The organism is Luteibacter sp. RCC_6_2, assembly GCF_041360655.1.
GTDB lineage: Bacteria > Pseudomonadota > Gammaproteobacteria > Xanthomonadales > Rhodanobacteraceae > Luteibacter.
The window spans coordinates 54,889-111,490 of the sequence record NZ_JBFUPQ010000009.1; the positions used below are offsets into that span (position 1 = coordinate 54,889).

Here is a 56,602-nt window from a genome sequence, read left to right on the forward strand (position 1 = left end):
CATGCATGGCGCAGTCGAAGATCAACAAGTCCGGCGGATGGCGCAAGGCGAGGCGTACGCAGTCCCTTCCGTCACCCACGCTTCCGACGATGTGGAACCGCGCATCGGCGGCAAGCAAGGCCGCGACACCCTCGCGGAAGAGCGCCTGCTCGTCAGCCAGCACAAGCGTGACGCGGGTCACAGCGACGGTCCGTGGTGACGTGGGGAGGCGTGTGACAGAATGCGGCCGGCGTGGCGCCCGTACAGCGGAAGACCATGCATGGGGGAATCCGGATGGAAGGTGTGCGCACGCTCGGGGTTGGCGTGGGCGCGCGTCCTTCCGGAAACCTTACGGTTGGGACATCCCTGTCGAAGCAGGGACTTACCGTGGCCGCCGCATACGCCGGCGGCGGGAATGGGGACATGCAGCGCACGCAAGATCCCGTCTTTTTCAGCTTTGGCGACTGGACCGTGCGGCCTGCGCAGCGCTCGATCGAACGCCGCGACGAGCGCCTGGTGCTCGAGCCCAAGCTGATCGACGTGCTCACCTACCTCGCGGGAACGGGTGGCAAGGTGGTCAGCGCCGAGCAACTGCTCACCGACTGCTGGCGCGGCACGTTCTATGGCGACAACCCGGTGCACAAGACCGTCGCCCTGTTGCGCAAGGCCCTGCACGACGATGCGCGCGCGCCGCGCTACATCGCCACGGTGCGCAAGCGCGGGTACCAGGTCGTCGCCGCCGTGACGTTCGCGGACGGACGCAGCACCGGCATCGCCGCACGAAGCTGGCACGGCGGTTCCCCCTACCGGGGATTGCTCGCCTTCGGCGGCGACGACGCCGATGTGTTCTTCGGCCGCGCGCGCGCGACCGCCGACGTGCTGGAAGCCATCGTGCGGCAGCACCGCGCCGGCTGCGCGTTCGTGCTGGTGGCCGGTCCCAGCGGCTGCGGCAAATCGTCGTTGATCCAGGCAGGCGTCGTTCCCGCCCTGTTGAACGATGGCGGATACGATGGCCTTCGTGCGCTGGCCTGCTCGGCCATGGCGAGCCGGACGCCCGGCCTCACGCCGTTGGAGGCGCTGGCGCTGGCGATGACCCGATGGGAAATTCGCGGCCGGCCGATCTTCGTGGACACCGAGCGGCGCGCCCTCGTCCGCGCGCTCGACGACGACATGGACTTCGTCATACGGCGCATCGCGCTGTGCCTGTCCGAAGCACGCGGCGCGTCGGAGGGCGATGTGTTGCTGCTCGTCGTGGACGCGCTGGAGGGGCTGGTCACCGGCGCGTCGACGACAGCGGACGCCGCCACCCTCGTTTCCGCCCTGAGGCGGCTGGCCCGTAGCGGAAAGGTGGCGGTCCTCGCACTTTGCCGCAATGATTTCTATCCGCAGTTGATGGCGCTTCCGGAACTCCTCGCGCTCAAGCGCGACGGCGCCTCGTACGATCTTGCCGCGCCCGGACCGGGCGAGGTGGCGCAGATGATCCGGCTGCCCGCCGTCGCCGCCGGCCTGCATTTCGAACGCGATGGTGCCAGCGAGCGGCAACTGGACGATGTGTTGATCGAGACGGCGTGCCGGCGCGTGGGGAGCCTGCCGCTGCTGCAATACACGCTACAGGCGCTCTACGAATCTCGCGATGCCACCGGCACGTTGACCTTCGCCACATACCGGCGTCTCGGCGGCATCGAAGGCGCACTCGGGCTGCGCGCCGAACAGGTGTTGGACGGATTGGGTCCGGTTGCCACCTCCGCTTTTCCGCGCATCCTGAACAGGCTCGTCGCCCTCGCCAGCGACGGGGACGAGGTCACGGCACGGGTGGTGCGTTGGCGGGACCTCGATGAGGATGAGCGCATCCTCCTGCACGATCTCGTCGACGCCCGCTTGCTGGTGAGCCTGCTCGAAGATGACGAACCCTGCTTCACCGTCGCCCACGAAGCGCTGTTGAGGCACTGGCCACGCGTGGGAACATGGATCGACGCGCACCGGGCCATGCTGCGTTCACGCTCGCGTATCGCCACCATGAGCAAACGGTGGTTCGACGAAGAGCGCCGACGCGAACATCTGCTTCCTCGCGGGCAGCTTCTTGCGGATGCCCGGCTGCTTTACCGGGGTGCGCAACCACCACTCACCGAGCGGCAGCGCGAATTCGTGCGCCGGTCGCTCCGGCACGCACGCCTTCGTGCCGCTGCCTTTGCCGCCATGTCCGTGGCCATCGTCATCCTGTCCGTCGTGTCCTCGCTGGCGGCGGTGGATGCACGGCGAGCGGAAATTCACGCGGAGGCACGACGCGCGGATGCGGAAGGACTGCTCGATTTCATGCTTGGCGATATGTACGAGCGGCTGGATGCGCTCGGGCGCCTCGACCTGCTCGACGACGTGACGCGCAGGGCCATGTTGGTCCTGGGCCACGATTGGCAGGCGGATGTTCCCGAAGCGGTGCTCCGCCAGGCGCGGGCGTTACGGCAAGTCGGCGAGATCCGTTATGCCCGTGGCGACGTCGACGCCGCCGGACAGGCCTTTCTCGCCGCGGACGCCAGCCTGCGCCATCTCTTCGCTACCGCGGCCGGCACGCCCGCGGCCTATGCCGAGCGAGGCAAGATCGATTTCTGGCGCGCACAGATCGCTTCCAGCCGTGGACGCGCCGACGATGCACGTCAAGCGTGGCTGGATTACCTCGACGATGCGACGCGGCGCGCGACCCTCGAACCGGACGATCCGGACGCATGGCTCGAACTGTCCTATGCGAACAATTGCCTCGGCTCCGCTGCGCTCCGCGCGGACCGGTTGGACGAAGCCCTGGCGTACTTCGGCACGTCCGCGCGGTTCAAGCACCGCGTTCTCGGCATGCGCCCCACCGACCGGCCCACGTGGCTGGAGCTGGCTGACACGATGAGCTGGATGGCGATGGCCGAACAGCAACGGGGCGACCTGCGGCCAGCGCTTCGCATGCTGGAAATGGAACGGCAAGCCGTCCTTGCGGCCCGTGAAGACGGACCACCGACGAACCGATGGCTGTATCGCCATGCGCTCGCCGGACTTCACGTGGCGAGGGCCCAGGCCGACCTCGGCCAGGTGGCGGATGCCGCGGATGGCTATGCGTCGTCCGCCACGACATTCGCCGCACTCGTTCGCGACGTTCCCGACAATCGTGGCTGGCAACGCGATCTCGCGTGGACACGGACTCAACAAGGCTGGCTCGCACTCGCCATGGGCGACGCTCCGCGAGCGGCACACTGGCTCGATGAGGGGGAGCGACTGCTGCGTAGCCTGCTTGCGATCGACGCAGGCGTCGTCGACTGGCGCAACGTGCTCGCCCTGAACCGGACTTACCGGAGCATCGCGCTCCTGCGCGGTGGGGCGGCGAAGCAGGCACTGCAGGCCGCTGTCGATGCGACGAACCTGCTCAGGCCCGCGCCCGGTTCCAAGCCCAATTCTTCCACCCGCCTGTTGGCGGCTTCGGCGAGCATCGCCGAAGGCGAAGCCTCCGTGGCCCTGGGATTCCACGACGAAGCGGCCACGCATTGGCGCCGGGCGGTGGACGAGCTGCAAGCACAGGCGGCGCACAGCAGTGATCCCCGGCTACTCGATCCGTACGTCCGCGCCCTCCTGTTGCTGGGGCGCGGCGGGGAAGCGGAAACCTATCTGGAACGTTTGCGCCATGCGGAGTATCGCGCGCCGGCGTTCGAGTCGTTCGTCCATTCACCCTAGGAGAAACGCGTGCCCAGTCCCAACGCCATCATCGACGTATCGCTCACCATCACCGACGCCCCGCCGGGCCAGGGCCAGACCAGCGATCGCAAGTACAACTACACGTTCGATCCCGATCGTGTGCACGTGACCGAAGGCAATACCGAGATCGTCTACCGCCTGTCGGGCAAGCACCATGACCGCTTCCAGATGGCCGACCTCTTCACGACCGACGCGCGCAGCCAGTTCAGCGGCGTCGAAGTCATCGAGAACGGCAACGCGATTCGCGTATTGCACGCCAATACGGTAAAGCAACTCACCGTCGTGCTGGTCGTGGTCAAGGATCGGGACAAGCAGCAGAACATCGGCCTGGACCCCCAGGTCACGAACGATCCCACGCCCTGACGATCCGGGGATCCCCTGCTTCGGCAGGGGATCTGGCTTTAGTGCTTCAACGCATCACGCGTACGTGCCATTCCAAGGCGTCCAGCCCCAGCCACCGTGTTGCGCGAAGGCGGCCTTCAATTCGGCGTTCTTCTGCCCGGTGTTGCAAAGGAAGTACCGCTTCGTGCTGCCGCCACCACCCGCGCCCTCGTCACGGTGCGAGAAGATCCGCAGCGGCACGTTGGCATAACCGCAGGCGGCGACCAGGGCGGGGACACGAAACAGGCATCCATCGAATTCGCCATCGCACGGCATGAGCGTGCAATCGATCTCGATGCGCTGGACGCCAGCCACCTTGGCGATGCGCTTCGAGTCCCAATAGAGCTGATCCGGATGGTTCGCCGGGCCCTTGCCCGAGCCTTCGATCACATCGCGCAACCGTGTCGCGGTACCACCGGCGGTGATCGCATGGGCCACGTATTGGATGCTGCCGTTGTTTTCCCACAGATCGCCGACGAGGGCGTAGATCGTGGCCTGCTTGGGACGCGGAAGATCGGGAAGCATGGGGCGTACCTCGTTGTCGGATGGTGTGCTGGCAAGGTAGCCAGCGGCTCATGTGGCCGACATCGGGTAAATGCTGATTTGTGCGCGTTTCCGAGAAGAACCAAAAAGAAAAGGGCCTCGATTTCTCGAGGCCCTTTCTTGTTTGGCTGGGAGACTAGGATTCGAACCTAGATAAACGGAGTCAGAGTCCGTTGTCCTACCGTTAGACGATCTCCCAATAAACCGGGATTCGACGCGCTCTGACCTTGGTGCGTCGAACTTTGAAGCGCTTGGATTAGCGCTTCGAGAACTGCGTGGCGCGGCGGGCCTTGTGGAGACCGACCTTCTTACGCTCGACTTCGCGGGCGTCGCGGGTCATGAAACCAGCCTTGCGCAGCGGCGACTTCAGCGCTTCGTCGTATTCGACGAGGGCGCGGGCGATGCCGAGACGGATGGCGCCGGCCTGACCCGTGATGCCGCCACCGGCGACCGTCACCATGATGTCGAACTTCTCGACGTTGTCGGTCAGTTCGAGCGGCTGGCGCACGATCATGCGCGAGGTCTCACGACCGAAGAACTGCTCGATCGGCTTGCCGTTGACGACGATGCCACCGGTGCCCTTGCGGAGGAACACGCGGGCGGCGGAGGTCTTGCGGCGGCCGGTACCGTAATTCTGCTGGATAGCCATGTCGATTCCTTAGATTTCCAGCGCCTGCGGCTGCTGTGCGGTGTGCGGGTGTTCGGCGCCGCCGTACACCTTGAGCTTACGGTACATGGCGCGACCCAGCGGGTTCTTCGGCAGCATGCCCTTGACGGCGATCTCGATCACGCGCTCCGGGTGCGTGGCCAGCAGATCCTTGAGACTCGTGGTCTTCAGGTTGCCGACGTAGCCGGTGAAGCGGTGGTACATCTTGTCGTCCAGCTTGGCACCGGTCACGGCCACCTTCTCGGCGTTGATCACGACGATGTAGTCGCCGGTATCGACGTGCGGGGTGAACTCGGGCTTGTGCTTGCCGCGGAGGCGACGCGCAACCTCGGTCGACAGGCGACCCAGGGTCTTGTTCGTGGCATCAACCACGAACCAATCGCGCTTGACGCTTTCCGGCTTGGCGGTGAACGTTTTCATTTCAAATACCTGGTTTGCCGCCTGGACAGACGGAACACGGAATCGGTGAAAGCAAAGGCGCGAGAGAATAGCGGACTTTTCCCTCATCGCGCAAGCCCACGTTGCACGTGAGCTTTGGGCCGACAATCATAACATGATGACCGGGCCGCTTCACAAGCCTGCCCGGTCAATGGGAAGGCGACCGCGACAAGCGGCCGCAGTGCCTTCACCTGGCATCGGGCTGTGGGCATTGTAACGTGTGTCATCCCCGTACGTCAGGAGTCCCCATGTCCGTTCGCTCGCTGAACCGCCTCGACCGCCTGATTTCCGGCCTCGAACGCGCCATGGAGGCCGTCGCGGGCTCGCCGGAGCCCGTTCAGCGCTCTCCGGGCGACGCGGTGCCGGATGCGCCCATGGATGATGCCGAGCGGCGCCACGCCGCCGGACTGATGCGGATCAACCATGTCGGGGAGGTGTGCGCCCAGGCGCTTTACGTGGGCCAGGCGGCGCTCGCACGCACGGAAGAGACACACCGGCACCTCATGCACGCCGCGCAGGAGGAAACCGACCACCTGGCCTGGTGCGCTGAGCGCCTGAAGCAGCTCGACAGCCGTCCCAGCCTGCTCAATCCGCTCTGGTACGCGGGCAGTTACGCCATCGGCGTGGCCGCGGCGGCCGTCGGCGATCCGATCAGCCTGGGCTTCGTTGTCGAGACCGAACGCCAGGTGGAAGCTCACCTTGCCGAGCACCTGGAACGCCTGCCCTCGCAGGACGAGCGCTCCCGCGCCATCCTCCGCCAGATGCAGGCCGACGAGGTCCGCCACGCCGATGCCGCGCAGGCCCGTGGCGGCATCGACCTGCCCTGGCCCCTGCCGCGCCTGATGCACGCCGCCTCCACGGTGATGAAGACCGTCGCCTATCGCCTCTGAGCGGCGCCTCAGCGGCAGGCGCCGAAACCGCCTCCTTGCAGGTGGAAGTGCGTGCGATGCGCCGCGTTGTAGTCGGGGCCGAGGAAGGCGCCGAAATAGCGGCAGCCATCGCGTTGCACGCCGCGCAGGAAGACCGAGCCGTCCCGGCTGGTCCAGTCTTTCTCCACGCTCAGCCGTCTTCCGTTCGCCAGGCGCCAGCCGGTCACGTCGATGGCATCGGCCTTGGCGTGGCGACTCAACGGCGCCTGGTCCCGGTGATAGACGTTGCGGCAGGCATAGCTGCCGACGTGATCGATCGTTCGCACCGGCGATCCGAACGCGGCCTCGGCCTCGGGCTGGACCACGCGGCGCTGGAACAACACAAGGGATGCCGCGAGCGGACAGGTGACCATCGCCGGCGAGGCCAACCGCGCCTCGCCGATCGACGACAGACGCACCGCGTCCGTCCACCCGCAGCCGCCGGCCTCCTGGCGATCCGCAAGCGGGGTGAAGACCGCCCCGGCGTCTCGCAGCGCCGCGTGGCACATGGCGGGGTTGTCACCGAGCCGGGCCAGCTTGAAGCGCAGGAACATGTCCGGCTCCGCCCGGAGATCGAGCGGAGCCCAGGGGTTGTAGTGATCGGGCGGGCGCCAGCCGCCGAGCCACGCGGCGGCGACCAGGGCCAAGAGCAGGAGGAAGAGCAGCAGCGGACGCATGAAACGACGCTAAAGCGGCGCACGTGAAGACCGGATGCCTCATCAGGCCTCGATGCCAAGGAGCGGTCCGAGAGAGAGGCTCAACTCAAGGGAGAGGCGCAAGGAAGAAGCCCAAGGGAGAGGCTCTGGTGGGAGCCGACCCTGTCGGCGATGGGTGCTTGCCGTAGCCTGGCCCGCTGCCGCGGGATCGCCGACAAGGTCGGCTCCCACCCGAGCAGCTTCCCTCCTCGGCAGCTCTCCTCCATGGCGGCCCTTCCCCCACGGCGGTCGTTCCATCGGTACCAAGAAAAAACCCCGCTTTCGCGGGGTTTTTCATCACATCAGGTTGCGGCCGTGGAAGAGTTCCTCGATTTCCCGGCGGAGCAGCGATTCGATGCGCTGGCGCTCCTTGAAGGAGAGGTCGTCGGCCTGGGCCTCGAAGAGGTAGGTGTCGAGGTCGAAGTCCTTGATGTGCATCTTCGTGTGGAAGATGTTCTCCTGGTACACGTTCACGTCGAACATCTCGTACTTCTGGCGGATGTGCTTGGCCAGGTAGTCCTGCACCGAGTTGATCTTGTGATCCATGAAGTGCTTCTTGCCCTTCACGTCGCGCGTGAAGCCACGCACGCGGTAATCGGCGATCACGATGTCCGACTCGAAGCTGTCGATCAGGTAGTTCAGGGCCTTCAGCGGCGAGATGACACCACAGGTGGCCACGTCGATATCGGCGCGGAAAGTGGCGATGCCGTTGTGCGGGTGGGTTTCCGGGTACGTATGGACGGTGATGTGGCTCTTGTCCATGTGCGCCACGACGGCGCCCGAGATCGTGTCGCGGCCGAGCTTCTCGACCACCGGCTCCTCGGAAATGAGGATGGTGACCGACGCGCCCTGGGGATCGTAGTCCTGGCGGGCGATGTTCAGGATGTTCGCGCCGATGATCTCCGCCACGTCCGTCAGGATCTGGGTCAGACGATCGGCGTCGTACTGTTCGTCGATGTACTCGATATAGTTCTGCCGCTGCTGTTCGGAAACGGCATAGCAGATATCGTAGATGTTGAAGCTCAGCGCCTTGGTAAGGTTGTTGAAACCTTGCAGGCGAAGGCGGGGAAGCGGTTTGACCACAGCGACTCTCCGAGGCCGGGGGAACGGCCAGCAGCAGACGCGGGTTAGCAGCAAGGGTCCCCGCAAAGATGAAAGACGACGAACGAGACGAGAAGTCTGCCCGGCGCTTGTGTACGACGTAAGACAAGGGGTCTGGACGCCGAGGGGGTGAAATTATGGGGCAAGATGGCGAAGATTTGAACACGCGGCGCGCCCCTCCCCCCAAATGGTGGATTTTGGCGCCCGGATGTCTGCAATAATCCCCAGGGGACATGGCGAGTCGGCGACGCCTGACGGAAATCCGTCGGCTCACCGCTGAAGGGGGACGCCATGCCATTGAGGCTCAACGGAATCTGCTGTGGCTCAACTCAAATATCTGTTGCAACAGGCGTTCGAACGGTCGCAGGCTCCCTCGAGCTTCGCGCCCGACCCGGCCTCCATGGGCCGCTTTCTGGATGCCTGCCATCGTCGTCGCTATCCGGGGAAGACGGCGATCATCCGGCCGGGCGACCCGGCCAACACGCTCTACTATGTCGTCGACGGCTCGCTTGCCGTCTGCACCGAGGACGAAGAAGGCCGGGAATTGATCCTGGCCTACATCAATCGCGGCCAGTTCATCGGCGAAATGGGGCTTTTCGTGGAACAGGCCCAGCGCGAGTCGCTGGTCCGTACCCGAACGGCCGTAGAAATGGCCGAGATCAGCTATGAACGGCTCTTCCAGCTCCTGGAAGGCCCGCTCGCCGCCGAATGCCCGAAACTGTTGTTCGCCATCGGTTCGCAGTTGACCCATCGCCTCCTGCGCACGTCGCGCCAGGTAAGCCGGATGGCGTTCATGGATGTGACGAACCGGGTGTCACGCACCTTGCTCGATCTTTGCCAGGAACCGGACGCCATGACCCACCCCGACGGGACGCAGATTCGCATCTCCCGCCAGGAAGTCAGCCGCATCGTCGGCTGCTCCCGCGAAATGGTGGGTCGCGTGCTCAAGCAACTCGAGGAAGAGCGGATGATCGACGTCGCGGGCAAGACCATCGTGGTCCGCGGCACCCGCTAGAAACGCCGGGGGCCGCTCATGGCCCCTGGTAGACCATGTAGACGTCCGCCCGCTCGTAATGCGAGCCGGGCCGGACGGATGCCTGGCGGACGAAGCCGGCTCGCTCATACATGCCCAGCGCCCGATCCAGGCGGCTGTTCGACTCCAGGAACAACTCCCGGCCGCCGCGGCGATGGTATTCGGCGATGGCCTCGTCGAGCAGCTTGCGACCGGCGCCGAGACCCCGGTAGTTCTCGTCCACGCCCATCTTGGACAATTCATAGACGCCTTCGCTTTCGCGAATGAGCGCGCAGGTACCCACGACTTCGCCCGCATAGAGGGCGAAGAAAATCGCCCCGCCCGCGTCGATGACCAGCCCTTCGGGATCGGCGAACAATGCGCGGTCGACCTCCTCCACGCGGAAGTAGCGCTCCAGCCACTGCTGGTTGAGCCGGCGGAAGTGCTCGCGCAGGCCTGGCTCGAAGGGCACGATTTCCACGGCCGCGCGCGACAACTGGGCCCGCTGTTCGAGGATGGCCGTCACCAGCGGACGTTCGGCGAGCGCCTGTTCGCAGCCATCGATCGCCTCGAGCAACGCGAGGCCGCGCGGTCCCAGCGATTCGCTCATGCCACGCCGGATGGCCAGCCATACCGGGCCCAGCGCACCGAGCGCGCGCTCGCCCGCGTCGGTCAGGGCCAGCACGCTGCGGCGGCCATCCTGTGGATCGCGCTGGCGCACGACCATGCCGGCGTCGACCAGCCGGTCGGCGAGTTGGCTTACGGCGGAGTGGGTCTGGCCGATGGCCAGCGCCATGTCGGTAACCGTCGTGGGACCCACGTCGCGCAGATAGCGCAGCACCGGGAACCAGCGCGACTCGATACCCGCGCCGCATGCCTTGTAGACCTCGTCGACGGCCTGGTAGAACTGGTCGCTCAAAGCCTTGAGACGACTGCCGAGCGCCAGCTCACGCAGGGAAGAGAGGTACATCGGCGGTCCAATGGGGAGGTTGGGAAAACGAGGCTAGCGGCGTCGCGATGCCGCACGCAAGCATTCCGTCCTTTCTTCATGCCGGGATCGCACCCACCTCGTATATGGTGGGTCCCGACCCCTCCTCTGGACGGTACATGGACTGGAGCCAATTCCTGATTTTCGTCGGCGTGGGCCTGCTCGCCCAACTGGTCGATGGCGCGCTCGGCATGGCCTACGGCGTCGTTTCCAACGCCGTACTGCTCGCGCTGGGCCTGCCGCCGGCCGTCGCCAGCGCGACCGTGCACACGGCCGAAATCTTCACGACCGGAGTGTCCGGCGGCGCGCATGCCCTGTTCGGCAACGTCGACTGGAAGTCGTTCCGCCGGCTGGCCATTCCCGGCGTAATCGGCGGCGTGATCGGCGCGTGGTTCCTCGCCAGCGTGCCTGGCGACACCATCAAACCCTTCGTCTACGCGTACCTGTTGATCCTGGGCGTGGTGGTGCTGGTGCGCGCGGCCGGAAAGGTGGTCTCCCATCACCGCGTGCGCCACAAGGGGGTCCTGGGCTTCGTCGCCGGTTTGCTCGACGCCATCGGCGGCGGCGGTTGGGGGCCGATCGCCACCTCCACCCTGCTCGCGCGCGGCGGTGCCGTGCGGCACACCATCGGCACCGTGAACGCGGCGGAGTTCGTCGTCACCGTGGCGATATCCAGCACGCTGATCGCGCACATGGGCATACAACACTGGCCGATCGTCCTGGGCCTGCTCACGGGCGGGGTGATCGCGGCGCCGCTGGCCGCCTGGCTGGTGAGGCACCTGCCGCCGCGCTACGTCATGATCGCCGTGGGCTGCCTCATCATCGGGATCAGCCTCTATCAGCTGGGCAACTACGTCCTGCGCTAGAACCAGTACAGGATTTCGAGCTTGTCACCCAGGACGCGTCCGGCCTTCTTCGCGATCTTCGGCGTGGGATTGACCAGTTTCGCCGCGTCGGCCGCCTTTAGCAGGGGCAGGTCCGACAAAGAATCGCCGTAGGCGACACTCCAGGGGCGCGGAATGCCCTCTCGTTCGAGGGCGCGGACCTTGGCGCCGTCCACGTTATGCCTGACGAAGCGCATGCCGAACAGGCCACCGCGGGTCTGCGAGGCCACCAGCTCGTGGCCTCCGAGGTTCACTTCGTCGAGGATCGCCTCGACCATCTGCCGGTCGTTGCCGCTAACGACGATCACACGGTCGCCGGCATCGACATGCCTGCGCAAGGTCGCCACCGCATCGCGAAAGAACACGCCGGGACGCCGGGCGTAGGCCCGGGCGTAGGCGTCGATCATTCGCCGGTACGAGGCCTCGCGGCGCCCGAACGTGGTCACGCGCAGGAACACGTGGCCGAGGAAACGATTGCCCCGCACGCTGCCGATCAACAGGGGCACCAGGGGCACGACGGGAAGCGCCAGCAGCAACCGCCAGCGTCCCGCGCCCGAAAGGCGTTCGCGAAAGAACATCTCCAGTGTCTGGTGGCGAACGATCACGCCATCGAAATCGAACAACACGACACGCCGCGCATCGGCGGCGGTATCGTCGGCCGCCGCCGTCGCCATCCCCTGTTCCATCGCGTCAGTGTCGGTGCGGTTGTTGCGGCTGGGTACCGAAGAGCTTCTGCAATTCGGCGCCCGGATCGGCGGCACGCATGAAGGCCTCGCCCACGAGGAAGGTGTGGATGCCCGCCTCGCGCAGCCTGCGCACGTCTTCGGTCGTGTGGATACCCGATTCGGCGACGATCGCCGTATCCGGACCGACACGGTCGTTGAGCTTCAGCGATGTGCCCAGCGAGGTCTCGAAGGTGCGCAGGTTGCGGTTGTTCACGCCGATCAGGGGCGCGGGAAGGCTCAGGGCCACTTCGAGTTCTTCCTCGTTGTGCACCTCGACGAGCACGTCGAGATCGAGTTCGGCGGCGAGCAAGGAAAGCTCCGTCAACCGGTTCTCGTCGTAGATCACGTCTTCACCGCCCTTGTCGGCGAAGGCGGAAACGATCAACAGGATGCAGTCGGCGCCGATCACGCGGGCCTCGTACACCTGGTACTCGTCGATGATGAAGTCCTTGCGGAGGATGGGAAGCGAACAAGCCTTGCGGGCCTGGTCGACGTAATCCTCGTGACCCTGGAAGAAATCGGCATCGGTGAGCACGGAGAGGCAGGTGGCGCCCCCGCGCTCGTAGCTGCGCGCGATCGCCGCTGGATCGAAATCGGCACGGATGAGCCCCTTGCTCGGGCTGGCCTTCTTTATCTCGGCGATGACCGCCGGCTTGCCGTCGTGCAGGCGCGCATCGATGGCAGCCACGAAGCCACGCGTATCCTCGAGGTCGGCGATGCGTGCCGCAAGGTCGTCGAGTGAGCGCTTGCGGCTGCGTTCGGCGACCTCTTGTACCTTGCGGTCGAGAATGCGATGGAGAATGTCGGGCATCGAGGGACTTCCTTGGGAAAGGCCGGGGCTTTCGGGGAGCCCCGACGATATCAGGCGCCGAGCCGTCGTGTCGCGGCCACGAACGCGTCCATTTTTACACGAGCCGCGCCACTTGCGATGGTCGCGCGGGCGAGGTCGATGCCGGCCTGTATGGAAGGCGTGACGTCGGCGGTATACAACGCGGCACCCGCGTTCAGGCAAACGATGTCGTGGGGGACGCCCGGGGTGCCGGAAATGGCGTCCAGCAACATGCCCATGGATTCCGTCGAGTCTTCCACGCGGAGATTACGGCTCGATGCCATCGACAGGCCGAAATCTTCCGGTTCGATCTCGTATTCATGCACGGCGCCATCGCGCAACTCGCCCACCATCGTCGCGGCACCCAGCGAAATCTCGTCCATCCCGTCGCGGCCCCATACCACCATGGCGTGCCTGGCCCCCAACGCCTGGAGCACGCGGATCTGGATGCCGACGAGATCGGGATGGAACACGCCCATGAGGATATTCGGGGCACCCGCCGGGTTGGTCAGCGGCCCGAGGATGTTGAAGATCGTACGGACGCCCATTTCACGACGGACGGGCGATACCACCTTCATCGCCGGATGGTGGTTAGGCGCGAACATGAAGCCGATATCGGTCTGTTCCATGCAGACCGCGACCTGCGCCGGAAGCAGGTCGATGCGCGCGCCCAGGGCTTCGAGCACGTCGGCGCTGCCCGATTTGGACGAGACGCTGCGGCCACCGTGCTTGGCCACGCGCGCGCCGGCCGCCGCGGCGACGAACATGGATGCCGTGGAAATGTTGAACGTCGAGGCACCGTCACCGCCGGTGCCGACGATGTCGAGGAAATGGGGATGGGGGCCGGCCTCGACCTTCGCCGAGAGATCGCGCATCACGCGCGCGGCGCCGGTGATCTCACCGACGGTCTCCTTCTTCACGCGCAGGCCGGTCAGGATGGCGGCCGTCATCAGCGGGCTGACGTCGCCGCGCATGATCTGGTGCATCAACTCGATCATCTCGTCGTGGAAGATCTCGCGGTGCTCGATCGTGCGCTGCAGCGCCTCGGAGGGAGTCATCGGCATGGCGCTTTGATCCTTCTTACGCGGCGAGCGGCAACGGCATGCCGAGGAAGTTGCGCAGCAGGTCGTGGCCATGCTGGGTGAGGATCGACTCCGGATGAAACTGCACGCCCTCGATATCGAGCGTGCGATGGCGCAGGCCCATGATCTCGTCGATCGAGCCGTCCTCGCGTTCGGTCCAGGCGGTCACTTCGAGGCAATCCGGCACGGACTCCTTCTCGACCACGAGGGAGTGGTATCGCGTGGCCTCGAACGGATTCGGCAGGCCGGCGAACACCCCCTGCCCGCGATGCCGGACAGGCGATGTCTTGCCGTGCATGATTTCCCGCGCGCGGATCACCTTGCCGCCGAATACCTGGCCGATGGCCTGGTGCCCCAGGCAGACGCCGAAGATGGGCACTTCGCCGGCCATCTCGCTCAGGATGTCCATGGACACGCCCGAATCGTCCGGCGTACCCGGCCCCGGCGAGATCATGATCCGCGACGGCGCCAGTGCGCGGATGTCCGCGATGGTGAGGGCGTCGTTCCTTACGACTTTCACTTCCTGCCCCAACTCGCCCAGGTACTGGACGAGGTTGAAGGTGAAGCTGTCGTAGTTGTCGATCATGAGGAGCACGTGCTTATCCTATTGATTTGCGGAACCATTAAAGGACCGGATAGCCGAAGTATCACGCGTTTGTCAGTCAGTTGACCATTATCCGACTAACCCGCCGGCACGGACAGCCCGGCGTTCGGGCCCTCGGGACGAAGCGTCCGCGCCTGACCAGACCCCCGCCTCGCTTGTCCGCATCTCCCACACGGGCGATCCTAGGTGCCCCCTTTCCCGGAGAACGCCATGCCCTCGCTGGGTGCCGTCACTTTCCTCGTCCGCGACTATGACGAAGCGATCGCCTTCTTCGTCGACGCACTCGGCTTCGACCTGATCGAGGATTCGCCACAAGGCGACGGCAAGCGCTGGGTCACCGTGGCGCCTCGCGGATCGCGCGGGACGCACCTGTTGCTGGCCCGCGCGGTGAACGATGAGCAAAAAGCGCATATCGGCAAACAAGGCGGTGGCCGCGTCTTCCTGTTCCTGCAGACGGACGATTTCGCCGGCGACCATGCGCGCATGCTTGCGCATGGCGTGCGCTTTCGCGAAGAGCCCAGGCACGAACCTTACGGGACGGTCGCGGTCTTCGAGGACATCTACGGGAACGGCTGGGACCTGATCCAGCCCGCATGACACGGGAAACCGCCATGAACGATGCAACGATCCGTATCGCGGTGCTCGACGACTACCAGGATGCCGCCTTGCGTTTCGCGGACTGGTCGCCCCTCGAAGGTCGCGCCGAGGTCACCGTCTTCCGTGATCACGAGGCGGACCACGATGCCCTGGTGCGGCGTCTGGCTCCCTATGACGTCATCTGCGTCATGCGCGAGCGCACGCCGATGACCGCGAATCTCATCGCCGCCCTGCCCCGCCTTCGCCTCATCGCGTCCACGGGCCGCGGCAACGCGTCGATCGACGAGGCGGCCGCCGCCTCGCGCGGCGTGGAGGTGGTCCATACGAACTACTCGTCCACGCCGACCATCGAATTCACCTGGGCCGCCATCCTCGGCCTGGCCCGCGGCATCGCGGACGAGGCCGCTTCGGTACGCGCGGGCGCATGGCAGACGAGCCTGGGCGTGGAACTGCGCGGAAAAACCCTCGGCATCCTGGGCCTCGGACGCATCGGTTCGAAGGTGGCCCGGATCGGCCAGGCCTTCGGCATGCAGGTGATCGCCTGGAGCCAGAACCTCGCCGAAGAAACCGCCGGCGCGCTGGGCGTGCGCCGCGTCACGAAGCACGAACTCCTGGCCCGGTCCGACTTCCTCACCATCCATACCCGCCTGAGCGAGCGCACCCGGGGGATCATCGGGGCGGAAGACCTCGCCGCGATGAAACCCGGCGCCCGGCTGATCAACAGCTCGCGAGGCCCGATCGTCGATGAAGCCGCCCTGGTCGACGCACTGAGCCACGGCCGCCTGGCGGGCGCGGCGATCGACGTCTTCGACGAGGAACCGCTTCCGCCGGCTCACCCCTTCCGTATCCTGCCCAACGTGCTGGCTACCCCGCACATCGGCTACGTCACGGAGGAGATGTACCGGACCTTCTACGGCGATACCGTGCGCAACGTGCTGGACTGGCTCGACCGGCACGCCGCCTGAGTATCGTTCAGGACGAAGCGACCTTCTTCGGCTCGCCCTCGTCGTGATCGTGGCTGTCCTTCGGCTTGATCGTCATCAGTTCGAGCGGCTTGCCGTCGGCCGTGCGCACGCCCCATCCACGCTGCAAGTCCGCAAGGTCGTTGAGTTGTGGGCAAATGGCGTTGGCGCGGGCCTCCAGGCCTTTCGAGCGCTTGTCCATCTCCCGGTCCATGGCCTTGTCCAACGATTCGGCACGCGCTTGTAGCGCCGCCACCTTGCTCGAGTCGCCGGAGAGGGCGGCGGTCACCGCACTGGACGTGACCGAGCCGACCAGCTCACCCACCGAGTCCGATACCGAACCGGCCACCGTCTCGGTCATGCGATCCGACGACCAATGACCCGAGCCGATGCCTTCGTCGATCTCGCGCAATGCCTCGGCCTGCTTGCGCTTCAACTTCTCGAGCATTCCCGCGCGCTGGTCACCCTCGGCGAAGGTCAACGTGACCGACGTCATCGCGGAGAACCCCATTTCCACGCCATCGCGGGCGATGGAAGCGATCTGCGGCATGAGCCGGCGAACGCCATCCTCGTAGCGGCGCAAGGCGTCGGCGTCGCTGCGGGAGACCGCGATGTCCTTGCCATCCACTCGTAACGAGCCATCGTGCAGGAAGACCCGGCCCGGAATGCCGTCCTTGCGATGAAAGGACAGGCCATCGGCCGTGACGTCGACATCGTAGGCCGTGGAATAATCGTGTTTGCAGGTGTCGGTGCTGAAATTGAAGCCTTTCGCCTGCCCCATGGGGGCGGCGAGGACGAGCCCGATGGCAACGGTACCGGCAATCAGTGAATGGCGCATGGTTCTTCTCCCCAGGGAACGGTTGGCTCCGGGTGGGATGCGCCCGGGTCGTCCAAGGTTTAAGCCGATTCGCGCGACACCACATGGGCGAATGGTCATACCCTGACTTCCAGCAGGGTCAGGAAGCGAGGCCCCGTTCACGGGCATATTCGGAAAGCCGGCTGTCATGATCGATGCCCAGCTTGCGCATGGCGTCGCGCTTTTGCCGGCTCACCGTCTTGACGCTGCGACTGAGGCGCTCGGCGATCTGGGTGATGGACATGCCACTCACATACAGGCGCACGACCTCGATCTCCCGGGCGGAGAGCCGCGTCATGTCGGTCGCGCTATGTACGCCGGCCTGGTCGAACTGGCGTCGGATCGTCTCACTGAGATAGGGCCGCCCCGCCGCCGCATGACGCACCGCCACCGCCACTTCCTTGAGTGGCGCCCGCTTGTCGCACAGGCCCAACGCCCCGCGAACACGCATCGTCTGCAGCACCGCCGCGTTGTTCACCATGGTGAGCACGACGATCGGCAGCCGTGGATAACGTCGCCGGATCAGGTCGATCAGCGAAAGCCCGTCACCGTGACGACCTCCAGGCATGGAGAAATCGGTAACGATGACATCGCACGGACGGGAGGCCAGCAGGTCGACGAGTTGATCGCCATTGGCGGCTTCGCCGACCACGACGATATCACCTGCCGCTTCGAGCGCCGCACGGGTACCCATCAGGACCACCGGATGATCGTCGGCAATGATCGTGCGCAAAACCATTTCTTTCCCTCGCCGGCGGATAACTGCTGCCGCTCTCCATGAGATGTGTTACTCGTCGTACCATCGCGGAGATTACAGTAAACATCCGCTCGTGGTCGAAGGAACGCCATGCAGCTCTTGAGAATCCTGGTCAACATTCCGTTCGCGGTTTGCTCATGCGATGCCTTCGCCGACAGCGTCGGCGTGGCGTTGGCGCCGTGCCCGCCAGACAGCGCGTCATCCTGCTTGCCGCTATCCGCGGTCGCGCAGACTCACGAACGAACCCGACGCCTTCCAGCCTCGTTTGCCGACGCTGTTCCCGTCGAAGGCAGCTGCAATGGTCGAGCTACCAGCCCACATATCGCCGTGGGCGTGGATGGACTCGCAAGAGAGGGCGAGATCGCACTGACCGATGCCGAGCGCGAGTGGCTCGCGCACCTGCCCGTACTGCGTGTCGGCATCGATCCCACGTCGGCGCCACTGTCCCTGGTGGACCGGGGAGGGGCGCCTGTCGGCCTGGCCATGGACTATCTCGACGACGCCCTGTCCACGCTCGGCGTCGCCCACGAACCCGTCCGCACGCAGGACTGGGGGGAAACGGTGCGCAGGGCCACCGCCGGAGACATCGATATCCTTCCCGCGGCTTCACCTCGCAACGGCGAGTTGGGAAAGCGTTTCGATTTCACCGCGCCCTACATCGACTTTCCCGTGATGATCGTGACGCGTGACGACATGGCGACCATCGCGGGGCCGGCCGATCTCGGCGGGCACCGTGTCGCGGCCAACATGGCCCAGGGCGCGGTCGCCAAGGCGGTGCATCACCTGCCCTCGGTCGAACCCATCGAGGTACGCGACGCCGCCGAAGGCCTGCGTGCCGTGGCATCGGGACAAGCCGATGCCTATGTAGGCGACATCGCGACCGCGGAATACTTCATGCGCCGCGATCATCCCGCGCGATTGAAGCTCGCGGCGTCGACGGAGGAGCGCGCGGAGCTCTCGATCGCCGTCGACCGGCGGTACGCCCCCTTGATACCGCTGCTCGACAGGGCGCTCGCCCGGATTTCCGAGCGTCGTACGCAGGCCATCCGCAATACCTGGTTACGATCCCACTACACATGGGGAGGGTCCTGGCGGGAAATCGCACGCAAGGCCGGACCGCCGGGTATCGCGATGCTCGTCCTCCTTCTCGCCGTGTCCCATGCGTACATGCGCCTGCGTCGCGAAACACGACGGCGACGATCGAGCGAGGAACGGCTGGCCGACATCACCCGGCATATCCCCGCCGTGTTCTATCGCTTTCGCTATGTCACCGGCGGGCGCATCGAGTTCATCCACGTGGGTGGGAACCCGGAACCCATCTTCGGTATTTCCGTGGATACGTTCCTTCACGACGAGCGCCGCGCGTTCGCACGGATCGACCCTCGCGACCAGGCGCCGCTGCTTGCCGAGGTCGCGAGGGCGGCGAACACCCTCACGCCGATTCACGCGGAGATGCGCATTCGCGGCGTCGCCCCCGAACGCTGGATCGCTTCGCATGCGCTGCCACGGCCCGTTACGGGAGCGGTGGAATTCACCGGCTACTGGATCGACATTTCCGACCGGCATGAACAAGCCGCCCAGTTGGCCGACGCCAGGCAGGCGGCTGAAGAGGCCACCGCGGCGAAAAGCCGGTTCCTCGCCACCATGAGCCATGAGATCCGCACGCCGATGCACGGGCTCATCGGCATGCTCGAAATGCTCCGCGAGACATCGCTGCAAGAGAACCAGCATCACCTGCTCGGCACCGCCGAGTCGTCGGCCGAAGCGCTTCTACGGATACTCGACGACGTGCTCGATTTCTCACGCATCGAAGCCGGTGCCGTCGAGACGGAGCATGCCGCCTTCGATCTTCGCCAGTTGCTCGACGACGTCGTGGCGTTGCATGCCCGGCAGACGGGGCAAAAAGGCCTTTCAGTGGCCGTCCACATCGATGCGCGCCTGGCGCCAGGGGTCATGGGCGACGCCGCGAGATTGCGCCAGGTGTTGCTCAACCTCGTCAGCAACGCCATCAAGTTCACCGCCCGGGGTGGCGTCGATATCACCGTCGACGTGATGGAAGACGCGGAGATGACCCAGAGGGTCCGCATCGACGTGATCGACACGGGCATCGGCGTCGCCCGGGACGATATCGAGCGATTGTTCGCGCCCTTCAGCCAGGCGGAGCTATCGACGACACGCCGCTTCGGCGGAAGCGGCCTCGGCCTGACCATCAGCCGGCACCTGGTGGAACTGATGGGCGGCGATCTCATGATGTCGAGCGCGGTTGGCGAGGGTACCCGACTGTCGATCGTGCTCGAGATGGAGCGATCACGACACGTCGCCAGCAGCAAGGCCGCGGGCGCGACAACGGTCGCCATGCCGTCTGCAAAAGCGGCTGCCCTCGACGTACTCGTGGCCGAGGACAACGCGACGAACCGGCAGTTGGTCGCGGCACAACTGACGCGTCTCGGCCATCGTTATGAGTTGGTCGCGGATGGCGCGGAGGCGCTCGCCCGCGCATCGTCACGCCGATTCGATGTCTTGTTGACCGACCTGCACATGCCCGTGATGGACGGCTATGCGCTCACCCGCGCACTACGCGAGCAGGGTTCGTCCCTTCGCATCGTGGCGGTCACCGCGAATGCGCTTCCCGGCGAGGACGATCGCTGTCGCGCTTCGGGCATGGACGGATTCGCAACGAAGCCCTTGCGATTGACCGAGCTAGGCACGTTGCTCTCACCCGGCAGGAAGGATGATTCCACTCACTCGCCATGTGACCTGGATGCATGGCGGGAAACCTATGGCGATCTCACCCTGCTGCCTCTCATGGTTGCCCGGTTCGAGACGGCCGTACGCGACGACATGGCGGAAATCGCCGCCCTCGGCGACCCGGCCACCGCGGCGGATTGGGTACATCGTGTCCTCGGCGGCATGCGCGTTTTCGGCCCATCGGTCGAGGCTGCGTTAGCGGAACACCTGGAAAACGAACTTCGCGGCGCCGATGGCGCGGCCGCCATGCATCGTTTACCCGAACTCGCATCGGCGATAGAGGGCTATGCCTTGCAACTGCGGGCCGCGGTGGACGCACCTCAACGCACTGAGGATATGCTCAAAAATTAGTGCGAATTTTCAGACTAGTCCGATAGCTTCGCGCCGATGACCTCGTCATCCTGACCACAGCACGCCTTCAGGCGTCCGGCGGAGGACGAGGCATGAACGAACACGCAATCGAATATCACATCGCGGACATAGGCGAGACCTGGGGCATCTTTCGCGAGGGCGTGCAGATCGCCGTGCGCTCCGATCCTGCGGACGCGATCGCCTTCGCCAACTTCTTCGCCGATCGCGAAACACTGATGTCGGCATTCCCCGTCCGCGTTTCCGCCGACATCCACTTGCACCGCACCCTGCACGAGATACGTCTCGCCGCCTAGGCGATGCGTCAGCGCCCCGCGGCGCTGCCGAGGTTGGTCATGTCGAGATGCAGCAGGCGCAAGCGCGCGATATGCCGGCCGACCATCGCGCGGTCACCGGAACTCGCCTCGAGGCGAAGGAAGGCATCCAGCAGACGACGCTCCATCTGCTCCAGCGTCCGGATATACGTGACATCGGGATCATGTGACAGCTTTACCGACGCTTCCATCATGGTTCGCCGCACACCGCTCATGGGCCCACCCGCCGTCGCCGGGCGCACGCCTGCGGAGGACACTTCGTCCTGAAGGTCCGTCGCGATGGCGGTCAGGGAAGCGGCGGATTCCTCCAGAATGGTCTTGAGTCCTGGCTCACGAACGCCACGTGCGGCCTGACGATAGAGGTCGCGGTCTGCAATCACTCGCCGGATCAGGCCGTTTACCACACGGGTCGAGTTGCGTTCCATGGAGCAGCACGTTAGTCCCGTCGGACTTAGCCGGCCTTAAACGCGCCGGGCGCCGGTCAGCCGGCGGTCAGCCGCCTGGTTCGAGCAAAAGCAAGGGCCTGCCGGTGGCATCGTGCAGACCCGACTGCAGGTCGCCCAGCTGCCGGATCGATGGACACAACGCCTGGATGCGTGGCTTGAGCGCCGCTTCGAGCCGAGCCACCACGCGAGCCTGGCCACCGGTGGATACGGACGCAACGCGGTCGCGCAGCGCCGCCGCTCCCTGCAGGTCGCCGTTCATCGCCAACCCCATGGCCTCGCTGCCGACGTCCTGGGTAAGGATGGGTGTCACATCGGACACGATTTCCTGCGCATAGGCACGCATCGCATCCTCCTGCCAGTCGCGCGTGCTCTGGCTGGCGGCGATGCGCCGCTTGATGTCCGCCACACGGGCATTCAACACCCGGTCGAGTTCGCCGCTGCCCGCCGCGCCCGGGGCAGCCGTGGCGGCTTCGTCCCGCACGGCACGTGCGGCGAGGTCGACACCATCGTTCGCGATCGCCTTGACCTTCGGAACCAGCGCCCGGACGTTGCGTTCGAAAAGGGCGACGCGGTCCTGCTCATCGGGTCGAAGCGATACCGCCCGCCCGTCGGTCGTCAGGCTGCCGTCTTGCATGCGCACGCTGCGCGGAGCCGCATCGGCGCGTTCGAACACGAGGCTGTCCGGCCGCACCGTCAGGTCATACGTGCTGGCCACCTGGCAGGTGGTGCCCAGGTCCTGGGCCGCCACCCCACCTGCAAGGCAGGTGGCGATGGCGAAGACGAGCAGGCGTGGTGTCATGGCGGGTCCCGGCGGAAAACGCTTCGATAGCCGGCGGCGAACGAATGCCGGCTGAACCGAACCGATCAGAACGCGGGCTGGGCGAACTGCTGGCGTACCGACACGCTGCCGAGTATCCACGACAGCCAGGCCAGCACGGGAACCGAAACGACCTTGAGCACCAGGCCGATCAGCAGGATCGTGCGGTGTTTCTGTCCGGCCGCCAGCAGGTCCGCCGGCAGTCCGGTCTGGGAAAGGACCGTGCCGAGCTGGCTCCACTGGTCGAACGAAACCCACGCGGTGTAGGCGGCCCAGACCAGCAGCAACAGGGCTACGACCCGCATCGCGCGTCGCCCCCATTCACGCCAGCGCAGCGTTCCGAGGCTCAAGGCCATCACGACGAAAGCCGCCAGCGCATAGGCGAGCGACCACAGCAGGCCGATGCGCGGGTCGCCCGCGCCCGCGGCGATCGCTTCGGCGCTCACCGCACCCACCGCATGGGCGAAGAGTACCGAGGCATAGGTGTTGATCACGAAGCCGGCGGCGGCGAGCAGCATCACCAGCCAGACCACGATGCGCCACGGAGCGAAGGGACGGGCGCGCCTGGCACCCTTGGCGGCCTGGAACACGATCAGGCGCCCGCTTTCTTCAGCGCGGCGAGATCGGCCAGGACCTGGCCCGAGTTCTTCTCGGGATCGACATCCTTATAGACCTTGACGATCTTGCCGGCCGGGTCGATCAGGAAGGTCTCGCGCAAGGCGTACTTGGTATCGCCATGGCTGGTAAGCACGGCGTACTTCGTGGCGACGGCGCCGTCCGGGTCGGACAGCAGCGGGAACGGCACGTGGTACTTCTCGGCGAACTCCGCATGCGACTTGACGTCGTCCAGGCTCACGCCCAGCACCACCGCGCCGGCCTTGTGCAGCTTGGCGATGTCGTCACGGAAGGTGCAGACCTCGGTGGTGCAGCCGGCGGTGAAGTCCTTCGGGTAGAAATAGAGGACGAGCCACTTGCCCTGCTCGGTTTGCAGGGTGTGCCATTCGCCCTTCTGGTCCTGCAGGCGGAAATCGGGGGCTTTCTCGCCCACCACGGGGCTGGAAGCCCAGGCGGCGGCGGAGACGATGCACAGGGCGATGAGGCTGAGGAGGCGGCGCATGGAGGAACCTCGATGGGTGGGGATCGCGGTGAGTGTACTCGCGAGGCTCCCAAGGTTGCGCCCGCCACGCCGGAACGCAAGGTGGACAAAAAAAGAGCGCCTCCTTGGAGGCGCCCTCGAGACCACCACGCGCCGGTTGTTACTTCCGCGCGATCTCGAACTTGCTGACGTCCACGCCGAGGTTGAAACCGCGGCCGGTACCGGTGACGGCAAGGGACACCTCGCCCTTGGTCATCGCCAGGCTCTCGGCGCTCTTCACCGCGCCCGCATTGGCGCCGGCCGTCGCGTAGTCGCCGAAGATCTCGTTGATGTTCTTGACGTTGGTGAACTCGCCCTTGCCGTTCTCGATGCTGAACTTGCCGGCCGTGATACCGCCACCGCGGATGTGGATCATCACGGTCGCCGACTGGCCGTTATCGCAACGCACGTGACCCTGGCCATCGGCACGCTTGTAGATCGCGGCCCAGCCGCTCGTGCTGAAGGTCATGTGGCACTTGGTACCGCCCTCGGCAGCCTGGGCGGGCTGGACCGTAAAAGCACCTGCCGCCGCCAGAACCAGGGCGGCCATACCCGTGATGCGCTTGATCATGTTCGTTTCTCCGTTGAAAGGTGGCAGGGAACTGCGAGGCGGATTCTCCACTCACGAATGTGAAGAAACACGGAGCGCCCGACCAGCCGTTCAGGAACGGCCCGGCTAGATGGACGGCGGGTGAATTGGCCCCCTGGAACGCCGCCATGGTCCTAATATCGAGCCGTATCCGCTCGATGGAGGATTCCCCCATGCCCAAGAACATCCTGGTCGGCTACGACGGTTCGGAAACCGCCCGCCGTGCCTACCTTTTCGCCCTGGAACTGGCGGCCTGCTCCAAGGCGAAGGTCCACGTGGTCTCGGTGATGCAGGTGGACAACGGCGCCGACACGTCCGCCCTGATGATGACCGACATCCTGGAGGAGCGCCTGGGCGGCCTGCGCGAGGAGATCGCCGCGCTCGGCCAGCCCCCCGGCGTGCCCGTGGAGGTCGAGCTGGTACACGGCAGCCCCGGCGACGCCCTGCTCTCCTTCGTCGCCGGGCACGGCGTGGACCACATCGTCATAGGCCACACCGAGCGGGGCGCGCTCGCCCGCTGGCTGGTCGGGTCGACCTCCACCGATGTCCTGGCCAAGGCGCATGTGCCGGTGACCGTGGTGCGTTGACGCGCCGCCTTTGTCACAATCCCGTCATTGTGCCCCCGGGCACCAAGACCTGTGATCGAGGAACCTTCCGCAGTGAGCTACGCCTCCACCTTGCCATGGACGCTCGAAAAACTGGACCTCTCGCGCATCGACGTGGAGAAGGTCAGGCACAACGAAGATCTTTTCCTGCTCCTGTGCAGTTCGTCCTTCGTCGAAAGCGGCTCGGACCTGTACACGCACAACCTCGTCGACCACTTCGCCGGTGACGAGGAACTGCAAGGCTGGCTGCGCGACCATTGGGAGCACGAGGAGATGCAGCACGGCCGGGCACTGGCCGCCTACGTGCGCCACGTCTGGCCCGATTTCGACTGGGACGCGGGCTTCAAGGCCTTCTTCGCCCATTACGGCTCGGTCTGCACGTCGGAGGAACTGGAGCCGAACCGCGGGCTGGAACTGGCCGCGCGCTGCGTCGTGGAGACGGGTACGGCGAGCCTGTACCGCGCGCTCAACGAGGTCACCGACGAACCGGTGTTGCGTGAACTGACCAACTACATCAAGAGCGACGAAGTGCGCCATTACAAGCACTTCTACCAGCACTTCCGCATCTATCGCGAGCGCGACGGCATCGGCCGCCTGAGCACGTTTCGTACCTTGCTCAAGCGCCTGCGCGAGATCAAGAACGAGGACAGCGACATCGCGCTGCGCCACGTCTTCAACGTGCGCTATCCGGACAAGGCCCAGGACGACGCGGAATTCCGCCGCGTCACCTCGCGCGCGGAAGGCCTGCTCAAGCGGCACATTCCCGCCGAGATGACGGTGAAGATGCTGCTACGCCCGCTGGACCTGCCGCCGCGGGTGAACTCGATGCTCGAGTGGCCGCTGACGCGGATCACCGAGAAGCTGTTCCTGCACTGAGGTCATTTCTTCTTCGGCAGGGGCGTCCACTTGTCCGGATCGAAGCCGCCGGTCTCGAAGACGAGGGTGGTTTCGCCGCGGCTGATCGTCACCACGTCGATGGTCAGCCGTTTGGTCCGGGCCAGGTCCTTGAGGAACTGCGCGTCGTTGCGGAACAACAGGGCCGGTTCACCGGTCGGCGGGCGGAACGCCTTGATCGTCTTCGCCTTGCCGTCGAACGTGGCCTTCAGCGAGCAATCGCCCTTGCAGACGAAGCCCTTCCCGGTCGCGGCATAGAGGAAGACGCTCTGCCCCCAGTCGGTATGCCGGCGAAGGATCAGGCGCACCGTCTGCTCGCCCGTCGGCCGCGAGGACTGGATGGTGGCCGTGCTCTGCGTGCCGCCCTGCATGGGCGAGGTCTGGTAGAGCCACAGCGCGGCGAGGCGGGCTTTCTCGCTGGCCGCCTTGTAATTGGCTTCGAGTTCGTCGAGGGTCTTCTTTACTTCGGCCGCCGCGGGCGTGTCCGGGTATTTGTCGATGATTTCATGGCCCAGTTGCACCGCCGGGCCATCGTTGTGCAGCTTCAGCAGTTGCTGGTAGGTCTCCAGCTTCTTCGCGGCCTCCGCGGCCTGGTCGTTCGCGGCCGAAACCGGCGCGGCGGCTTGCTGGTCCTGCGATGAGGAACACGCCGTGGCAAGGACGGCGATGGCGAGGAGGATGGCGATACGTCGCATCATCTTGCGATTCCTGCTGGAAAGCCCCTAGCTTCGCCGCTCGATGCCGCGCCTGGCAAGGCGCGGCGTAAAATGCGGGGACGCCCCAAGGATTCCCCATGCCTTCGCCCACCACGGAAGCGGTCTCGCTCCTGCGCCATCGCGCCTTCCTGCAATTCTGGTTCGCCAAGAACGCCTCCAGCTTCGGTTTCCAGATGATGTCCGTCGCCGTCGGCTGGCAGATCTACGAACTGACCCACCGCGCGTTCGATCTTGGCCTGATCGGCCTCGCGCAGTTCGTGCCATCGGTGTTGCTGGCCCTTCCGGCAGGCCATATCGCCGACCAGTTCGACCGGCGCCGCATCGTCACGGTATGCCAGGCGATCGAATGGATCGCCATTGCCTTGCTGGCCGGATTCAGCCTGTCGGGCCATCTGACCGAGACGGGCATCCTCGCTCTGGTCTTCGTGGTCAGTGTCGCCAAGGCTTTCGAATTCCCCGCGCTCCAGTCGATGCTGCCCGCGCTCGTTCCCACCCACGTGCTTCCCCGCGCGATGGCCGCCAACGCCTCGGCGGGGCAGGCCGCGATGATCGCCGGACCGGCGCTGGGCGGCTTGCTCTACGTGGCTGGCGCCGCCACCGTCTATGGCGTCTCCGCGTTGCTCTACCTCGTGGCACTGACGCTGATGTCGCGCCTGGCCTACGACCACCTGCCGCCACGACGCGAGCCAGCCACCCTCAAGACCCTGTTCGCCGGGGTGCACTTCATCCGCCGCCGGCCGGCCGTGTTCGGCGTGATCTCGCTCGACCTCTTCGCCGTGCTGCTCGGCGGCGCGACGGCCCTGCTGCCGATCTTCGCCAAGGACATCCTGCACACCGGCCCGTGGGGCCTGGGCATCCTGCGCGCCGCGCCGGCGGTCGGCGCGTTGCTGATGTCGGTATGGCTGGCCCGGCATTCGCTGGAACGCCGGGTCGGGCCGATCATGTTCGCCTCCGTCGCGGGCTTCGGCGTCGCCACGCTCGTCTTCGCGCTCTCCACCACCCTCTGGCTGTCCGTGGTCGCGCTGTTCGCCCTGGGAGCCTTCGACATGGTCAGCATGGTGATCCGTGGCGCGCTGGTGCAACTGGAAACGCCGGACGACATGCGCGGACGGGTGAGTGCGGTCAACGCCATCTTCGTGAACACGTCCAACCAGCTCGGCGAGTTCGAGTCCGGGCTGCTGGCGGCCGCCGTGGGCGCGGTGAACGCGACCCTGGTCGGCGGCATCGGCACGCTCGTGGTGGTGGGCTTGTGGATATGGTGGTTCCCTTCCCTGCGCCGCCGGCAGGGCCTGGTGTCGGACCCGGAGCCGGTCGAGGGCGCCAGCGGCACGATCTGACACGGCGCCGGAAACGTGCTATTAGGTGGACGTCTATACCTCCAAAGGGTGAGGGTCCACCATGAAGCGCTTGCTCGTCGCCGTCCTCGTCATGTTCGCCGCGCCGGCCTTCGCCGCGCATGGGTCACCCTCCAGCCTCGATGCCGCGCTCGCCCAGGGCAAGCGTGAGCACAAACCGGTGCTGATCGATTTCCAGGCCGTGTGGTGCTACTCCTGCTACTACATGGCCAGCCATGTCCTCAACGGCAAGGAATGGGACGACCTCGAAAGCAAGGTCGTGTTCTACGAAGCCGACGCCGACAAGCCCGCCGACCAGGCATGGATGAAGAAGCTCAACGTCCACTTCCTGCCGACCTACGTGGCGATCGGGCCCGATGGCGAGGAGCTCGGGCGCATCCTCGCCGAACGGCCCCGTGACAAGTTCTATCCCGAGGTCGCGGCCCTCCTTTCCGGCGATGCGCGACTGTCCAAGCAGAAGTCCGACGCCGCCAAGGGTTCGATGGCCGCGGTGGCCGACGTGCTGGATACCTACCAGCAGCGCTACCAGGGCAACGAAGGCATCGCCTGGTTCGACACCCTGCCGGCGATGGTGCGCAACGTGTCGGACAAGGACAAGCGCGTGGCCTTGGCCAAGCAGCGCCTGCTCCTGCTGCAGGCGAAGGATCGCAAGGACGACAAGGGCATCGCCGAGGCCGCCACCCGGGTCCTCGCCGGCAACATCGGTTGCGAGCGTCCCTACGTGCTGGACGACCTCATCGGCGCCACCGAATCGCAGCACCCGGATTCCCGGCAGTCGGCGCTCGCGCCGCAACGGACGCCCTACGAGCAGTTCCTCGCCACGCAGGTATTCACCGCCACGCCCGCATGCGCCGACCAACGCAGCGCGGTATTGACGGCGGCGGACCTCGATGCGGCGCTCGGCGACCACGCCGCCGAACAGGCCGTGCTTCGCAAGGCCATCGACCTCAGCCGTGAAAAGCTGCACGGCGATCTGAAGAGCGACCGCAACCTCGCCGATAACTTGCGCGTATACCTGGTCCGCGCGAAGGCGGGCGACGAACTGGATACCCTCGAAAAGCAGCTGATCGCGGCCTATCCGGACGACTACGTCTACAACTACCGCTACGGCCGCCGCCTCGTCGAGGGCGGCAAGCCCGCCGAGGGCCTTCCGTACCTCGACGCGGCATCGAAGAAGGCGTATGGCGCGAATCGCTTCGCGGTCGCGACGTATCAGGTGAAGGCTTTGCGCGCCTTGCATCGCGACGACGAAGCACGCAAGCGCGTGGCCGATACCGTCGCGGCGGAAGGCAAGGCGTTTCCCGAACAGACGAAGAAATTGCAGGAGGCGTTGGCCGCGGCGGGTTGATCGGTTCGGGCTCCCTGTGAGCCATGCCGCATCCCCGCTGCTAACCTGCGCATACCTCCCGGTCCGAAGCAGCCATGATCGTCATTCATCATCTGAATAATTCGCGGTCCCAGCGCGTGCTCTGGCTGCTCGAGGAACTCGGCCTGCCGTACGAACTCGTGCGCTACCAGCGCGACCCGAAGACGATGCTGGCCCCGAAGGAACTTCGCGCCATCCATCCCCTCGGCAAATCGCCGGTGCTGGTGGACGGCGACATCACCCTGGCCGAATCCGGCGCCATCGTCGAATACCTGGTCGGGCGCTACGGCGAGGGGCGGCTCAAGCCCGCCGCGGGCACGCCCGATGCGCTGCGCTACAGCTACTTCCTGCATTACGCGGAAGGGTCCGCCATGCCCCCGCTGCTACTCAAGCTCGTGTTCATCCGCATGGAATCGGCCCCCGTGCCCTTCTTCGCCAAGCCCATCGCCCGCATGCTGGCACGCGGCGCGCAGAAGGCCTTCGTCGACCCGCAGATCACACTGCACCTCGACTACCTGGAGGGCGAAATCGGCAAGACCGGCTGGTTCGCAGGCAATGAATTCAGCGCGGCGGACATCCAGATGAGCTTTCCCCTCGAGGCGGCGTCCAGCCGCGCGACGCTCGACGCCACCCGCCCGGGTTTGCACGGATTCCTCGAACGTATCCATGCCCGCCCCGCTTATCGAAGGGCATTGGAGCGGGGCGGCGATTACGACCTCGTCCGTGCCCGGCCAGGCTGAATCCCTCTTCAACCCTCGTGCGCCTGTTTACATCACGCTCACGAGGCGGACCGCAAAGTCGCTTTCCAACAGTAACGTTGTAGAGGGAGCCATCCGATGAGCAGAAACCGCGAATTCGCGCGTCAGGTCGAGAGCGCCGTCAACGGTGTATCGGGTCGCGTCCGCCAGTACGCCGACGAGGCCTCGGGCGTCGGCAACGACCTGCTCGAACGTAGCCGCCGGGTCACGAACAAGTTCGCGAAGCGCAACAGCATCAGCGGCCAGCGCATCCGCTACCTGGCCGAAGATGTCGCCGACGAAGCAACCTACCAGTACCGCAAGCTGCGCAAGCAGGTACGCCGCAACCCGGGGCTCACCATCGGCATCGCCGCCGCGGCGATCGGCAGCTTCCTGCTGATCCGCCACGTGCTGCGCGAGGACGATTGACACCCGTCGTCAGGGCTAGCGACAGGAAAGGCCGGGAGCGATCCCGGCCTTTTTTTGGTTCACTTCACCGGATGCTGTTCGACCACCTTGTCGACATGCCATGTCACGCGTGACGCATCCTCGGGGGCGTCCTTCGCGTGCACCTCGGTGATCTTCAGCAGGTATTCGTTGCCTGGCTGCCAGTCGAAGCCCTCGATCGGCACGTAGGTCAACTGCCAGGCGTCCGTGGCCTCTTCGCGATACTGGAAGCACTCGGTCTTCATGACGCCGTTCGTGCACGGCGCCTTCGTCGCGGCGATGTACAACAGGCGGGAACGCGAACCGTGATCCGCCGGCGCCGTGGCGCACGCGGCCAGGCTCAAGGCGATGGCGGCAAGGAAGGCTAGGCGCATGGCGTGTATCCGCGTTCGTCGACAAATCGATAGATAACAGGATACCCATCGACACCGCGTGATGCGAAAACGACGAAGGCCGGATCGCTCCGGCCTTCGTTAACATTCCATCGCGCTGGCGGTCAGACCGTCATCGGATTCGGCTTGTCCATGTCGAGCTTGTATTCCTTGATGGCACGGCTGACGTCCTTGGCGTTGACCTTGCCGTCCTTCGCCAGGGCGGCGAGGGCGGCGTGCGCGATCCAGTAGCGGTCCACCTCGAAGTGGCTGCGCAGGTTCGCACGTGTGTCGCTGCGGCCGAAACCGTCCGTACCCAGCACCGTGTAACGCATGCCGTCCGGCATGAAGGCGCGGATCTGGTCGGCGAATTCACGGACGTAGTCGGTGGCGGCGACGGCGGGGCCCTGGCGGTCCGACAGCAACCCGGTGACGTACGGCACGCGCTGCGGGCTTTCCGGATGCAGGCGGTTCCAGCGCTCGGCGTCGAAGCCTTCGCGGCGGACTTCCGAGAAGCTCGGCACCGACCAGATGTCCGAGGTCACGCCGAAATCCTTCTCCAGCAACTCGGCGGCCGCGATCACTTCGCGCAGGATCGTGCCCGACCCCATCAGCTGCACGCGCGGCTCGTTCTTCTTCGCCTTGCCACCGTCCTTGAACAGGTACATGCCCTTGACGATGCCTTCCTCGCTGCCCTTGGGCAGGTCGGGGTGGGCATAGTTCTCGTTCATCACGGTGATGTAGTAGTAGACGTCTTCCTGCTCCTGCATCATGCGGCGCGTGCCGTCCTGCAGGATCACCGCCAACTCGTAGGAGAAGGTCGGATCGTAGGAGATGACATTCGGGATGGCGCCGGAAAGCAGGTGCGAATGGCCGTCCTCGTGCTGCAGGCCCTCGCCGTTGAGCGTGGTACGCCCCGAGGTGCCGCCGATGAGGAACCCGCGCGCGCGCATGTCGCCTGCCGCCCAGCACAGGTCGCCGATGCGCTGGAAACCGAACATCGAGTAATAGATGAAGAACGGCAGCATCGGCACGTTGCTGATGCTGTAGCTGGTGGCCGCGGCGAGCCAGGCACTCATGCCGCCGGCTTCGCTGATGCCTTCCTGGAGTACCTGGCCCTTCTGGTCCTCACGGTAGTACAGCAGCTGGTCGGCGTCCTGCGGACGATACTTCTGGCCGAACGGCGCATAGATACCGATCTGGCGGAACATGCCTTCCATGCCGAACGTACGGGCCTCGTCGGCGACGATCGGCACGAGACGCGGACCGAGTTCCTTGTCGCGCAGCATGAGGTTCATGCCACGGACCAAAGCCATGGTCGTGGAGATCTCGCGATCGCCGGTGCCCTTGGTGATCTGCTCGAAGGATTCGAGCGTCGGCGCCTTGAACGACTGGTCGGCCTTGCGGCGACGCTGCGGCAGCGAACCGCCGAGCGCGCGACGGCGCTCGAGCATGTACTGCACTTCCTCCGAGTCCTTGCCGGGGTGGTAGTAAGGCACCTCGTCGAGCTTGTCGTCGGACACCGGGATGTTGAAGCGATCGCGGAAGGCGCGGATCGCGTCGGTATCCATCTTCTTCTGGTTATGAGCCGGGTTCTGCGACTCACCCGCGGCACCCATGCCGTAGCCCTTCACCGTCTTGGCGAGGACGACGGTCGGCATGCCCTTGGTGTTCACCGCCGCGTGGTAGGCCGCATAGACCTTATGCGGATCATGCCCACCGCGGTTCAGGCGCCAGATGTCGTCGTCGGACATGTTGGCCACCAGTGCGGCGGTTTCCGGGTACTTGCCGAAGAACTTCTCGCGCGTATACGCGCCGCCGAAGGCCTTGCATGCCTGGTACTCGCCGTCGACGGTTTCCATCATCAGCTGGCGCAGCTTGCCCGTGGTGTCGCGGGCCAGGAGCGGGTCCCAATAGCTGCCCCACACCACCTTGATCGCGTTCCAGCCGGCACCGCGGAAGACACCTTCCAGTTCCTGGATGATCTTGCCGTTGCCACGCACGGGACCGTCGAGGCGCTGCAGGTTGCAGTTGATGACGAAGATGAGGTTGTCGAGGCCTTCGCGGCCGGCCAGCGAGATCGCGCCGAGCGACTCCGGCTCGTCCGACTCGCCGTCGCCCATGAAGCACCAGATCTTGCGATCGCTCTTCGGGATCAGGCCGCGATGTTCGAGGTACTTCCAGAACTGCGCCTGGTAGATCGCCTGGATGGGGCCGAGGCCCATCGACACGGTCGGCACCTGCCAGTAGTCCGGCATCAGGTAGGGATGCGGGTAGGACGACAGGCCGCGGCCCTTGCCTTCCACTTCCATGCGGAAGAGGTCGAGCTGGTCTTCGCCGATACGGCCTTCCAGGAAGGAACGCGCGTAGACGCCCGGCGCCGAATGGCCCTGGTGGAACACCAGGTCGCCCGGATGGTCGGCGCTCGGGGCGCGCCAGAAATGGTTGAAGCCCACGTCGTACAGCGTGGCCGACGAGGCGAAGCTGGAGATGTGGCCGCCGAGGTCACCCGGCTTGCGATTGGCGCGCACGACGGTGGCCAGCGCGTTCCAGCGGATCAGCGAGCGGATGCGCCATTCGATCGCGGCATCGCCCGGGCTGCGCGCTTCCATGTGCGGCGGGATGGTGTTGACGTACTCCGTGGTCGGGTCGAACGGCAGGTAGCCGCCGGCACGACGGGTGGAGTCGACCATGCGCTCCAGCAGGTAATGCGCGCGCTCGGTGCCGTCGTGGTTGATGACGGCGTTGAGCGACTCGACCCATTCACGGGTTTCGGTGGGGTCGAGGTCCTGGTGAAGGATATCGTCGATCTGGTCCATGGATGCTCCGCTCGCGCGTGACGCGCGCTCATGGGGACTGAAGAAGCCCGCTGGGGTGGCGGGAAAACCTTTCCATGATAACTCAAGGTTTCCGCATACGCGGCGGTATGGGGGGTTTGGATCGTGGCAAGTTGGGTTCTGGTGGGGGTTCGGTGGGTTTCGCCCACCGCCCGCCAATCAATCAGTTACGACAGTTCGCGGCTTCCCCGCCCGGATCTGCGCCTCGACACAGGCCACTGAGGTCATGTTGACCACCCGGCGCACCGTGGCCTGCGGCGTGAGGATGTGGGCCGGCTTGGCCACGCCCATCAGGATCGGGCCGATGACCACGCCGTCGCAGAGCACGCGGACCATGTTGTAGGCGGTATTGGCCGCGTCGAGGTTGGGGAAGACGAAGACGTTGGCCTTACCTTCCAGGCGCGAGTTCGGGAAGATCCGCTCGCGCAGTTCCGGCGTCAGGGCCACGTCCGCCTGCATCTCGCCCTCGACCTCGAGGCGGGGGACTTTCTCCCGGATGATTTTCAGCGCGTCGCGCATCTTGCGGGCGCTGCGCGTCTCGCGCCCCCCGAAATTCGAGTGCGAGAGCAGCGCGATCTTCGGCTGGATGCCGAACAGCTTCAGGCGGATGGAGGCCTGCAAGGTCGCCTCGGCGATCTGCTCCGCGCTGGGGTCGTCCTGCACATAGGTGTCGAGGAAGAAGAACGTGCCCTTCTCCGTCGCCACGGCCGCCATCGCCGACGCCTCGGCGATGCCGTCGTCCAGGCCGATGATGTTGGTGATGTATTCGAGCTTGCTGTGGTACGTGCCCACCAGCCCGCAGATCATCGCGTCGGCTTCACCGCGCTCGACCATCAGCGCGGCGATCACGGTCGGCCGCGAGCGCACCACCGCCTTCGCGGAGGCGGGCGTCACGCCCTGGCGCTCCATGACCGAGTGATAGAGGCGCCAGTAGTCCTCGAAACGGGGATCGGAATGGATGTTGCACATCTCGAAGTCCACGCCCGGCTTCAAGCGCAGGCCCGCGCGCGCGATGCGGCGTTCGATGACGTCCGGACGGCCCACCAGGATCGGCCTGGCCAGCCCCTCGTCCACCACCGTCTGCACGGCGCGCAGCACGGTCTCTTCCTCGCCCTCGGCGTACACCACGCGCTTGGGGTCGGCCTTGGCGCGGTCGAACACCGGCTTCATCAGGAGACCGGTGCGGAAGACGAAACTGGTCAGTTTCTCGATGTAGGCGGGGAAATCCTCGATGGGCCGCGCGGCCACGCCGGAATCCATCGCCGCCTGGGCGATCGCCGGCGGCAACTGGATCAAGAGACGCGGATCGAACGGCTGCGGGATCAGGTATTCCGGCCCGAAGCTCGGCGGCTTGCCGCCGTAGGCACGCGCGCTCACGTCGGAGGCCTCGCGGCGCGCAAGCTCCGCGATCGCCTTCACGCAGGCGACCTTCATCTGCTCGTTGATGACCGTGGCGCCGACATCCAGCGCGCCGCGGAACAGGTAGGGGAAGCACAAGGCGTTGTTGACCTGGTTCGGGTAGTCCGACCGGCCCGTCGCCATGATGCAATCCGGACGCACGGCCTTCGCATCTTCCGGAAGGATCTCCGGATTGGGATTGGCCAGTGCGAAGATGATCGGTCGCGCGGCCATCGTGGCGACCATCTCCGGCTTAAGGATGCCGCCGGCGGAAAGGCCCAGGAAGATGTCGGCACCCTCGACGATCTCGGCCAGCGTGCGCTTGTCGGTGTCGCGCGCATAGCGCTGCTTGTCCGGGTCCAGGTCGGTGCGCCCCGTGTGCAGGACGCCGTCCCGATCGAAGGCGAGGATGTTTTCCTTCCTCATGCCCAGCGTCACCAGCATGTCGACGCAGGAGATGCCCGCGGCACCCATCCCGGTGGTGGCGAGTTTCACGTCCTCGATCTTCTTGCCTGTGACCAGGAGCGCGTTGATGACGGCGGCGCCGACGATGATCGCGGTGCCGTGCTGGTCGTCGTGGAAGACCGGGATCTTCATGCGTTCGCGCAGCTTGCGCTCGACGATGAAGCACTCCGGTGCCTTGATGTCCTCGAGGTTGATGCCGCCGAAGGTCGGCTCCAGGCTGGCGATGATCTCCACCAGCTTGTCCGGGTCCGACTCGTCGATCTCGATGTCGAACACGTCGATGCCGGCGAATTTCTGGAACAACACGCCCTTGCCTTCCATCACCGGCTTGCTCGCCAGCGCGCCGATGTTGCCGAGCCCGAGTACCGCCGTGCCGTTGGAGATCACCGCGACCAGGTTGGAACGCGCGGTAAGCTCGGCGGCCTCGCCCGGATCGGCGACGATGGCATCGCACGCGGCCGCCACACCAGGCGAATACGCGAGCGAGAGATCGCGCTGCGTCAACAGCGAGGTGGTCGGCGTGACCTTGATCTTGCCCGGTCGGGGAAGGCGGTGATATTCGAGAGCGGCTTGCCTCAGTTCCTCGGAAATGGCCATGGGATCCTGTGGGACGTAACGGGAAAAAGGAAAGGCGGACGGGGCGGTGGCGCCGCGACGTAAGCTGCCATGTTAGCACCGCGCCACGCGGTCTCCGCCGTCACCGGTGTGTTGCATTGCGACAAGCAGTGATACCGATTCCGACCTATCAACGGCATGCATACCTGCATTGCCCGGCCGTGCGCCTGCGTACGCTCGGCGGTCCTTCGCCACGCAGGAACCGCCATGCTCCGCCTCACCTTCGTTCGCGCCGTACTCGCAGGCGCCGTCCTTTCCATGCTCCCGGCCGGACAGGCCATGGCGGACACCTCGACGCTCGCGGATCTCAAGAAACGGCTGGCTCGCCTGCCGATGGATGGCGTAACGGCGACGTCGGTGCACCTGCCACTCGGCGACGGCCGGTACAGCCTGTTTCGTGTGCGCGATTCGAAGACGCTGCCACCCGCGTTGGCGGCGAAGTTCCCCGGCTTGCGCAGTTTTCGTGGCATCGACGCCGATGGAAGGACGGTGCGGCTTGACCTTTCACCGGGTGGCGTGAGGATGAGTGTTCGGGATGGACCCCATGAATGGACGATGCGCGCACGCACGACAGCGGAATGGCGCGCGTCGCCTGTCCATGGTGCCGGCGCGCGCCCGTTCGCGGCCGTTGCCGCGGACGCTCGCCGCCTGGTACACCCAGCCGCAGAGCATCGCCCCGCCTCGCGTGGGGGAAGCATCCGTCATGACTTCCGCCTCGCGGTGGCCGCCAGCAGCCGCTACGTGGCCCATTTCGGCGGCACGACGAAGGGAGCCCTCGCGGAAATCGCCCACGTGGTGAACCAGGCGAACGAGGTGTTCGAGACGGACGTAGGCGTGCATTTCACCCTGGTCGCTGGCAACGACAGGTTGATCCGCTCCCGGCCGTCCCGCGACCCGTTCAGGCACGAAGATCCCGGTCCCGCGGCCGCCAACCTGATCGATCGTGAGATCGGTGCCGGAAATTACGACATCGGCCATGCCCTCACCGATTACACGGGAGGGGAAAGCCACATCGGCACGTCGTGCAGCGACGCTCGCGACGCCGATTTCCTCGCCACGCACAAAGCCGCCGCCTGGAGCGGACACGCCGATCCCGGGACCGCCGCTTCCGAAGCCATCGGCTTCATGATCCACGTCCTCGGCCGCCAGCTGGGCGCCTGGCCAACCGCCAGCGGATGCCCCGACGCCACGCTCGAGGGCAGGGCGTTCGAACCGGGCAGCGGCAGCACCGCGATGGGCCTCGCACCGTCCAGCTGTGGGCATGAACGTCCGCTCCAGGCGCATGCCGACCGCTACTTCCACGCGGCCAGCCTGGAGCAGATGCAGGACTGGCTGGCATCGCGCGGGGGAGGCTGTGCATTCCGATGGATCAACCCCGCCAGCGCGGCATGGATCGACCCCGTCCCGCTGGCCGGGCAAGCGGTGATCCCCGCACGTACGCCGTTCGTTCTCGACGCGCGCGCCGAGCCCGTCGCGAAGGGCCGGCGATTGAGCTACGCGTGGGAGCAGATGGACCCCTCCATCGGCCGGCGCGACGTGCTGGCAGGGCATGAGGGCGGACCTCTTTTCCGTTCGTTTCCGCCCATGCCGAACGGACGAAGGGTGTTCCCGAGGATGGCGGTGGTGCTCGGCGACGAACCGGCTGGCCCCGAAGAGGCCTATCCAACCACCACGCGCTCGCTCAACTTCCGCCTCACGGTTCGCGACAACGGCGGCGAAGCATCGACGGTCACCCATGCCGACACGCGCCTGCTGGTCGTCGATACCGGCAGGCCATTCGCGGTGCTCGACGACGGCTCGTCGCAAATCGCGTTCGCCGGAAAAACCATGGCCCTGCGCTGGGACGTCGCCGACACGAACCGGGCACCGGTTTCCTGCCACTTCGTATCGATCGACCTCTCGCTCGACAACGGCCGCACATGGTTGGAGCCGGCACTCGCCATCGATGAGCCCAACGACGGCGAGGCACGCTTCTCATTGCCGCCGGATGCAACCAGCGAGCGGGCTCGCCTCCGGGTGAGCTGTGATTGGCGTCCGTTCTTCGCCGTTTCGCCGCGATCCTTCGCCATCCGGCGTATCGCAAGCCGCTGACGCGCCGGACAGGAATCGGCCTACAGATCGCAGGGTGGCAATCAGGTCTCATGAGGCGCCCGACGACGTCGGGTGCCTCCCCGAAAGGATTCCCCATGCACAAATTCCGCCCCCTGCCCCTCGCCATCGCCGCCCTCCTGGCCACTGTCGCCGTCGACGATGCCCTGGCGCGCGAATTGTGGAGCGACGCCACGACGCCGCTCGCCACCAGCACCATGCGAACCGCCACCGCGCAGCCCACGAAATTCCGACGCGTCACCCTGGACGCCGACGCACTGGCCGAGAGCACGCGCGCTTCGCGTGGTTCCGCCCGGCGTGTCGTCGCACTGCCCTTGCCGGACGGCGGCATGACCGACGTCGAACTGGAGGACTCCGCCGTGCTACCACCCGGGCTCGCCGCGCGTTTTCCCGCGCTTGGCAGTCTGAAGGGCCACGATGGCGACGGCCGCCAGGTACGACTCGATATCACCGCCGACGGGTTGTACGCCTCGGTCCGCGACCGCGAGGGCGACTGGATGGTCCAGCCGGAAGCAGCCGGAACGCGCGCAGGACGCTCTCCGGCTCGGTCGCATATCGTCTTCCGACGTGCCGACGCGCCGGCGACCCAGAGACAGGAGCATGACGACGTGATCGATGCCACGGCGGCATTGCCACGGGCGGTCGCGGCACGTGGCAGCGCCACCGCCGTCCTGCGCACGTTCCGCATCGCGATGTCGGCTACCCATTCCTACACGAAACACATGGGCGGCACGGTGGAGGACGGGCTCGCCGGCATCGTTCGCACGGTCAACCGGATCAACGAGATTTTCGAGAACGATCTCGGCGTGCACCTCGTGCTTGCCGAGGGAAGCGACCGGCTCGTGTTCACCACGGCCAGTGCCGATCCGTTCTCCAAGGTCGCTGCAAACGACTGGAAGATGGCACTGCACAACGTGAAGGTCGTCGACGAGGTGCTCGGCAAGGACGCTTTCGACGTCGGGCATGTCATGGACGGACAGCGGAATGCCGGAGTGGCCGGGGCCATCGGCAATACCTGCCAGACTTGGTCGGGCAAGCATGCGGAACGCCAGCACTCCAAGGCAGCGGGCATGACAGGGAGCACGCGGCCCTTCGAGGATGCCTTCCACGTGGACTTCGTCGCCCACGAACTCGGCCATCAGTTCGGTGCCCGGCATACGTTCAACGGTTGCAAAAAGGATGCGCGTGACGAGGGTAGCGCCGTCGCTCCTGGCAGCGGCTCCACGGTGATGGGCTACGCCGGCATTTGCGGCTCGCACGACCTCCAACCGCATAGCGATCCTTACTTCCATGGCACCAGCATCGACCAGATCCAGTCATGGCTCGCAAGTACCGGCGGAGCGTGTGCCAAGGCCCGCGTGAACACGTCGCCCGCGCCCTTGCTGGATACGCAGGACTGGCACCGCCCGATGGTCGTACCTGCTCGCACGCCGTTCCGGCTCACGGGGCTGGCCCGGTTCGCCGACCCGGCCGCGCGCATGACCTATACCTTCGAGCAAACGGACCTCGGCGACATGCAGGAGACGGAAGACGTTCTCACGGATACCGGCTCCGGCCCGCTGTTCCGTTCGCGACCGCCGCATGCGGAGAGTGAGCAGACCTTTCCTTCGATGTCCGTCCTGCTCGGCGACGAACCGGTCGGACGCGGAGACGCGTATCCGGAGACTTCGCGCGAACTCCGCTTTCGCCTGACCGCCAGGGATAACCGCGATTTCCGCTCCCATGTCGTCTCCGCGGATCGCACCGTAAGCATCGTCGATACAGGCAAGCCGTTCGAGGTGACCTTGCCGAAAGCGGGGGCCACTCTTCAACGCGGCAAGGCGCGACAGGTTCGATGGGAGGTGGCCGGTACCGTCGGCGCACCCGTCTCTTGCAGCCGGGTGCAGATCGACCTCTCGCTCGATGGAGGACGCAACTTCCTCGATGTATCGTTGGCGGACAAGGTTCCCAACAAGGGCCGGGCGACCATCACGGTACCCGACAGCGTGCCCACGTCACGCCACGCACGCCTGCGGGTAGGCTGCGCCGATGGACGATTCTTCGCCCTGTCTCCCGGTGAACTCATCCTCCGCTAGCCGGACATCAAAGGCCGAGGGAGATTTCCTCGGCCTCTACGCCAGCCATGTGAATGTGGTTCACGAACAGCGAGAACGCGAGTTTCCCGGCGAGCCCGTGCACGTGCTGCATCCACGGCGGCAGGTAACGTGGCGCCGCTATGTCTCCGCTCTCGAAGTGGGCTTCGAGGCTCATGACATCGTGCAACGCCAGCTTTCCCGCGAACAGGTTGCGCAGGAGGTCCAGGCGTCGCTGGCGCAGCGCCCAGCGGAAGAACGTGTGCACCGCGAGCAAGCCGCTCAGGTACACGTTGTCCTTGGCGAATGCCGATCCACCCGTGAGCGGCACGCCGCGGAAGACACGCTGCGTCGAGTGGAAACTGTCCGCCACGTTTTGCCCGCAATCGCGGAAATAACGGAATACCTCGACGAAATCGGCACCGTTGAGGGCCATGTCGATAGCGAGGATGCGCAGGCTGATACGTTTCAGGCGGGAGATATCGATCGCTCCCGACATCAATTCGGCGAAGACGGCCAGGCCTTCCTGCGTTGCCGTCACGCGCGGCGAGGTGCGCGCAAGCGACGCGAGCACGGGCTGCTCGCGTCCGTTCAACGCGGTTAACGAATGCACGAAAGCCTCGTGCGCCAGCAACTGGTGGCGATCGTATTCGGTGAAGCGCACGCCGCCACGCAGACGGATACGCGTGGCGCCTGCCGCGGCCTTCGCCGTGAGCTCGGGATCGACCTCCACCGAAATGGTGCCTGGCGCGAAGAAGGCGTCCAGCAGCTCCGACATGTCCCGCCGCAGTTCCTCGGCGGGAATGCTGCCGGTGGCATCTTCCGTATCCAGGTCGGCGCCCAGTTCATCCGCCAGGTTCACGAAATACCGCGCGGCGTCCAGATTGCTCCGATTGCTTCCCGGGATGGCGTCCCCGGGTTTGCCGTAGAGCGCGATGGAGGCTTCGGTCACGCCGTTCGTGCCGGCCGCGTCGAGCATGAGGGTGGCGATCCGCCAGGATTCGGCCGTGCGTCGCAGGTATTCGGCGATCGGATGGTCCTCGTCGACCTCCGCCTCGATCGCCTCGAGTTGCGCCCGGGTTTCGCCGAGGTCCGGCGGGCGGTAGCGAATGTCGGGGATCGACAGGCGTCCGGCACCGAACTCCGCGATCAGGCGCTCTTCCACCGAGGCGGGCCAGGAGATCGTGGCCAGGATACGGATGGGGCGGACCGCGGCGAGAAGGCGCTGGTCGAGCGCCGCATAGCGCCGCATCTCGGCCGAAAGGTGGGACGGGGCGACATGAGCATGCATGGGGCCGGATTATAGGCCGATCGACCCACCCGGCCCCACCGGTTCAGCGCGACGAGATGTATTTCTCGCGGCGGATCTGCTGCACGGCCAGCCCATGTTCCTTGAGGGCCGCGAACGCGGCGTCGACCATGTTCGGATTGCCGCAGAGGTAGGCGATATCGGTCTCACCGGACGGCTCCAGCTCGGCCAGCATGTCCTGCACATAGCCCAGGCGGTCGTGTGGCCGCGGATTCGGCCGGGCGCCGCGCGACAGGCACGGGTGGAACGTGAAGCCCTCGTGGGTCCGGGCGAAGGCCTCGAACTCCTCCCCATAGAGCAGTTCCCCCTCGTTGCGCGCGCCGTAGAGGAGCACGAACCGGCAGCCCCGGCTGGCCATCAGGGCTTCCATCTGGGGCAACATGGCGCGGTACGGGGTCACGCCGGTACCGGTCGCGATCAGGATATAGCGCTGGTTCCGGTCCGCCTCCATGAGGCAGAAACGGCCGTAAGGGCCGCTGGCGTCGATCGTGCCGCCCTGCTTCAGCTCGCCCAGCAGCCGGGTCGCGGCGCCTCCTTCGACATAGCTCACCGCTATCTCGATCCGCTCCACCGGGCCGCTGCCGTCGCCCACGGTGCCGACCGAATAGCTGCGCTTGGTGGGCTTGCCGTCGTCGTAGTGGAAGTGCACCTGGAGGAACTGGCCCGGTACGAAGGCCAGCGGCTGGCCATCCACCCGCTCGAAGGACAGGTGCCGCACGGTGGGCGCGAGCATGAAGCTGTCGGCGAGGCGGAGCTGGAATTGTTCGGCCATGGAAAGTCTCTGTTGACGCCGGGGAACGAGGCGGCCCGGCAAAGCCCGGTATAATAGGCGGCTTGTCATCCCGGCGCAGCCCATGACCACTCCCGCATTACACGTCAACGATTTACGCAAGACCTACGGCAACGGCGTGGAAGCCCTCAAGGGCATCTCCCTCACCGTCCAGCCGGGCGATTTCTTCGCCCTGCTCGGGCCCAACGGCGCCGGAAAGTCCACCCTGATCGGCATCCTGTCCTCCCTCGTGAACGCCTCCTCGGGCGAGGCCGAGGTTTTCGGGGTGTCCATCCACAAGAACCGCAGCGAAGCCATGCGGCTGATCGGCCTGGTCCCCCAGGAGATCAACTTCAACCAGTTCGAGAAACCCTTCGATATCTGCGTGAACCAGGCCGGGTTCTACGGCATCGGCCGCGCCGAGGCGTCGGTACGCGCGGAGAAGTACCTGAAGGAGCTCCGCCTCTGGGACAAGGCGCATCACCAGGCGCGGATGCTTTCCGGCGGCATGAAGCGCCGCCTGATGATCGCCCGCGCCATGATGAACGAGCCGAAGCTGCTGATCCTCGACGAACCGACCGCCGGCGTCGACATCGAGATCCGCCGTTCGATGTGGCAGTTCGTCAGCGGCATCAACGCCGCGGGCACGACGGTGATCCTCACCACGCACTATCTCGAGGAAGCGGAACAGCTCTGCCGCAACATCGCGATCATCGACCATGGGCGCATCGTGCAGAACACCACCATGAAGAGCCTTCTCGCCACGCTCGACGTGGAGACCTTCGTCCTCGACGTGTCGAGCGTGCCCGCCTCGCTGCCTGTCCTGCCTGGCGTCGTCCTGCGCGGCATGGACGATCACACCATCGAAGCCGAAATGTCCCGCGCTCACGACCTCAACTCACTGTTCGCCGCGCTGTCGACGCACGGCGTCACCGTCACCTCCATGCGCAACAAGGCCAACCGCCTCGAGGAACTGTTCGTCCGCCTGGTCGAGCACGGCCGGGAGAACGCGGCATGAGCGGTTCGACCAACCTCGTCGCCCTGGGCACCATCGTCCGTCGCGAAATCATGCGCATCATGCGCATCTGGACGCAGACCCTGATTCCGCCGGCCATCACGATGACGCTGTACTTCGTCATCTTCGGCAAGCTGATCGGCAGCCGCATCGGCCAGATGCACGGCTTCACCTATATGCAGTACATCGTGCCCGGCCTGGTCATGATGAGCATCATCACCAACAGCTACGGCAACATCTCCTCGTCATTCTTCGGCGCCAAGTTCGGGCGGTTCGTGGAGGAAATGCTCGTATCGCCGATGCCCAACTGGGTGATCCTGCTCGGCTACGTGACCGGCGCCGTCACCCGCGGCGTCATCGTCGGCGCCCTCGTGCTGGTCATCGCGCTGTTCTTCACCGACCTGCACGTGGCCCATCCCATCACCACCTTCCTCTCGGTCGTACTGGGCGCCACCGTGTTCTCGCTCGCCGGCTTCGTCAACGCGGTGTTCGCCAAGAAGTTCGACGACATCGCCCTGGTGCCGACCTTCGTGCTCACACCCCTGACCTACCTTGGCGGCGTGTTCTATTCGGTGGACCTCCTCGGCGAACCGTGGCGCAGCATCTCGCTGGTCAACCCCATCCTGTATATGGTCAACGCCTTCCGCTTCGGCGTGCTGGGTGTCAGCGACGTGCCCATCGTCACGGCCTTCGTGGTGATGATCGTGTTCGTCGTGGGCTTGTCCGCCGTCGCGCTGCGACTGCTCAGCCGCGGCGTGGGGCTGCGCTCCTAAGCGCATGCGGGTCAACAAGTACATCAGCGAAGCGGGAATCTGCTCGCGCCGCGAGGCCGACGAACTGCTCGTCGCCGGCCGCGTCACGATCAACGACGAGATCGTCGGCATGGGTGCCAAGGCGCTCGATGGCGACGTCGTGAAGGTGGACGGCGACGTGGTGGTGGCGCGCACCCTCGTCGCCAGCCCGGTCAAGAGCCGCGGCGTGTACATCGCCTTGAACAAGCCCGTGGGAATCACCTGCACGACGGATACCACGGTCGACGGCAACATCGTCGACTTCGTCGACCACCCGCAGCGCATATTCCCCATCGGGCGGCTCGACAAGGATTCGGAAGGGCTGATCCTGCTGACCAGCAACGGCGACATCGTCAACGAGATCCTGCGCGCGGAGAACCACCACGAGAAGGAATACCTCGTCGCGGTCAACAAGACCGTGACGGACGAATTTCTGAAGGGCATGGCCAAGGGCGTGCGCATCCACGGCCAGATGACCAAACCCTGCAAGGTCCGGAAGATCGCGAAGTTCGGCTTCGCGATCATTCTCACGCAAGGACTCAACCGGCAGATTCGCCTGATGGCAGCCGAGTTCGGCTATCGCGTGACCCAGCTGCGGCGCGTGCGCATCATCAACGTGAAGCTCGGCCACCTGAAGCCCGGGCAGTGGCGAAACCTGACCGACGCCGAACTTCGCGGCCTTCTGCCGCAACGCACCCAATGGTGATCGGCGGCGGCCGGGATCAGTACCCGTACAAGCCCCGCCCAGACCTGCGGCTTCCGCCGACATAACGACACGGGACCCTTGCCCGATACTGCAACCGCCGATCCCCGCGGCAATCTGCGTTTCGACAAGGACTCTCCCCGACATGAAGTCACATCTCCGACTGGCGTTCCTCGCCGGTTTCATTCCGATCGCCGCGACCGCCGGCGATTCGCGCGACATCGATATCTACCGGGAACTGATTCGCTTCCGTAGCCAACACCTGGGCGCTGAGCGGGCGTTCGACCTTACGACGCATGCGTTCCTCGGCCAACTGGTGGACGATCCCACTTCGTTCTACGCCGAGTCGAGCGAGACTCCTCGCATTACCAACGAAATCTGGTGGACCCTCTTCCTGGATGGCTTGCCGGGCGATCCCGCCGCGTCGTCGCACGCCGCACTCGAGGCATTGAGATGGCAGTCCGGCCTCAGCAAGGCCCGGCCGGGCGTCGACGTCCTCATCGACAGCCAGGCCATCGCCGCTTATCGCGGTCGCGAGGTGGCGGCGAACGCACGCAAGGCAGGGATAGATCCCGACATCTTCTGGAAGGCGGCCGACATGAATGGCTCGATGAAGACGATCGCGGCCGGATACGCCGTCGCATTGCAGATTCTTCGCGACCAGATGAAGGCGTACGATCCCGCGGATTACGGCCGGCGGGCGATCAAGCCCGATGTCTTCCAGCGCTACATGGCGCAGAACAACCCGGACCGGATAACCGAATACGACAAGCGCTACTTGCAGGACATCCTGCGCTACGAGATACGTCGAAATGGCACGGTGACGGATGCCGATAGCCGCCATGCGCTTCCTGCCGCCTATCGTGTCGCACGCACGGCCGCCGCCTATGCCGACAGGGCAGGCTACGCCAACGCGCGGGGCTTCTGCACGGCGGATCAGCCATCGCCCTGGCTGCCGAGGCGCCCCGTGGAAATGGAATACCACCAACCGCTGTGTTTCATCGCCGCGACCGACCGCGCCGTCCAGTCATGGTACCGGCGCGAACTGCGGCAGGAGGAGGCCCTCCTTCGCCACCGCGGCCACACCGAATCCTCGCCGGTCATGCACCTGATCATCGGCGTCCTTGCCTGGGTCGACGTGGTCTCCTTCATCGAAATCGTCGAGGCCGTCGTCGCCGAGGATCTCGTCAGCATCGGCACCCTCGACGAGGCCGATGCCGAGTTTGCGGCGAACCGTTCCACCCGTCTCACCTGCAGGATCGACCGATGATGAAGAACCTTCCCCACGCCGGCTCGTTCCTGGCGGCGGCCGCCCTGGCCTTTTCTTCCTGGACCGCGTGCGCCGGCAGCATCGCGATCGAAACCGGCGAAGGCGATATCGCCGCGCTTCTCGAACGGGACGCCAACGATTTTGCCGATGCGGTCGGAAAGGCGGTCCTCGACTTCAGCCCCTCGCCTCTCCTGAGCAAGACCTTCGTCAAACTCAGAAGCAAGGTCCAGGACGCGACGCTCGTGCGCATCGAATATACCTATGAGAAAGACGGCAAGACGGTGACACGCGTCTACCACGGTCGAAGCGGCCATTCGCTGAGGACGATTTTCGACAGGGTACCCAAGAGGCCTGGATCCTCCGACTCCGGCACCGAATCCCCGGCGACGGATTCAAGTGACGCCACCGGCGTCGTCGAAGCCGACGACATAGCGATGGATGCCGCCGAAGCCAAATACTATCCCGCTGAAACAGCGTTCGATCTGCGGGCCCGAAAGCTTCCGGCAAGCACATCCCGCCTGGAAGCCAGCGTCGTCGATGGCATGGACCACTCATGGGACGCCGAACTCAAGACGCTGCGCCGCATCGAATACGACATCGAGAAGAAAATCGTGCCAAGAGGTGGGCGGGTGACCGGCTATGTCAGCAAGACCGTCTGCGAATCGTGTCGCAAAGCAATCGATGCGTTTGCGCGAATTTTCGACGCCGACGGCACCATCTATCAATTGATCGATCCAGGTGCGAGCTCGGTGGCTGGTGAAGGTACTACCGCCATTCAAAGAAGCAGGGTGGTGTCGAACAACTTCCGCACCATGCGGAAGGCGTATGCCAAGACGGTCCTCAATCCCGCGCGCCACGCTCTCATGCGTAAGCAGCGACGTTCGGGGCTCGGCAACCTGAACAGGATCGAGCAGGAAGCAGTGGCCGTCGACGTACCGGCACAAGATCCGTGCGTCCCATGATGTCGACCGCATCCGCCCCGCAGCGCGATGTTTTGCGCAGGGCGTCCATCACGGCATTGTGCCTGGCCACGATGGACTGCGTAGCCACGACGGCCAACGTGGACGTATTGTCACACCTGCAACGGGAACGTATCGCGCGACTCGGCGCCGCCGATGCGCTGGCGCACTCCAACGCCGCGTTCGTCCGCCAGATGCTCGTGGATCCGGCATCGCCCTATAGCGGACTCATCGCCGAACCGGCATTCACGAACGAGGTGGAATGGCCCGGGCTCCTGGAGCGCATTCCGGGGGGGCCTCTCACCTTTCACCAGGCCCTCGCCGTGATGCAGTGGGATCTTGGCATGACGCGCGCCCGGCCAGGTATCGACATCACGATCAAAGCCGGGTATCGCGACGATTTCGCCTCGGCCAGCGCCACGAAGGCCGATGTCGATCCGGATATCTTCTGGCACGTGCTCGACCTGACCGGATACAGCCATTCGACGAAGGGGGCCGGGTACGCCGTGGGTCTGCAGATCCTTCGCCGCCAATTGGCCGAAACGCCGGAAGATCGACGGATCGCGTTGAATGTCGATCCCGATGTCTTCAAACGCATCATGCTTGCGCGTCACTTCGATGAAGTCACCGAGTATGACCTGGGGTATGTGTCGGCCCTCGTCCAGCGGCGCCTGGTTCATTGGAGCGTGGGCGAGCGAACCTCCCACGGACTGCGGGCCCTGCCCGTCGCCTACCGTATCGCGCGCGTTGCCGCCGCATACCGAGACCTTCAAGGCTACGAGGCCGGGTACCCATGCGATCGAGCCGCCAACACCGCCACCGGCACCGCCGGCACGGGAGTGGCCGGTGACGACCGTCCGCTCTGTTTCGCCGCCGCAACCGATCGCGCCGTGCATCGTTGGTACCTCGACGAGTACCTTCGCCAAAGCCGTGCCGTGCCCCATCGCGATAGTGGATTGGCACGTTTCGCGCATTTCGCCGGGGCCATTCTGGCCTTGATCGACATGGCGGGAGCGATGGAAGTCGTCGAGGCGCTCATTGCCGACGATCTCGTCGCGGCCGAGACGATCACTCGCGCCGAGGCCGATTTCGCCGCCGAACGCGCCAACGTCCTTTCCTGCCGAATCCCGGACTGACCCCCATGCGACGTACCGCGATCACCACCCTGGGCATTTCCTTCTTGTTCCTCGTACCACGCATAGGCGCGGCGGGAACCGTCGTGGTCGAAAACATCGGCCTCGATGAGGGGAATACCACGGGGCTTCTCGAGATCACCAGCCAACACTACGTCGACGCGATGCGCGCGATCGTCAGTGACCGGTACAAGGATGATTACCTCGCCATCAGCTGGGAAGCACTGGAAACGTCCATGACGAATGCCCAGGTCGCGCGCATGGAATATCGTTTCGCCGTGAATGGTGAAACACGTATCCGCGTCTACCACGCACTGGGTGGGGCCCCATTGGGGGCAATGGCGCAGTCCGCGTTCGGTGGCTCCACGCCGGCTATCGCGCCGGGCAGCCCGCAGAGCCCGGATGACCTGGAATGGAGCGACGGGAGCCCCTCCCCGGCCCTTGAAGCCACGGACTATGTCGCGGCGGACGCGGAGGACAGCCGCTTCTACTCGGGTTTCAACGAGACCAACCTGCGCGCACGCATGCTGCCCCCCGACGCGTCCGTACTGGAACCCTTCGATGTAGACGGTGTCGATCGCGCGATAGACGCCGAGTTCAAGATCCTCCGCGCGATCGAGCACGACCTGAAAACCCATGCCGTACCGACTGGCGGCAGCATACGTGGGGCGGTCGGTGGGGCTACGTGTGGCTCCTGTCGCGAGGCCATGCAAACCCTGTCCGATACCTACGACATCGACATCCACCTCACCCAGATGTTCGGCTCCTTGCCAAGTACGCAGCGAGATGCCCTCGTCGCAGCGGGAACGGCGAAACTTCGGGGTCGAAGGCTCGTGAGCAGTGAAAACGGGCGTCCCCTGCTGGCCCGCGACGTCCTGGCCGATGCCCGCGACCAGCAAGTAAGGCAAAGCCTGACCCCGTCGTCACTACAGCGGTCGTTCAAGGGCATCCCATGGCGGCCGCGATCATTTCGCCTGGCACCGCCGCGTCAGCCCCAAGCCAGCGGGCGTCCGGCGGAAGGCGGCTCGACAGCGCCGAACGCCGATGCGATGGAGCTGCCTTCGCCTCCCTGCTGAACGACAGCGCGCCAGCCGGCCTCACTCGGAACGAGGGCGCGCATGCGTGGGCGTGCGATCATACGCCCCATGAATGATTTCCAGCAGATGCCCCTGTCGCCCGCCCTCCTGGCCGCCGTGGAGAACCTGGGCTACACGTCGATGACGCCGATCCAGAGGGAAAGCCTTCCGCCCATCCTCGATGGGCGCGACGTCATCGCGCAGGCCCGGACCGGCAGCGGCAAGACGGCCGCCTTCGGGCTTGGCCTGCTCCAGCGGATCGACGTACAGCAGATCCGCTTGCAAGCACTGGTGTTGTGCCCCACCCGCGAGCTCGCGGACCAGGTCAGCAAATCGATCCGCCGGCTGGCAACGAACCTGCCCAACGTCAAGTTGCTGACCCTGTGCGGCGGCATGCCGCTCGGTCCCCAGCTGGCCTCGCTGGAACACGATCCACACATCGTCGTGGGCACGCCGGGCCGCGTGCAGGAACACCTCAAGCGCGGCAGCCTGCATGGTGGAGGCATCAAGGTGCTGGTGCTGGACGAGGCCGATCGCATGCTCGACATGGGCTTCGAGGAAGCCATCGACGACATCGTCAAGCGAATCGCGAAACATCACCAGACCTTGCTCTTTTCGGCCACCTATCCGGATGCCATCCGCGCCGTGAGTGGTCGCGTGCAGCACGATCCGGTGACCGTCACCGTCGAGGAATCCCACGACGAAACCACGATCGAGCAGCGCGCGGTCGAGGCCGAGCCTGCCGTCAAGGCCGATGTGCTCACGCGCATCCTCACCCAGGAGAAGCCCGAAGCGGCCCTCGTGTTCTGCAACATGCGCAAGGACACCGAAGCCGTGGCGGCGGAACTCGATCGCCGCGGTTTTTCCGCGCTTGCCCTGCATGGCGATCTCGAACAACGCGATCGTGACGAGGTGCTCGTCCGTTTCGCCAACCGGAGCTGCTCGGTCCTCGTTGCCACCGACGTGGCGGCTCGCGGGCTGGATATCGCGAACCTGCCGCTGGTGGTCAGCTACGACGTGGCCCATGATCCCGATACACACACACACCGTATCGGCCGTACAGGTCGCGCGGGAGCGACCGGCCTGGCGATCGTCCTCGCGGGTTCTCGCGAACTGGGCAAGCTTCGCCAGATCGAAGATCGCCTCGGCGGCCCTCTCGCCCGCTACCCTGCCAAGCCGCTGAACGAAGCCCGCAAGGTGCTGAACCTGGCACCCATGAAAACGCTCGTCGTCGATGGTGGCCGCAAGGACAAGATGCGACCGGGCGATATCCTTGGCGCGCTTACGGGCGATGCGGGCCTCGATGCCAAGGACATTGGCAAGATCGATGTCTTCGCCACCCGTGCCTACGTCGCCATTCGCCGCGACCTGGCCAACAAGGCCCTCGAACGGCTGCGCGCAGGCAAGATCAAGGGCCGTAACTTCAGGGTGCGCGCCCTGTCCTAGATACCGTTCAGGGCTGCCCGCAGACCGAGGCCGACGAGGAATCGTCGTCAAGGGGGTCTTCCAGGTCCGGTGACATGTTCGCCGCGGGTGCCGAAAACATGGTGACGAGGTCGTCGACGATGGCTTCGCGGGCCTCGCGAAGCGCCGCCCATGCCGGTGTCCGCAAGCCATCCTGATTCGCCCCGAAAACGTAATTCACATGAACTTCCGAGCCCGTCTCGACGGCGAACTGGCGCAATGCCGGATCGCACGACTCGCACGGTTGCTTGCTGACGAAGCCAAGCAGGTGGCCGGCCGGTGCGACCGTCCCTTCACCGATATCCCGGATGATCGCCTGAAGCACCTTGATCTCGGCATCGTTACCCCGATTGGGCATGTTCGGGCGAGCGGGCTGCGGCAGGACCTCGGAACCTTCGGTGGCAGCCGCCGCCATCGCGAACGTGACCACGTCGTCCTGCTTGAAGTACTCGCTGTCCGGGTCGGGCGGAGCGACCAGCCCCGGTTCCCTTGGATCGATGTACGTCCTGAACTCTCTTCCGGAGGCGGCGAGATAGGTTCGGGTGAACGGCACGCCTTCCACGACGTATCGGTATTCGAAATGGGCGAATGTCGCCCGGCGCAATTGCTGCTGGAACCGCGAGAGCGCCTGCACGGAGACATGGCCCCCGTGGTTCCTGGACGCGTCGACGAGCCAGCCCGCCATGGCGTTCGCATAGTGGCCCATGGCGACGCCGATCCAGGTCCGCATCATGTGGTCGTCATCATGGTCGACCGAGAGCAATGTCACGCCGCCCTGGAAGGTATCCCTGGCCCAGGTTGGAGATCCCGCACCCGACGCGGCGATCAGGAATATCGCGACCAATACGCTCATGATCCGGCACCGGGCGATCATGCTCATGGCCGCATTCCGCAGGAAAGTCGCAAGGCGCGCCTGGAGGCACCGAATGCGTCGCGATAGGACACATCCCCCTCCACAAGGAGTTGACTGGCCACCTTCGCCTCCACCACCTCGATGCGCGTGACCCCCGCGATGGCATCGGGCCGCCGGATACCGATCCACCCTTGACGGCTGCTGCGCAAGGGTGCCGCCATGCGCTCCGCAAGACTGACGATGCCATCGGACCGCTCATGGATCGACGCGAGCTCCTGCACCAGTTCGTGCGCGTACCACACGTGGATGGCCCTGTCCGTCGCGTCATCGAAACATAGTGGCCTCCGGTCCAATATGCCCGCGCCTGCGTATTCGGGGTCGTGGGTGCCATCTTGCAGGCAAGGCTCGTGCTCGAATGGAAGGCGCTGCCGGTACGCCGCCGCGATGCGTCCCAGCCGTAACGGCGCTGGCAACTGGCGAAAACCGTAGACACTCGTCGAGCCGGCATCCCACGCCGCCAGGGCGCCATCGAGGAACTGGATGAGATAGTGGAAATCATGCGCCTGCATGAACTCGCCGCCCACGAATCGATCGAGCACGTCGTGGCGGAGACCCCGGGCTTTCCACAAGGAACGGGGTGTCGCCGTCAGCTTCGTCCTGAGCAATTGAGCGGCGAGCGCGTAGTTCGCCGTCATGGCGGGATGCGCCAGGCTCTGGTTGCGAATGGCCTGCACATAGATGTCCGGCTCGATGCCAGCCTTCACGATGCTCCATGCGCCTGGCAGATAGCGTAGTTCTTCGGGCATCCTGAAGGTCTCGCTCGACACCCGCGCCTTCGTGAAACCCAGGTCCCACACTTTCATGTCGTGGAGATCGCGCAGGTTCACCGGATGCTCCTGCGTCGATACGCTCTCGATGGCTCGCCTCGTGGGCGCATCCGGCGGAGGAAGCAACGACCACTTGAGGTTCGCGTAGGGAGAGGAAGGACGATCGAGAACGTAGCTTGCGTAGGATTCGTCGGTGCCGCTGCTGAGGTATTCGTGACTGCCGTTCCCTCGCGAGTACTCGCGAATGAGCACGGTCATCGGATCGATGGCGAGCTCCGTCGTACTCGCAACCGGCGCCATCGCCGAAACAGCGATGGCGAAGAAGATGCAGCGCCGCGACTTCAAGAGCGCGGGCCGGATGCGGCGAAAGCGGATGCGGGGCATGGCGATTCCTTTCATGCACGACCGTCCGCGCAGGGGTCTTGCATTCGAGCAGGACGGCGCGTCATACGCCATCAGGCGAGTACTGGACAACCCGCATCCCGGACCCCAAAGCGCGTCGGTCGGCACCGGCCGCTCGCGAAGGTCATGTACCTCGCGGCTTGGCGCGATGCGTCGCCACCGCTGTCCACGGATCGTCGGGCCAGGGGTGTTTCGGATAGCGCCCCTTCAGTTCCTTCCTGACTTCCGGGTAGGTGCGGTTCCAGAATCCGGCGAGGTCCTGCGTGACCTGGATCGGGCGTCCCGCTGGCGATAACAGGTGCAGCATCACCGGCACGCGTCCATCGCCGACCTGTGGCGTGTCGGACAGGCCGAACAGTTCCTGCAACTTCACGGCGAGTACCGGCGGCGCACCCGGATCGTCGTCGCGCGTGCCGTACACGAGCCGGCGGCTCATGCCGCTGGGCACCTCGAGCTCTTCCGGCGCATGCGCGTCGAGGGCGCGGCGCTGCTCGTAGTCGAGCATCGACGACAAGGCTTCCGAGAGCTCGGCCGCCTGCACGGCTTCGATCCGCCGCTTGCCACTGAGGTACGGTGAAAGCCAGACATCGACCGTGCGCGTCAACGCATCGTCGGATACGTCGGGCAGGTCCAGTTCGGGACGCCATGCACGCAATGCGCCGATCCGCGCGCGCAGACGCAGGGCCTGCTCGCTCCACGGCAACGCTGCCACGCCGCGCGCCCGTATCGCTGCCAGCAGCGCGGGTAGCGCATCGGCACCCGTGACAGGAACGGCCTTGCGCGAAATCACCAATGCATCGAAACGGCGTTCTTCGAAGCCTTCGGCGATTTGCCGCGCGTCATCCCAGCGCAAGACACGTTCGGTGACGAACCGGTCCGCATGGTCGCGCTCGAGCACGTCGGGATCGAAAGGCGCGGCGGCGAAGACGAGGCTGTCGCGGGCATCCAGGCGCAGGTCCAGCACCACGAGCCACGGCTCGCCATGCAAGGCGCTCGCTTCGTGCAAACGCGCGCCGCGCCCATTGGCCAGCTGGTAGCGCATCGGCTGTGATTCGTCACGACGCGCGACCCGATCGGGAAACGCGTGGACGAGGAGATCGCCGACCGCGTGCGCGTTCGGTACGCCGCTGGCGGCCGTGCGCGCACCGAGCCGCCGACGCCACCCCGAGGAAGCCTTCTCGATGGCCGCGAGCGCTCCCACGTCGGCCGAGCCGGCACGCGCGGCGCGAGCACCGCCATCGCGCCAGAGATGCAGGGCGGCCAGGCGCTGGCGGAAATCGTCCGAGCGTCCGTATTCGCCTCGCAGTGGCGACCTCGCCTCGACGAGAGCCAGCAAGTCCGCCACCAAAGCCTTGTGTTCGGGCGCCGCCCGCAGCGCCGCGGCCGCCAGCCGTGGCGTTGCGCCCAGGATCAGCATCTCGCGGCCCAGGCCCGTGATGGAGGAGGCCTCGTCCAGCGCCCCGAGGCGGCGCAGCAGGTCACGTGCCTGGCCCATCGCGCCGGCCGGCGGCGCGTCGAGCCAAGGCAATTCATCGGTACCCCAACCGGCCAGCTCCAGGGCGAGGCCCGAAAGCTCGGTATGTTCGATTTCCGCCGTACGTGACGGGTCGAGGCGGCGGCTCTGCGGCCATAGCCGGTACGCGACGCCCTCGGCGACGCGACCGGCACGCCCCGCGCGCTGGTCGGCGGAAGCCTGCGAAATGCTCACTGTTTCCAGGCGGGCAAAACCGGAGGGCGGATCGAAACGTGGCTCGCGTGCAAGTCCCGAATCGACGACCGCGCGAATCCCCGGCAACGTCACGCTGGACTCGGCCACGTTGGTGGCAAGGACGACACGACGCGTACCGGGATCGGCCGGGGCCAACGCCAGTTGCTGGTCGGCCAGGGAAAGCTCACCGTGAAGGGCGACGATCTCCGCACCTTCGACCTGCCGTTCGAGCATCGCACGCACGCGCTCGATTTCGCGGCGCCCGGGCAGGAAGGCGAGCACGTCGCCTTCCACTTCCCGAAGCGCCTGCGACACGGTGCGCGTGAGGTGCTGCTCCACCGTCTCCTGCGGGCGTCCCGGGGGATACTCGACACGCACGGGAAAACTGCGTCCCGGGCTGCTGAGCCGCGGTGCATCGAGCCATTGCGCGATGCGTTCGCCGTCCAGCGTCGCCGACATCACCAGCAGGCGCAGGTCCGGACGCAGGCTCGCCTGCACATCCAGCGCGAGCGCCGCACCGAGGTCCCCCGCAAGGTGACGTTCATGGAACTCATCGAAGACGATGGCGCGGATGCCGTCCAGCGTCGGGTCGTCCTGGATCATACGGCCCAGGATGCCTTCGGTGACGACCTCGATGCGGGTGCGCGGGCCGACGCGGGACTCGAAACGGATGCGGTACCCTACCGTTTCGCCGACATCTTCACCGAGTTGCGCCGCCATGAACGATGCAGCCGCCCGTGCCGCGATCCGTCGCGGCTCGAGCATGACGATACGACCACCGGCAAGCCACGGCGCATGCAGCAGCGCCAACGGCACCTGGGTGGTCTTACCGGCACCGGGCGGCGCCTCCAGCACCAGGCGTGGCCGCTCCGCCAGCGAGGCGACGATCTCAGGGAGCAGCGGGGAGATGGGAAAGACGGGACTCATGTACCGGCTATGGTACGCAAGCCGGCATCCCCGCGGCCACGTACCCTACCCTTCCGCTTTGTCCCCAGCCGCTGTCGGCACGACCTCCGCTGCCGCCTCGAAGGGTCGCAGCGAGCGGAACGCGCGCCTGTAATCGTCCGACACCCGCTTGGCGTCCTCGCCACCGGTGATCACCTTGGGCGTGATCAGGACGATCAGCTCGGTACGCTCTCCGGCATCGACGTTCGTGCGGAACAAAGCGCCGAGGAAGGGAACGCGCGACAGGAAAGGCACGCCGCCGCGCGACCGGGTCTCGGATTCCTGGATCAGACCGCCCAGCAGGACGGTCTGCCCGCTTTGGACAGCCACCTGCGTGGTGAGCTTGCGCTTGATGATCGGCACGTTGTCGCCCAGGCGGATTCCCGCCCGGCTCACTTCCTGCGCGACATCGAGGTAAACCAGGCCACCGGGATTAACCCGGGGGCGGACATCGAGGATGACACCGGTGTCCTTGTACGCGACTTGCCCCACCTGGCTGTTGCCTCCCAGCGCGGTATTCACGTAGGTCTGGGTCACCGGGATCTGATCGCCGACCTGTATGCGCGCCTTTCGGTTGTTCACCACGACCAACGATGGCGCCGAGAGGATCTTCGCGTTGTCATCCTGCTGCATCGCATGCAGCACGACCTGGAGATCCTTGTTGACGAACGAGTAGTAAAGCGTGTCTGGCCGTCCGTTCAATCCGTGACCCCCGCCAAGGCTCCAGCGCTGCTTGTTGCCCGGCTGGGCCACGGCACCGTTGCCGCCAGCCATGCCTTCCAGATACCACTGCACGCCGAAGCGGAACTCGTCCCGCAGCGTAACCTCGAGGATGCGGGTCTCGATCTGCACCTGAAGCGGTATCGCATCGAGCCGCTCGAGTGCCTGGCGAATCTCCGACCATTGCGACGGACGCGCCCTCACCATCAGCTGGTTGTTGGTATCGATAGCGGTTACCCGGATGCCCGACGTGCCGTCACCACCCTTGGCCGCAGGCAGCTGCGTCTGCGGTGGCTCGAAGAACGACGACTGCTCGGTGGATTGGCCATCGCCGCCGGTATTTCCTTCGTTGGCATTGGCGTCGCCGCCATCACCCAACGCCGATGGCGTAAGCCCGGGCGCCAGCACGGGTGCGGGTGGGTCCTGGGTCGAGGCGCCGAAGACGTTCGTCACGTAGCGCGCCAGGTCGGATGCCAGCAGGTGGCGAACGTCGTAGACGAACAGGCGCGGTTCGTTGCC

The 56,602-nt window shown here is 65.6% G+C and carries 53 protein-coding genes and 1 tRNA gene (2 of these 54 running past the window's edge); 25 read left to right on the plus strand and 29 right to left on the minus strand.

What is annotated here, in order from left to right:
- A protein-coding gene (locus AB6730_RS11550; protein ID WP_371023758.1) for a response regulator crosses the window boundary here: on the minus strand, window positions 1–181 show its beginning. Its footprint begins 473 nt before the window's first position; 181 of the gene's 654 nt are visible here — the first part of the coding sequence; the start codon lies at window positions 179–181; its stop codon lies beyond the left edge, outside the window.
- Window positions 182–402: 221 nt separating this feature from the next.
- Here AB6730_RS11550 and AB6730_RS11555 point away from each other — a divergent pair, with 221 nt between their 5' ends.
- Together AB6730_RS11555 and AB6730_RS11560 are read left to right on the plus strand one after the other, a co-directional pair.
- Window positions 403–3,684 carry a winged helix-turn-helix domain-containing protein gene (locus AB6730_RS11555; protein ID WP_371023759.1) on the plus strand — a complete coding sequence of 1,094 codons (3,282 nt, stop codon included), beginning with the start codon at window positions 403–405 and terminating at the stop codon, window positions 3,682–3,684.
- Window positions 3,685–3,693: 9 nt separating this feature from the next.
- Window positions 3,694–4,068 (plus strand): hypothetical protein, encoded by a 375-nt coding sequence (locus AB6730_RS11560; RefSeq protein WP_371023760.1) that lies wholly within the window; start codon window positions 3,694–3,696, stop codon window positions 4,066–4,068.
- A gap of 54 nt (window positions 4,069–4,122) precedes the next feature.
- On the opposite strand, the gene AB6730_RS11565 is transcribed toward AB6730_RS11560, so the two are convergent.
- The 4 genes from AB6730_RS11565 to rplM form a co-directional block, all read right to left on the minus strand.
- Window positions 4,123–4,611, minus strand: a complete 489-nt coding sequence (locus AB6730_RS11565) for a hypothetical protein (protein ID WP_371023761.1) — start codon at window positions 4,609–4,611, stop codon at window positions 4,123–4,125.
- 143 nt (window positions 4,612–4,754) lie between these two features.
- Window positions 4,755–4,828: transfer RNA gene (locus tag AB6730_RS11570), tRNA-Gln, on the minus strand.
- A gap of 57 nt (window positions 4,829–4,885) precedes the next feature.
- Window positions 4,886–5,278, minus strand: coding sequence for a 30S ribosomal protein S9 (rpsI, locus tag AB6730_RS11575; protein ID WP_371023762.1), 393 nt, complete (start codon window positions 5,276–5,278; stop codon window positions 4,886–4,888).
- Window positions 5,279–5,287: 9 nt separating this feature from the next.
- On the minus strand, window positions 5,288–5,716 hold the full coding sequence (rplM, locus tag AB6730_RS11580; protein WP_306851138.1) for a 50S ribosomal protein L13: 429 nt from the start codon (window positions 5,714–5,716) through the stop codon (window positions 5,288–5,290).
- A gap of 266 nt (window positions 5,717–5,982) precedes the next feature.
- On the opposite strand from rplM, the gene coq7 reads away from it, so the two are divergent.
- Entirely contained in the window at window positions 5,983–6,624 is a 642-nt protein-coding gene (gene coq7 / locus AB6730_RS11585; RefSeq protein WP_371023763.1) for a 2-polyprenyl-3-methyl-6-methoxy-1,4-benzoquinone monooxygenase, read from the plus strand.
- A gap of 8 nt (window positions 6,625–6,632) precedes the next feature.
- Here coq7 and AB6730_RS11590 read toward each other — a convergent pair whose 3' ends face one another.
- Together AB6730_RS11590 and speD are read right to left on the minus strand one after the other, a co-directional pair.
- The gene (locus tag AB6730_RS11590) at window positions 6,633–7,319 is read right to left on the minus strand and encodes an extensin family protein (protein WP_371023764.1); all 687 of its coding nucleotides are present in this window, start codon (window positions 7,317–7,319) and stop codon (window positions 6,633–6,635) included.
- Window positions 7,320–7,634: 315 nt separating this feature from the next.
- Entirely contained in the window at window positions 7,635–8,420 is a 786-nt protein-coding gene (gene speD / locus AB6730_RS11595; RefSeq protein WP_089981013.1) for an adenosylmethionine decarboxylase, read from the minus strand.
- Window positions 8,421–8,757: 337 nt separating this feature from the next.
- Between speD and crp the strand changes: the two genes are divergently transcribed.
- Window positions 8,758–9,453 (plus strand): cAMP-activated global transcriptional regulator CRP, encoded by a 696-nt coding sequence (gene crp / locus AB6730_RS11600; RefSeq protein WP_306851143.1) that lies wholly within the window; start codon window positions 8,758–8,760, stop codon window positions 9,451–9,453.
- A gap of 16 nt (window positions 9,454–9,469) precedes the next feature.
- Here crp and AB6730_RS11605 read toward each other — a convergent pair whose 3' ends face one another.
- Window positions 9,470–10,420, minus strand: coding sequence for a GNAT family N-acetyltransferase (locus AB6730_RS11605; RefSeq protein WP_371023765.1), 951 nt, complete (start codon window positions 10,418–10,420; stop codon window positions 9,470–9,472).
- A gap of 137 nt (window positions 10,421–10,557) precedes the next feature.
- Between AB6730_RS11605 and AB6730_RS11610 the strand changes: the two genes are divergently transcribed.
- A complete protein-coding gene (locus AB6730_RS11610; protein WP_371023766.1) occupies window positions 10,558–11,304 on the plus strand; it encodes a sulfite exporter TauE/SafE family protein in 747 nt (248 codons plus the stop codon).
- Here the strand turns inward: AB6730_RS11610 and AB6730_RS11615 are convergent.
- From AB6730_RS11615 to AB6730_RS11630, 4 genes are read right to left on the minus strand one after another with little or no spacing between them, the layout of a single operon-like run.
- Entirely contained in the window at window positions 11,301–11,996 is a 696-nt protein-coding gene (locus AB6730_RS11615) for an HAD family hydrolase (RefSeq protein ID WP_371023767.1), read from the minus strand. The genes AB6730_RS11610 and AB6730_RS11615 overlap by 4 nt on opposite strands.
- A 16-nt stretch (window positions 11,997–12,012) precedes the next feature.
- A complete protein-coding gene (gene trpC / locus AB6730_RS11620) occupies window positions 12,013–12,858 on the minus strand; it encodes an indole-3-glycerol phosphate synthase TrpC (RefSeq protein ID WP_371023768.1) in 846 nt (281 codons plus the stop codon).
- A gap of 50 nt (window positions 12,859–12,908) precedes the next feature.
- The gene (trpD, locus tag AB6730_RS11625; RefSeq protein ID WP_371023769.1) at window positions 12,909–13,940 is read right to left on the minus strand and encodes an anthranilate phosphoribosyltransferase; all 1,032 of its coding nucleotides are present in this window, start codon (window positions 13,938–13,940) and stop codon (window positions 12,909–12,911) included.
- Between the two features lie 16 nt (window positions 13,941–13,956).
- Window positions 13,957–14,553, minus strand: coding sequence for an aminodeoxychorismate/anthranilate synthase component II (locus tag AB6730_RS11630; RefSeq protein WP_371023770.1), 597 nt, complete (start codon window positions 14,551–14,553; stop codon window positions 13,957–13,959).
- Between the two features lie 219 nt (window positions 14,554–14,772).
- On the opposite strand from AB6730_RS11630, the gene AB6730_RS11635 reads away from it, so the two are divergent.
- Window positions 14,773–15,159, plus strand: a complete 387-nt coding sequence (locus AB6730_RS11635; protein WP_306851261.1) for a VOC family protein — start codon at window positions 14,773–14,775, stop codon at window positions 15,157–15,159.
- 14 nt (window positions 15,160–15,173) lie between these two features.
- Window positions 15,174–16,124, plus strand: coding sequence for a D-2-hydroxyacid dehydrogenase family protein (locus tag AB6730_RS11640; protein WP_371023771.1), 951 nt, complete (start codon window positions 15,174–15,176; stop codon window positions 16,122–16,124).
- A gap of 7 nt (window positions 16,125–16,131) precedes the next feature.
- Here AB6730_RS11640 and AB6730_RS11645 read toward each other — a convergent pair whose 3' ends face one another.
- Window positions 16,132–16,959 carry a DUF2884 family protein gene (locus tag AB6730_RS11645; RefSeq protein ID WP_371023772.1) on the minus strand — a complete coding sequence of 276 codons (828 nt, stop codon included), beginning with the start codon at window positions 16,957–16,959 and terminating at the stop codon, window positions 16,132–16,134.
- Between the two features lie 118 nt (window positions 16,960–17,077).
- Window positions 17,078–17,716 (minus strand): response regulator, encoded by a 639-nt coding sequence (locus AB6730_RS11650; protein WP_371023773.1) that lies wholly within the window; start codon window positions 17,714–17,716, stop codon window positions 17,078–17,080.
- A 108-nt stretch (window positions 17,717–17,824) separates the two neighbouring features.
- On the opposite strand from AB6730_RS11650, the gene AB6730_RS11655 reads away from it, so the two are divergent.
- Window positions 17,825–20,833, plus strand: a complete 3,009-nt coding sequence (locus tag AB6730_RS11655) for an ATP-binding protein (RefSeq protein ID WP_371023774.1) — start codon at window positions 17,825–17,827, stop codon at window positions 20,831–20,833.
- 92 nt (window positions 20,834–20,925) lie between these two features.
- Window positions 20,926–21,147 carry a hypothetical protein gene (locus AB6730_RS11660; RefSeq protein ID WP_371023775.1) on the plus strand — a complete coding sequence of 74 codons (222 nt, stop codon included), beginning with the start codon at window positions 20,926–20,928 and terminating at the stop codon, window positions 21,145–21,147.
- Between the two features lie 8 nt (window positions 21,148–21,155).
- Here the strand turns inward: AB6730_RS11660 and AB6730_RS11665 are convergent, their stop codons facing one another.
- The 5 genes from AB6730_RS11665 to AB6730_RS11685 all read right to left on the minus strand — a co-directional run bounded on the left by AB6730_RS11665 (window position 21,156) and on the right by AB6730_RS11685 (window position 24,134).
- Complete coding sequence (locus AB6730_RS11665; RefSeq protein WP_306851164.1) at window positions 21,156–21,590, minus strand: PA2169 family four-helix-bundle protein; 435 nt, start codon at window positions 21,588–21,590, stop codon at window positions 21,156–21,158.
- Between the two features lie 67 nt (window positions 21,591–21,657).
- Window positions 21,658–22,410 (minus strand): DUF2884 family protein, encoded by a 753-nt coding sequence (locus AB6730_RS11670; RefSeq protein ID WP_371023776.1) that lies wholly within the window; start codon window positions 22,408–22,410, stop codon window positions 21,658–21,660.
- A gap of 65 nt (window positions 22,411–22,475) precedes the next feature.
- Window positions 22,476–23,018, minus strand: coding sequence for a hypothetical protein (locus AB6730_RS11675; protein WP_371023777.1), 543 nt, complete (start codon window positions 23,016–23,018; stop codon window positions 22,476–22,478).
- Between the two features lie 2 nt (window positions 23,019–23,020).
- Window positions 23,021–23,545, minus strand: coding sequence for a peroxiredoxin (locus AB6730_RS11680; protein ID WP_371023778.1), 525 nt, complete (start codon window positions 23,543–23,545; stop codon window positions 23,021–23,023).
- 139 nt (window positions 23,546–23,684) lie between these two features.
- The gene (locus AB6730_RS11685) at window positions 23,685–24,134 is read right to left on the minus strand and encodes a hypothetical protein (protein ID WP_371023779.1); all 450 of its coding nucleotides are present in this window, start codon (window positions 24,132–24,134) and stop codon (window positions 23,685–23,687) included.
- Between the two features lie 191 nt (window positions 24,135–24,325).
- Here AB6730_RS11685 and AB6730_RS11690 point away from each other — a divergent pair, with 191 nt between their 5' ends.
- On the plus strand, window positions 24,326–24,739 hold the full coding sequence (locus AB6730_RS11690; protein WP_371023780.1) for a universal stress protein: 414 nt from the start codon (window positions 24,326–24,328) through the stop codon (window positions 24,737–24,739).
- A gap of 72 nt (window positions 24,740–24,811) precedes the next feature.
- Window positions 24,812–25,633, plus strand: a complete 822-nt coding sequence (locus AB6730_RS11695; RefSeq protein WP_371023781.1) for a ferritin-like domain-containing protein — start codon at window positions 24,812–24,814, stop codon at window positions 25,631–25,633.
- Between the two features lie 2 nt (window positions 25,634–25,635).
- On the opposite strand, the gene AB6730_RS11700 is transcribed toward AB6730_RS11695, so the two are convergent.
- Window positions 25,636–26,349: a hypothetical protein gene (locus AB6730_RS11700; protein ID WP_371023782.1), complete on the minus strand. Its 714-nt coding sequence runs from the start codon at window positions 26,347–26,349 to the stop codon at window positions 25,636–25,638.
- 95 nt (window positions 26,350–26,444) lie between these two features.
- On the opposite strand from AB6730_RS11700, the gene AB6730_RS11705 reads away from it, so the two are divergent.
- The 4 genes from AB6730_RS11705 to AB6730_RS11720 all read left to right on the plus strand — a co-directional run bounded on the left by AB6730_RS11705 (window position 26,445) and on the right by AB6730_RS11720 (window position 30,254).
- Window positions 26,445–27,704 (plus strand): MFS transporter, encoded by a 1,260-nt coding sequence (locus AB6730_RS11705; RefSeq protein ID WP_371023783.1) that lies wholly within the window; start codon window positions 26,445–26,447, stop codon window positions 27,702–27,704.
- Between the two features lie 61 nt (window positions 27,705–27,765).
- A complete protein-coding gene (locus AB6730_RS11710) occupies window positions 27,766–29,070 on the plus strand; it encodes a thioredoxin family protein (protein WP_371023784.1) in 1,305 nt (434 codons plus the stop codon).
- 74 nt (window positions 29,071–29,144) lie between these two features.
- Window positions 29,145–29,828: a glutathione S-transferase gene (locus AB6730_RS11715; protein WP_371023785.1), complete on the plus strand. Its 684-nt coding sequence runs from the start codon at window positions 29,145–29,147 to the stop codon at window positions 29,826–29,828.
- Window positions 29,829–29,924: 96 nt separating this feature from the next.
- Entirely contained in the window at window positions 29,925–30,254 is a 330-nt protein-coding gene (locus AB6730_RS11720) for a hypothetical protein (RefSeq protein ID WP_371023786.1), read from the plus strand.
- A gap of 59 nt (window positions 30,255–30,313) precedes the next feature.
- Here AB6730_RS11720 and AB6730_RS11725 read toward each other — a convergent pair whose 3' ends face one another.
- From AB6730_RS11725 to AB6730_RS11735, 3 genes are all read right to left on the minus strand, one after another.
- Window positions 30,314–30,646 (minus strand): DUF4377 domain-containing protein, encoded by a 333-nt coding sequence (locus AB6730_RS11725; RefSeq protein WP_371023787.1) that lies wholly within the window; start codon window positions 30,644–30,646, stop codon window positions 30,314–30,316.
- Window positions 30,647–30,768: 122 nt separating this feature from the next.
- Window positions 30,769–33,462, minus strand: coding sequence for a pyruvate dehydrogenase (acetyl-transferring), homodimeric type (gene aceE / locus AB6730_RS11730; RefSeq protein ID WP_371023788.1), 2,694 nt, complete (start codon window positions 33,460–33,462; stop codon window positions 30,769–30,771).
- A gap of 177 nt (window positions 33,463–33,639) precedes the next feature.
- The gene (locus AB6730_RS11735) at window positions 33,640–35,940 is read right to left on the minus strand and encodes an NADP-dependent malic enzyme (RefSeq protein WP_371023789.1); all 2,301 of its coding nucleotides are present in this window, start codon (window positions 35,938–35,940) and stop codon (window positions 33,640–33,642) included.
- 225 nt (window positions 35,941–36,165) lie between these two features.
- Here AB6730_RS11735 and AB6730_RS11740 point away from each other — a divergent pair, with 225 nt between their 5' ends.
- Window positions 36,166–38,049, plus strand: a complete 1,884-nt coding sequence (locus AB6730_RS11740) for a reprolysin-like metallopeptidase (protein WP_371023790.1) — start codon at window positions 36,166–36,168, stop codon at window positions 38,047–38,049.
- Window positions 38,050–38,144: 95 nt separating this feature from the next.
- Window positions 38,145–40,142 carry a reprolysin-like metallopeptidase gene (locus AB6730_RS11745; RefSeq protein WP_371023791.1) on the plus strand — a complete coding sequence of 666 codons (1,998 nt, stop codon included), beginning with the start codon at window positions 38,145–38,147 and terminating at the stop codon, window positions 40,140–40,142.
- Between the two features lie 7 nt (window positions 40,143–40,149).
- On the opposite strand, the gene AB6730_RS11750 is transcribed toward AB6730_RS11745, so the two are convergent.
- Window positions 40,150–41,430: a flavohemoglobin expression-modulating QEGLA motif protein gene (locus AB6730_RS11750; RefSeq protein WP_371023792.1), complete on the minus strand. Its 1,281-nt coding sequence runs from the start codon at window positions 41,428–41,430 to the stop codon at window positions 40,150–40,152.
- Window positions 41,431–41,473: 43 nt separating this feature from the next.
- Window positions 41,474–42,220: an FAD-binding oxidoreductase gene (locus tag AB6730_RS11755; protein ID WP_371023793.1), complete on the minus strand. Its 747-nt coding sequence runs from the start codon at window positions 42,218–42,220 to the stop codon at window positions 41,474–41,476.
- 82 nt (window positions 42,221–42,302) lie between these two features.
- Here AB6730_RS11755 and AB6730_RS11760 point away from each other — a divergent pair, with 82 nt between their 5' ends.
- From AB6730_RS11760 to dbpA, 8 genes are all read left to right on the plus strand, one after another.
- The gene (locus AB6730_RS11760; protein ID WP_371023794.1) at window positions 42,303–43,235 is read left to right on the plus strand and encodes an ABC transporter ATP-binding protein; all 933 of its coding nucleotides are present in this window, start codon (window positions 42,303–42,305) and stop codon (window positions 43,233–43,235) included.
- Window positions 43,232–44,005: an ABC transporter permease gene (locus AB6730_RS11765; protein WP_371023795.1), complete on the plus strand. Its 774-nt coding sequence runs from the start codon at window positions 43,232–43,234 to the stop codon at window positions 44,003–44,005. Before AB6730_RS11760 ends, AB6730_RS11765 begins: the two co-directional genes overlap by 4 nt.
- Before the next feature lie 4 nt (window positions 44,006–44,009).
- Window positions 44,010–44,729, plus strand: coding sequence for a pseudouridine synthase (locus AB6730_RS11770; RefSeq protein ID WP_371023796.1), 720 nt, complete (start codon window positions 44,010–44,012; stop codon window positions 44,727–44,729).
- 142 nt (window positions 44,730–44,871) lie between these two features.
- On the plus strand, window positions 44,872–45,996 hold the full coding sequence (locus AB6730_RS11775) for a hypothetical protein (RefSeq protein ID WP_371023797.1): 1,125 nt from the start codon (window positions 44,872–44,874) through the stop codon (window positions 45,994–45,996).
- Window positions 45,993–46,958: a hypothetical protein gene (locus AB6730_RS11780; RefSeq protein ID WP_371023798.1), complete on the plus strand. Its 966-nt coding sequence runs from the start codon at window positions 45,993–45,995 to the stop codon at window positions 46,956–46,958. The genes AB6730_RS11775 and AB6730_RS11780 overlap by 4 nt, the downstream gene beginning before the upstream one ends.
- Window positions 46,955–48,091 carry a hypothetical protein gene (locus AB6730_RS11785; protein ID WP_371023799.1) on the plus strand — a complete coding sequence of 379 codons (1,137 nt, stop codon included), beginning with the start codon at window positions 46,955–46,957 and terminating at the stop codon, window positions 48,089–48,091. The genes AB6730_RS11780 and AB6730_RS11785 overlap by 4 nt, the downstream gene beginning before the upstream one ends.
- A 5-nt stretch (window positions 48,092–48,096) precedes the next feature.
- The gene (locus AB6730_RS11790; RefSeq protein WP_371023800.1) at window positions 48,097–49,164 is read left to right on the plus strand and encodes a hypothetical protein; all 1,068 of its coding nucleotides are present in this window, start codon (window positions 48,097–48,099) and stop codon (window positions 49,162–49,164) included.
- Window positions 49,165–49,233: 69 nt separating this feature from the next.
- The gene (gene dbpA / locus AB6730_RS11795) at window positions 49,234–50,610 is read left to right on the plus strand and encodes an ATP-dependent RNA helicase DbpA (RefSeq protein WP_371023801.1); all 1,377 of its coding nucleotides are present in this window, start codon (window positions 49,234–49,236) and stop codon (window positions 50,608–50,610) included.
- 7 nt (window positions 50,611–50,617) lie between these two features.
- On the opposite strand, the gene AB6730_RS11800 is transcribed toward dbpA, so the two are convergent.
- The 4 genes from AB6730_RS11800 to gspD form a co-directional block, all read right to left on the minus strand.
- A complete protein-coding gene (locus tag AB6730_RS11800; RefSeq protein WP_371023802.1) occupies window positions 50,618–51,481 on the minus strand; it encodes a hypothetical protein in 864 nt (287 codons plus the stop codon).
- A gap of 23 nt (window positions 51,482–51,504) precedes the next feature.
- The gene (locus tag AB6730_RS11805) at window positions 51,505–52,692 is read right to left on the minus strand and encodes a hypothetical protein (RefSeq protein WP_371023803.1); all 1,188 of its coding nucleotides are present in this window, start codon (window positions 52,690–52,692) and stop codon (window positions 51,505–51,507) included.
- A gap of 142 nt (window positions 52,693–52,834) precedes the next feature.
- A complete protein-coding gene (gene hrpB, locus AB6730_RS11810) occupies window positions 52,835–55,345 on the minus strand; it encodes an ATP-dependent helicase HrpB (RefSeq protein ID WP_371023804.1) in 2,511 nt (836 codons plus the stop codon).
- Window positions 55,346–55,390: 45 nt separating this feature from the next.
- Window positions 55,391–56,602, minus strand: partial view of a type II secretion system secretin GspD gene (gene gspD, locus AB6730_RS11815; protein WP_371023805.1) — the 3' portion only. It continues 984 nt past the right edge of the window; only the last 1,212 of its 2,196 coding nucleotides appear in the window; the start codon falls outside the window, past its right edge — the gene reads right to left on this strand; the stop codon is at window positions 55,391–55,393.

Excerpts from the sequence above, each read along its gene's own strand:
- AB6730_RS11555 (WP_371023759.1), top strand. The coding sequence starts at position 403 with ATGCAGCGCACGCAAGATCCCGTCTTTTTCAGCTTTGGCGACTGGACC.
- hrpB (WP_371023804.1), bottom strand. The coding sequence starts at position 55,345 with ATGAGTCCCGTCTTTCCCATCTCCCCGCTGCTCCCTGAGATCGTCGCC.
- AB6730_RS11780 (WP_371023798.1), top strand. The coding sequence starts at position 45,993 with ATGATGAAGAACCTTCCCCACGCCGGCTCGTTCCTGGCGGCGGCCGCC.
- AB6730_RS11640 (WP_371023771.1), top strand. The coding sequence starts at position 15,174 with ATGAACGATGCAACGATCCGTATCGCGGTGCTCGACGACTACCAGGAT.
- AB6730_RS11655 (WP_371023774.1), top strand. The coding sequence starts at position 17,825 with ATGCAGCTCTTGAGAATCCTGGTCAACATTCCGTTCGCGGTTTGCTCA.
- AB6730_RS11690 (WP_371023780.1), top strand. The coding sequence starts at position 24,326 with ATGCCCAAGAACATCCTGGTCGGCTACGACGGTTCGGAAACCGCCCGC.
- AB6730_RS11590 (WP_371023764.1), bottom strand. The coding sequence starts at position 7,319 with ATGCGTCCGCTGCTGCTCTTCCTCCTGCTCTTGGCCCTGGTCGCCGCC.
- AB6730_RS11700 (WP_371023782.1), bottom strand. The coding sequence starts at position 26,349 with ATGATGCGACGTATCGCCATCCTCCTCGCCATCGCCGTCCTTGCCACG.
- AB6730_RS11565 (WP_371023761.1), bottom strand. The coding sequence starts at position 4,611 with ATGCTTCCCGATCTTCCGCGTCCCAAGCAGGCCACGATCTACGCCCTC.
- AB6730_RS11760 (WP_371023794.1), top strand. The coding sequence starts at position 42,303 with ATGACCACTCCCGCATTACACGTCAACGATTTACGCAAGACCTACGGC.
- rplM (WP_306851138.1), bottom strand. The coding sequence starts at position 5,716 with ATGAAAACGTTCACCGCCAAGCCGGAAAGCGTCAAGCGCGATTGGTTC.
- AB6730_RS11790 (WP_371023800.1), top strand. The coding sequence starts at position 48,097 with ATGCGACGTACCGCGATCACCACCCTGGGCATTTCCTTCTTGTTCCTC.
- AB6730_RS11805 (WP_371023803.1), bottom strand. The coding sequence starts at position 52,692 with ATGCCCCGCATCCGCTTTCGCCGCATCCGGCCCGCGCTCTTGAAGTCG.
- AB6730_RS11720 (WP_371023786.1), top strand. The coding sequence starts at position 29,925 with ATGAGCAGAAACCGCGAATTCGCGCGTCAGGTCGAGAGCGCCGTCAAC.
- AB6730_RS11765 (WP_371023795.1), top strand. The coding sequence starts at position 43,232 with ATGAGCGGTTCGACCAACCTCGTCGCCCTGGGCACCATCGTCCGTCGC.
- AB6730_RS11775 (WP_371023797.1), top strand. The coding sequence starts at position 44,872 with ATGAAGTCACATCTCCGACTGGCGTTCCTCGCCGGTTTCATTCCGATC.
- aceE (WP_371023788.1), bottom strand. The coding sequence starts at position 33,462 with ATGGACCAGATCGACGATATCCTTCACCAGGACCTCGACCCCACCGAA.
- AB6730_RS11725 (WP_371023787.1), bottom strand. The coding sequence starts at position 30,646 with ATGCGCCTAGCCTTCCTTGCCGCCATCGCCTTGAGCCTGGCCGCGTGC.
- AB6730_RS11705 (WP_371023783.1), top strand. The coding sequence starts at position 26,445 with ATGCCTTCGCCCACCACGGAAGCGGTCTCGCTCCTGCGCCATCGCGCC.
- AB6730_RS11610 (WP_371023766.1), top strand. The coding sequence starts at position 10,558 with ATGGACTGGAGCCAATTCCTGATTTTCGTCGGCGTGGGCCTGCTCGCC.
- AB6730_RS11670 (WP_371023776.1), bottom strand. The coding sequence starts at position 22,410 with ATGACACCACGCCTGCTCGTCTTCGCCATCGCCACCTGCCTTGCAGGT.
- AB6730_RS11685 (WP_371023779.1), bottom strand. The coding sequence starts at position 24,134 with ATGATCAAGCGCATCACGGGTATGGCCGCCCTGGTTCTGGCGGCGGCA.
- trpD (WP_371023769.1), bottom strand. The coding sequence starts at position 13,940 with ATGCCGATGACTCCCTCCGAGGCGCTGCAGCGCACGATCGAGCACCGC.
- AB6730_RS11650 (WP_371023773.1), bottom strand. The coding sequence starts at position 17,716 with ATGGTTTTGCGCACGATCATTGCCGACGATCATCCGGTGGTCCTGATG.
- AB6730_RS11755 (WP_371023793.1), bottom strand. The coding sequence starts at position 42,220 with ATGGCCGAACAATTCCAGCTCCGCCTCGCCGACAGCTTCATGCTCGCG.
- AB6730_RS11665 (WP_306851164.1), bottom strand. The coding sequence starts at position 21,590 with ATGGAACGCAACTCGACCCGTGTGGTAAACGGCCTGATCCGGCGAGTG.
- AB6730_RS11800 (WP_371023802.1), bottom strand. The coding sequence starts at position 51,481 with ATGAGCGTATTGGTCGCGATATTCCTGATCGCCGCGTCGGGTGCGGGA.
- AB6730_RS11785 (WP_371023799.1), top strand. The coding sequence starts at position 46,955 with ATGATGTCGACCGCATCCGCCCCGCAGCGCGATGTTTTGCGCAGGGCG.
- AB6730_RS11715 (WP_371023785.1), top strand. The coding sequence starts at position 29,145 with ATGATCGTCATTCATCATCTGAATAATTCGCGGTCCCAGCGCGTGCTC.
- dbpA (WP_371023801.1), top strand. The coding sequence starts at position 49,234 with ATGAATGATTTCCAGCAGATGCCCCTGTCGCCCGCCCTCCTGGCCGCC.
- AB6730_RS11680 (WP_371023778.1), bottom strand. The coding sequence starts at position 23,545 with ATGCGCCGCCTCCTCAGCCTCATCGCCCTGTGCATCGTCTCCGCCGCC.
- trpC (WP_371023768.1), bottom strand. The coding sequence starts at position 12,858 with ATGCCCGACATTCTCCATCGCATTCTCGACCGCAAGGTACAAGAGGTC.
- AB6730_RS11750 (WP_371023792.1), bottom strand. The coding sequence starts at position 41,430 with ATGCATGCTCATGTCGCCCCGTCCCACCTTTCGGCCGAGATGCGGCGC.
- AB6730_RS11710 (WP_371023784.1), top strand. The coding sequence starts at position 27,766 with ATGAAGCGCTTGCTCGTCGCCGTCCTCGTCATGTTCGCCGCGCCGGCC.
- AB6730_RS11745 (WP_371023791.1), top strand. The coding sequence starts at position 38,145 with ATGCACAAATTCCGCCCCCTGCCCCTCGCCATCGCCGCCCTCCTGGCC.
- rpsI (WP_371023762.1), bottom strand. The coding sequence starts at position 5,278 with ATGGCTATCCAGCAGAATTACGGTACCGGCCGCCGCAAGACCTCCGCC.
- AB6730_RS11635 (WP_306851261.1), top strand. The coding sequence starts at position 14,773 with ATGCCCTCGCTGGGTGCCGTCACTTTCCTCGTCCGCGACTATGACGAA.
- AB6730_RS11605 (WP_371023765.1), bottom strand. The coding sequence starts at position 10,420 with ATGTACCTCTCTTCCCTGCGTGAGCTGGCGCTCGGCAGTCGTCTCAAG.
- AB6730_RS11615 (WP_371023767.1), bottom strand. The coding sequence starts at position 11,996 with ATGGCGACGGCGGCGGCCGACGATACCGCCGCCGATGCGCGGCGTGTC.
- AB6730_RS11735 (WP_371023789.1), bottom strand. The coding sequence starts at position 35,940 with ATGGCCATTTCCGAGGAACTGAGGCAAGCCGCTCTCGAATATCACCGC.
- AB6730_RS11660 (WP_371023775.1), top strand. The coding sequence starts at position 20,926 with ATGAACGAACACGCAATCGAATATCACATCGCGGACATAGGCGAGACC.
- AB6730_RS11645 (WP_371023772.1), bottom strand. The coding sequence starts at position 16,959 with ATGCGCCATTCACTGATTGCCGGTACCGTTGCCATCGGGCTCGTCCTC.
- AB6730_RS11740 (WP_371023790.1), top strand. The coding sequence starts at position 36,166 with ATGCTCCGCCTCACCTTCGTTCGCGCCGTACTCGCAGGCGCCGTCCTT.
- AB6730_RS11770 (WP_371023796.1), top strand. The coding sequence starts at position 44,010 with ATGCGGGTCAACAAGTACATCAGCGAAGCGGGAATCTGCTCGCGCCGC.
- coq7 (WP_371023763.1), top strand. The coding sequence starts at position 5,983 with ATGTCCGTTCGCTCGCTGAACCGCCTCGACCGCCTGATTTCCGGCCTC.